This window comes from Brachybacterium sp. JB7 (assembly GCF_003335205.1).
GTDB classification, from domain to species: domain Bacteria; phylum Actinomycetota; class Actinomycetes; order Actinomycetales; family Dermabacteraceae; genus Brachybacterium; species Brachybacterium alimentarium.
In genome coordinates this window covers 57,672-113,380 of record NZ_QPGN01000001.1, presented here as the reverse complement: position 1 = coordinate 113,380, position 55,709 = coordinate 57,672, and the positions used below count along the sequence as shown (strand labels likewise).

General features: G+C 70.4%; 53 protein-coding genes, 3 tRNA genes, 1 other RNA gene and 1 pseudogene (1 of these 58 only partly in view). 24 read left to right on the top strand and 34 right to left on the bottom strand.

Annotated features, from left to right (window positions below; all coding sequences use genetic code 11):
- Positions 1–427, top strand: the final stretch of a protein-coding gene (gene glnA / locus CIK81_RS00510) for a type I glutamate--ammonia ligase (protein ID WP_096166151.1). 1,004 nt of this gene lie to the left of the window's left edge; only the last 427 of its 1,431 coding nucleotides appear in the window; its start codon lies off the left edge, out of view; it ends in the stop codon at positions 425–427.
- A gap of 159 nt (positions 428–586) precedes the next feature.
- Here glnA and CIK81_RS00505 read toward each other — a convergent pair whose 3' ends face one another.
- The 3 genes from CIK81_RS00505 to CIK81_RS00495 are packed head-to-tail and all read right to left on the bottom strand — an operon-like array spanning position 587 to position 3,809.
- Positions 587–2,242 (bottom strand): ABC transporter permease, encoded by a 1,656-nt coding sequence (locus CIK81_RS00505; protein WP_114311954.1) that lies wholly within the window; start codon positions 2,240–2,242, stop codon positions 587–589.
- Entirely contained in the window at positions 2,239–3,180 is a 942-nt protein-coding gene (locus CIK81_RS00500) for an ABC transporter ATP-binding protein (protein ID WP_096166149.1), read from the bottom strand. The genes CIK81_RS00505 and CIK81_RS00500 overlap by 4 nt, the downstream gene beginning before the upstream one ends.
- Positions 3,177–3,809 carry a TetR/AcrR family transcriptional regulator gene (locus CIK81_RS00495; protein ID WP_096166148.1) on the bottom strand — a complete coding sequence of 211 codons (633 nt, stop codon included), beginning with the start codon at positions 3,807–3,809 and terminating at the stop codon, positions 3,177–3,179. Before CIK81_RS00495 ends, CIK81_RS00500 begins: the two co-directional genes overlap by 4 nt.
- A gap of 143 nt (positions 3,810–3,952) precedes the next feature.
- Between CIK81_RS00495 and CIK81_RS00490 the strand changes: the two genes are divergently transcribed.
- Positions 3,953–5,197 (top strand): sensor histidine kinase, encoded by a 1,245-nt coding sequence (locus CIK81_RS00490; protein WP_158541865.1) that lies wholly within the window; start codon positions 3,953–3,955, stop codon positions 5,195–5,197.
- A complete protein-coding gene (locus CIK81_RS00485) occupies positions 5,194–5,817 on the top strand; it encodes a response regulator transcription factor (protein ID WP_096166146.1) in 624 nt (207 codons plus the stop codon). The genes CIK81_RS00490 and CIK81_RS00485 overlap by 4 nt, the downstream gene beginning before the upstream one ends.
- Before the next feature lie 16 nt (positions 5,818–5,833).
- Here the strand turns inward: CIK81_RS00485 and CIK81_RS00480 are convergent, their stop codons facing one another.
- The 4 genes from CIK81_RS00480 to CIK81_RS00465 all read right to left on the bottom strand — a co-directional run bounded on the left by CIK81_RS00480 (position 5,834) and on the right by CIK81_RS00465 (position 12,186).
- Positions 5,834–6,751, bottom strand: coding sequence for a PD-(D/E)XK nuclease family protein (locus CIK81_RS00480; RefSeq protein WP_096197676.1), 918 nt, complete (start codon positions 6,749–6,751; stop codon positions 5,834–5,836).
- A gap of 145 nt (positions 6,752–6,896) precedes the next feature.
- Positions 6,897–10,007, bottom strand: coding sequence for a bifunctional [glutamine synthetase] adenylyltransferase/[glutamine synthetase]-adenylyl-L-tyrosine phosphorylase (locus tag CIK81_RS00475; RefSeq protein ID WP_114306268.1), 3,111 nt, complete (start codon positions 10,005–10,007; stop codon positions 6,897–6,899).
- 95 nt (positions 10,008–10,102) lie between these two features.
- Positions 10,103–11,440, bottom strand: a complete 1,338-nt coding sequence (locus CIK81_RS00470; protein ID WP_096166143.1) for a glutamine synthetase family protein — start codon at positions 11,438–11,440, stop codon at positions 10,103–10,105.
- Between the two features lie 137 nt (positions 11,441–11,577).
- Positions 11,578–12,186, bottom strand: coding sequence for a hypothetical protein (locus tag CIK81_RS00465; protein ID WP_114306270.1), 609 nt, complete (start codon positions 12,184–12,186; stop codon positions 11,578–11,580).
- 268 nt (positions 12,187–12,454) lie between these two features.
- Between CIK81_RS00465 and panB the strand changes: the two genes are divergently transcribed.
- Positions 12,455–13,282, top strand: a complete 828-nt coding sequence (gene panB / locus CIK81_RS00460) for a 3-methyl-2-oxobutanoate hydroxymethyltransferase (RefSeq protein ID WP_096166141.1) — start codon at positions 12,455–12,457, stop codon at positions 13,280–13,282.
- A 102-nt stretch (positions 13,283–13,384) separates the two neighbouring features.
- Here panB and CIK81_RS00455 read toward each other — a convergent pair whose 3' ends face one another.
- Positions 13,385–13,579: a hypothetical protein gene (locus CIK81_RS00455; protein WP_096166140.1), complete on the bottom strand. Its 195-nt coding sequence runs from the start codon at positions 13,577–13,579 to the stop codon at positions 13,385–13,387.
- Between the two features lie 37 nt (positions 13,580–13,616).
- Here CIK81_RS00455 and map point away from each other — a divergent pair, with 37 nt between their 5' ends.
- Both map and ppgK read left to right on the top strand, forming a co-directional pair.
- Positions 13,617–14,504, top strand: coding sequence for a type I methionyl aminopeptidase (map, locus tag CIK81_RS00450; RefSeq protein WP_096166139.1), 888 nt, complete (start codon positions 13,617–13,619; stop codon positions 14,502–14,504).
- Between the two features lie 175 nt (positions 14,505–14,679).
- The gene (ppgK, locus tag CIK81_RS00445) at positions 14,680–15,537 is read left to right on the top strand and encodes a polyphosphate--glucose phosphotransferase (protein WP_096166138.1); all 858 of its coding nucleotides are present in this window, start codon (positions 14,680–14,682) and stop codon (positions 15,535–15,537) included.
- A 135-nt stretch (positions 15,538–15,672) separates the two neighbouring features.
- On the opposite strand, the gene rnpB is transcribed toward ppgK, so the two are convergent.
- An RNA gene (gene rnpB / locus CIK81_RS00440) (RNase P RNA component class A) lies at positions 15,673–16,036 on the bottom strand.
- 140 nt (positions 16,037–16,176) lie between these two features.
- Between rnpB and CIK81_RS00435 the strand changes: the two genes are divergently transcribed.
- Positions 16,177–16,956: a YaaA family protein gene (locus CIK81_RS00435; protein ID WP_096166137.1), complete on the top strand. Its 780-nt coding sequence runs from the start codon at positions 16,177–16,179 to the stop codon at positions 16,954–16,956.
- Positions 16,957–16,988: 32 nt separating this feature from the next.
- On the opposite strand, the gene CIK81_RS00430 is transcribed toward CIK81_RS00435, so the two are convergent.
- The 3 genes from CIK81_RS00430 to CIK81_RS00420 are packed head-to-tail and all read right to left on the bottom strand — an operon-like array spanning position 16,989 to position 19,590.
- On the bottom strand, positions 16,989–17,858 hold the full coding sequence (locus CIK81_RS00430) for a Nif3-like dinuclear metal center hexameric protein (protein ID WP_096166136.1): 870 nt from the start codon (positions 17,856–17,858) through the stop codon (positions 16,989–16,991).
- Positions 17,855–18,316 carry a Fe-S cluster assembly sulfur transfer protein SufU gene (gene sufU, locus CIK81_RS00425; protein ID WP_096166135.1) on the bottom strand — a complete coding sequence of 154 codons (462 nt, stop codon included), beginning with the start codon at positions 18,314–18,316 and terminating at the stop codon, positions 17,855–17,857. The genes CIK81_RS00430 and sufU overlap by 4 nt, the downstream gene beginning before the upstream one ends.
- A complete protein-coding gene (locus CIK81_RS00420) occupies positions 18,313–19,590 on the bottom strand; it encodes an aminotransferase class V-fold PLP-dependent enzyme (RefSeq protein WP_096166134.1) in 1,278 nt (425 codons plus the stop codon). Before CIK81_RS00420 ends, sufU begins: the two co-directional genes overlap by 4 nt.
- 71 nt (positions 19,591–19,661) lie before the next feature.
- Here CIK81_RS00420 and CIK81_RS00415 point away from each other — a divergent pair, with 71 nt between their 5' ends.
- Positions 19,662–20,006: a hypothetical protein gene (locus tag CIK81_RS00415; protein ID WP_096166133.1), complete on the top strand. Its 345-nt coding sequence runs from the start codon at positions 19,662–19,664 to the stop codon at positions 20,004–20,006.
- A gap of 161 nt (positions 20,007–20,167) precedes the next feature.
- Here the strand turns inward: CIK81_RS00415 and CIK81_RS00410 are convergent.
- Both CIK81_RS00410 and CIK81_RS00405 read right to left on the bottom strand, forming a co-directional pair.
- Positions 20,168–20,241: transfer RNA gene (locus CIK81_RS00410), tRNA-Val, on the bottom strand.
- Between the two features lie 115 nt (positions 20,242–20,356).
- Positions 20,357–20,776, bottom strand: a complete 420-nt coding sequence (locus tag CIK81_RS00405; protein ID WP_096166132.1) for a DUF3052 domain-containing protein — start codon at positions 20,774–20,776, stop codon at positions 20,357–20,359.
- A gap of 450 nt (positions 20,777–21,226) precedes the next feature.
- Between CIK81_RS00405 and aceE the strand changes: the two genes are divergently transcribed.
- The 5 genes from aceE (at position 21,227) to CIK81_RS00380 (ending at position 27,733) form a co-directional block, all read left to right on the top strand.
- Positions 21,227–23,971, top strand: coding sequence for a pyruvate dehydrogenase (acetyl-transferring), homodimeric type (aceE, locus tag CIK81_RS00400; RefSeq protein ID WP_096166131.1), 2,745 nt, complete (start codon positions 21,227–21,229; stop codon positions 23,969–23,971).
- A gap of 114 nt (positions 23,972–24,085) precedes the next feature.
- Positions 24,086–25,036 (top strand): ACP S-malonyltransferase, encoded by a 951-nt coding sequence (locus CIK81_RS00395; protein WP_096166130.1) that lies wholly within the window; start codon positions 24,086–24,088, stop codon positions 25,034–25,036.
- A gap of 1 nt (position 25,037) precedes the next feature.
- The gene (locus CIK81_RS00390) at positions 25,038–26,039 is read left to right on the top strand and encodes a beta-ketoacyl-ACP synthase III (RefSeq protein ID WP_096166129.1); all 1,002 of its coding nucleotides are present in this window, start codon (positions 25,038–25,040) and stop codon (positions 26,037–26,039) included.
- Between the two features lie 132 nt (positions 26,040–26,171).
- Positions 26,172–26,420, top strand: a complete 249-nt coding sequence (locus tag CIK81_RS00385) for an acyl carrier protein (RefSeq protein ID WP_096166128.1) — start codon at positions 26,172–26,174, stop codon at positions 26,418–26,420.
- A 71-nt stretch (positions 26,421–26,491) separates the two neighbouring features.
- Positions 26,492–27,733, top strand: coding sequence for a beta-ketoacyl synthase (locus CIK81_RS00380; RefSeq protein WP_096166127.1), 1,242 nt, complete (start codon positions 26,492–26,494; stop codon positions 27,731–27,733).
- Between the two features lie 86 nt (positions 27,734–27,819).
- Here the strand turns inward: CIK81_RS00380 and CIK81_RS00375 are convergent, their stop codons facing one another.
- The 5 genes from CIK81_RS00375 to CIK81_RS00355 all read right to left on the bottom strand — a co-directional run bounded on the left by CIK81_RS00375 (position 27,820) and on the right by CIK81_RS00355 (position 30,836).
- Entirely contained in the window at positions 27,820–28,311 is a 492-nt protein-coding gene (locus tag CIK81_RS00375; protein ID WP_096166126.1) for a DUF3145 domain-containing protein, read from the bottom strand.
- Positions 28,312–28,405: 94 nt separating this feature from the next.
- Entirely contained in the window at positions 28,406–28,894 is a 489-nt protein-coding gene (locus tag CIK81_RS00370) for a peptide deformylase (RefSeq protein ID WP_096166125.1), read from the bottom strand.
- The gene (locus tag CIK81_RS00365) at positions 28,891–29,421 is read right to left on the bottom strand and encodes an OsmC family protein (RefSeq protein ID WP_096166124.1); all 531 of its coding nucleotides are present in this window, start codon (positions 29,419–29,421) and stop codon (positions 28,891–28,893) included. The genes CIK81_RS00370 and CIK81_RS00365 overlap by 4 nt, the downstream gene beginning before the upstream one ends.
- Before the next feature lie 75 nt (positions 29,422–29,496).
- Positions 29,497–29,572 (bottom strand) — tRNA-Asn (locus CIK81_RS00360).
- A 172-nt stretch (positions 29,573–29,744) separates the two neighbouring features.
- Positions 29,745–30,836, bottom strand: a complete 1,092-nt coding sequence (locus CIK81_RS00355; protein WP_096197664.1) for a LacI family DNA-binding transcriptional regulator — start codon at positions 30,834–30,836, stop codon at positions 29,745–29,747.
- 166 nt (positions 30,837–31,002) lie between these two features.
- Between CIK81_RS00355 and CIK81_RS00350 the strand changes: the two genes are divergently transcribed.
- Both CIK81_RS00350 and CIK81_RS00345 read left to right on the top strand, forming a co-directional pair.
- Entirely contained in the window at positions 31,003–32,274 is a 1,272-nt protein-coding gene (locus tag CIK81_RS00350) for a cellulase family glycosylhydrolase (protein WP_096166122.1), read from the top strand.
- Positions 32,275–32,418: 144 nt separating this feature from the next.
- Positions 32,419–32,495 (top strand) — tRNA-Ile (locus CIK81_RS00345).
- 239 nt (positions 32,496–32,734) lie between these two features.
- Here the strand turns inward: CIK81_RS00345 and CIK81_RS00340 are convergent.
- The 3 genes from CIK81_RS00340 to CIK81_RS00330 all read right to left on the bottom strand — a co-directional run bounded on the left by CIK81_RS00340 (position 32,735) and on the right by CIK81_RS00330 (position 36,660).
- A complete protein-coding gene (locus CIK81_RS00340) occupies positions 32,735–34,471 on the bottom strand; it encodes a glycoside hydrolase family 76 protein (RefSeq protein WP_241963855.1) in 1,737 nt (578 codons plus the stop codon).
- A 319-nt stretch (positions 34,472–34,790) separates the two neighbouring features.
- Positions 34,791–35,495 (bottom strand): response regulator transcription factor, encoded by a 705-nt coding sequence (locus tag CIK81_RS00335; protein ID WP_241963854.1) that lies wholly within the window; start codon positions 35,493–35,495, stop codon positions 34,791–34,793.
- Positions 35,488–36,660, bottom strand: coding sequence for a sensor histidine kinase (locus CIK81_RS00330; protein ID WP_096197636.1), 1,173 nt, complete (start codon positions 36,658–36,660; stop codon positions 35,488–35,490). Before CIK81_RS00330 ends, CIK81_RS00335 begins: the two co-directional genes overlap by 8 nt.
- A gap of 221 nt (positions 36,661–36,881) precedes the next feature.
- Here CIK81_RS00330 and CIK81_RS00325 point away from each other — a divergent pair, with 221 nt between their 5' ends.
- Complete coding sequence (locus CIK81_RS00325; protein ID WP_114306335.1) at positions 36,882–37,628, top strand: DedA family protein; 747 nt, start codon at positions 36,882–36,884, stop codon at positions 37,626–37,628.
- Here CIK81_RS00325 and dnaG read toward each other — a convergent pair.
- From dnaG to dusB, 3 genes are read right to left on the bottom strand one after another with little or no spacing between them, the layout of a single operon-like run.
- A complete protein-coding gene (dnaG, locus tag CIK81_RS00320; protein WP_096166118.1) occupies positions 37,570–39,540 on the bottom strand; it encodes a DNA primase in 1,971 nt (656 codons plus the stop codon). The two genes, CIK81_RS00325 and dnaG, sit on opposite strands and share 59 nt — an antisense overlap.
- 4 nt (positions 39,541–39,544) lie before the next feature.
- Positions 39,545–40,903: a deoxyguanosinetriphosphate triphosphohydrolase gene (locus CIK81_RS00315; RefSeq protein WP_096166117.1), complete on the bottom strand. Its 1,359-nt coding sequence runs from the start codon at positions 40,901–40,903 to the stop codon at positions 39,545–39,547.
- Positions 40,904–40,906: 3 nt separating this feature from the next.
- Positions 40,907–42,118 (bottom strand): tRNA dihydrouridine synthase DusB, encoded by a 1,212-nt coding sequence (dusB, locus tag CIK81_RS00310; RefSeq protein WP_114306333.1) that lies wholly within the window; start codon positions 42,116–42,118, stop codon positions 40,907–40,909.
- A 269-nt stretch (positions 42,119–42,387) separates the two neighbouring features.
- Here dusB and CIK81_RS18435 point away from each other — a divergent pair, with 269 nt between their 5' ends.
- Positions 42,388–42,804 (top strand): helix-turn-helix domain-containing protein, encoded by a 417-nt coding sequence (locus CIK81_RS18435; protein WP_096166115.1) that lies wholly within the window; start codon positions 42,388–42,390, stop codon positions 42,802–42,804.
- Here CIK81_RS18435 and CIK81_RS00300 read toward each other — a convergent pair.
- The 5 genes and pseudogenes from CIK81_RS00300 to CIK81_RS00285 form a co-directional block, all read right to left on the bottom strand.
- A complete protein-coding gene (locus tag CIK81_RS00300) occupies positions 42,782–43,384 on the bottom strand; it encodes a ClpP family protease (protein ID WP_114307283.1) in 603 nt (200 codons plus the stop codon). The genes CIK81_RS18435 and CIK81_RS00300 overlap by 23 nt on opposite strands.
- The gene (locus tag CIK81_RS00295; RefSeq protein ID WP_096166113.1) at positions 43,381–44,082 is read right to left on the bottom strand and encodes a ClpP family protease; all 702 of its coding nucleotides are present in this window, start codon (positions 44,080–44,082) and stop codon (positions 43,381–43,383) included. The genes CIK81_RS00300 and CIK81_RS00295 overlap by 4 nt, the downstream gene beginning before the upstream one ends.
- Positions 44,083–44,227: 145 nt before the next feature.
- The gene (locus CIK81_RS18430) at positions 44,228–44,518 is read right to left on the bottom strand and encodes a hypothetical protein (protein WP_241963894.1); all 291 of its coding nucleotides are present in this window, start codon (positions 44,516–44,518) and stop codon (positions 44,228–44,230) included.
- A gap of 137 nt (positions 44,519–44,655) precedes the next feature.
- Positions 44,656–44,823: pseudogene (locus CIK81_RS18425) on the bottom strand (DUF4037 domain-containing protein); the annotation flags it as partial.
- A gap of 98 nt (positions 44,824–44,921) precedes the next feature.
- Complete coding sequence (locus tag CIK81_RS00285; RefSeq protein ID WP_096166112.1) at positions 44,922–46,313, bottom strand: glycine--tRNA ligase; 1,392 nt, start codon at positions 46,311–46,313, stop codon at positions 44,922–44,924.
- Positions 46,314–46,450: 137 nt separating this feature from the next.
- On the opposite strand from CIK81_RS00285, the gene CIK81_RS00280 reads away from it, so the two are divergent.
- The 5 genes from CIK81_RS00280 to CIK81_RS00260 all read left to right on the top strand — a co-directional run bounded on the left by CIK81_RS00280 (position 46,451) and on the right by CIK81_RS00260 (position 50,132).
- Positions 46,451–47,407, top strand: a complete 957-nt coding sequence (locus CIK81_RS00280; RefSeq protein WP_158541864.1) for a metal ABC transporter substrate-binding protein — start codon at positions 46,451–46,453, stop codon at positions 47,405–47,407.
- Complete coding sequence (locus CIK81_RS00275) at positions 47,404–48,168, top strand: metal ABC transporter ATP-binding protein (protein WP_096166111.1); 765 nt, start codon at positions 47,404–47,406, stop codon at positions 48,166–48,168. Before CIK81_RS00280 ends, CIK81_RS00275 begins: the two co-directional genes overlap by 4 nt.
- Complete coding sequence (locus tag CIK81_RS00270) at positions 48,165–49,079, top strand: metal ABC transporter permease (RefSeq protein WP_176485647.1); 915 nt, start codon at positions 48,165–48,167, stop codon at positions 49,077–49,079. Before CIK81_RS00275 ends, CIK81_RS00270 begins: the two co-directional genes overlap by 4 nt.
- 64 nt (positions 49,080–49,143) lie before the next feature.
- Positions 49,144–49,557, top strand: a complete 414-nt coding sequence (locus CIK81_RS00265) for a Fur family transcriptional regulator (RefSeq protein ID WP_096166110.1) — start codon at positions 49,144–49,146, stop codon at positions 49,555–49,557.
- A complete protein-coding gene (locus tag CIK81_RS00260) occupies positions 49,554–50,132 on the top strand; it encodes a DedA family protein (RefSeq protein WP_114355259.1) in 579 nt (192 codons plus the stop codon). Before CIK81_RS00265 ends, CIK81_RS00260 begins: the two co-directional genes overlap by 4 nt.
- Here CIK81_RS00260 and CIK81_RS00255 read toward each other — a convergent pair.
- Positions 50,114–50,920 (bottom strand): isoprenyl transferase, encoded by an 807-nt coding sequence (locus CIK81_RS00255; RefSeq protein WP_114311925.1) that lies wholly within the window; start codon positions 50,918–50,920, stop codon positions 50,114–50,116. The two genes, CIK81_RS00260 and CIK81_RS00255, sit on opposite strands and share 19 nt — an antisense overlap.
- Before the next feature lie 53 nt (positions 50,921–50,973).
- Positions 50,974–51,708, bottom strand: a complete 735-nt coding sequence (gene recO / locus CIK81_RS00250; protein ID WP_096166107.1) for a DNA repair protein RecO — start codon at positions 51,706–51,708, stop codon at positions 50,974–50,976.
- 195 nt (positions 51,709–51,903) lie between these two features.
- On the opposite strand from recO, the gene CIK81_RS00245 reads away from it, so the two are divergent.
- On the top strand, positions 51,904–52,620 hold the full coding sequence (locus CIK81_RS00245) for an EcsC family protein (protein ID WP_114328730.1): 717 nt from the start codon (positions 51,904–51,906) through the stop codon (positions 52,618–52,620).
- A gap of 8 nt (positions 52,621–52,628) precedes the next feature.
- On the opposite strand, the gene CIK81_RS00240 is transcribed toward CIK81_RS00245, so the two are convergent.
- Positions 52,629–53,396, bottom strand: coding sequence for a methyltransferase domain-containing protein (locus CIK81_RS00240; protein ID WP_114328771.1), 768 nt, complete (start codon positions 53,394–53,396; stop codon positions 52,629–52,631).
- Positions 53,397–53,513: 117 nt separating this feature from the next.
- Positions 53,514–54,440, bottom strand: a complete 927-nt coding sequence (locus CIK81_RS00235) for a LysR family transcriptional regulator (RefSeq protein WP_114328731.1) — start codon at positions 54,438–54,440, stop codon at positions 53,514–53,516.
- 92 nt (positions 54,441–54,532) lie between these two features.
- Here CIK81_RS00235 and CIK81_RS00230 point away from each other — a divergent pair, with 92 nt between their 5' ends.
- A complete protein-coding gene (locus tag CIK81_RS00230; protein ID WP_158541863.1) occupies positions 54,533–55,630 on the top strand; it encodes a DMT family transporter in 1,098 nt (365 codons plus the stop codon).
- Positions 55,631–55,709: the final 79 nt, after the last annotated feature.

Sequence of the window (55,709 nt, the reverse complement as noted above, 5' to 3'; positions counted from 1 at the left end):
GGTGAACATGGTCTACTCCGCTCGTAACCGCTCGGCCGCGATCCGCATCCCGGTCACCGGTGCCTCGCCGAAGGCCAAGCGCGTCGAGTTCCGTGCGCCGGACCCGTCGGCGAACCCGTACCTCGCCTTCGCCGCGCAGCTGATGGCCGGCATCGACGGCATCCGCAACCGCATCGAGCCGCCCGAGCCGATCGACAAGGACCTGTACGAGCTTCCTCCCGAGGAGCACAAGCAGATCAAGCAGCTGCCGGAATCCCTCGGGGCCGCACTGGATGCCCTCGAGGCCGATCACGACTACCTCACCGAGGGCGATGTGTTCCCCGAGGACCTCATCGCGACCTGGGTCGAGCTGAAGCGCACCACGGAGATCGATCCGTTCCGCTTCCGACCCCACCCCCACGAGTTCGAGCTCTACTACGACATCTGAGCCCTCGACCGCACGACGGTCCTGAGCTCACTGCCCTCCGGGCCGCGCTCAGCACCGTGAACGGCCGGTCCGACCTTCGCCGCCTGCGGCAGGGTCGGGCCGGCCGTTCCGGGTGATCGGGCCTCCTCGACGGGAGGGCGGTGACGCCGCTGCGGGCGCTCAGCCCGCGGCGAGGTCCCGGCGGCGCAGGCCCCACAGCCCGACGAGCACGAGCAGCACGGCGAGGACGCTCATCCCGGCCAGCGCAGAGACATCCAGATCGGCATCGGGCACGAGCGGCACATGGCGCAGCGGGGAGATGCTCCGCACGACGTCGGGCAGATCCAGCAGATCTCCGAGGAAGGTGTCGATTGCGGCCCAGATCACCAGCAGCCACGCCACTCCTGCCAGGCGCAGGCGCAGCCCGTACAGCGCCACCGTGACGGCGCCGGCCAGCGCGATGGCGGGAAGCGCGGCGAGGGCGGCCAGCGGCATCACGGCCAGCCAGGACGTCTCCCCTGTCGCCTGGAGCAGCCCGATGCCCAGACCGAGCCCGAGGAGGAGCTGGACCACGGTGGTGCTGAGCGCGACCACGAGCACCCAGCGCACGGCCGTGGACGTGCGGGAGCTCCCGGCCATCAGGATCCCGGCGAGACGGCCCTCCTGCTCCTCGGTGCGCAGCCGGAGGATGCCGGCGACGATCAGGCCGAGAGGGCCGATCGCGAGCATCTGCAGCACGTAGGCCGCGAACGACGTCGTGAGATCGTCGAGATCCAGCGGCACCATGTCGCCGACGGCCGGGATCTCCGAGACCATGTCCTGGAGCGAGTTGGCGAGCGAGCCGAAGGCGATCGCGAACAGGAACAGCCCGACGGCCCAGGCCACCATCATCGGCGTGACCAGCCGGACCGCGAGGCCCGCAGGATCGGGCAGACTCCGGGTGGCGGCGGCAGGGCCGTGAGCGGCCGGTCGCAGCCCGGCGCCGACATCGCGCCGCCGCGAGAGTACTGCGGCGAGCCCCAGGAGGACCAGGATCGCTGCGAGGGTCACCGCGAGCGGCCACCAGCGCAGGTCGACGAAGAGACGGGTCTGCTGCGCCCAGGCGAACGGGGAGAACCACGAGAGCCAGGAGCCCTGGGCATCGACCACGTCCCCGATGCCGCGCACCATGAAGGAGACTGCGGCCGCCCCGAGGGCGAGCCCCGAAGCGCTGCCGGCATGTTCGGTGACCTGCGCGGTCAGAGCGGCGACGCCGCCGAAGACCATTCCCGTGAGGGCTGTCGCGAGGCCGACGGCCAGGGAATCGACCAGCGGGCCGCCGGTGACGAGCAGACCCAGCACCACCGAGACGCCGACCCCCGCGTTGGCGAGGGCGACCAGGAGCAGGGCGGCCGTGGGCGGGGCGGAGCGTCCCACCGGCAGGGCGCGGACGAGCTCCAGCCGTCCGGCCTCCTCCTCCGCACGGGTATGACGCACCATCAGAAGGATGCTCATGATCGCGACGGCCACCAGCACGTACAGCAGCAGCTCGTTGGCGACCATCGCCCAGAACGTGTAGTGGTCCAGCGCGAACGCCGGCCCGGTCATCATCACGGCCGACGGGTTCTCCAGCAGCGCGGCGCGTGCGTCCAGGGCCTGCTGGTCCGGGTAGACGCCCTTCATCGCGGCGACGGACGCCGCCACCGAGAGCCCGATGGCGAGGACCCAGATGATGATCTGGCGCCGCGAGATGCGGCCGTACAGCCGCAGCAGGCCGCCCAGCCCGGTCAGCGGGGAGACGGGTGCGACCTCGAGCGCGTGGGTCGGCCCGGAGGAGTGGCGGGTCGTGGTGGTCATGGCGCGGACCCGACCTGTCCGGTCACGGCCGCACCGTCGTCCTCGAGGTCATCTCCGTAGTGGCGCAGGAAGAGGTCCTCGAGGGAGGGCGGCGTGATGGTGAGGCTCCTCGCCTCCAGGGCGGTGAGGACGGGCAGCACGTCATGGACCGAGGCGTCGTCGACATCGAAGCGCACCCGGCTTCCGTCGCGGACCAGGTCGTGCACGCCGACGGTTCCCTCCAGCTGCGACGGATCGCCCTCGAACGTCGCCGCGACGGTGGAGCGCGTGAGGTGGCGCAGCTGCGCCAGGGTTCCGCTCTCCACGTCTCGGCCGGCCCGGATGATGGTGACCGTGTCGCAGAGCTTCTCCACCTCGGCGAGGATGTGGCTGGACAGCAGCACGGTGCGTCCGTCGGCTCGCAAGCGGGCGACCTCCTCCGTGAAGATCGCCTCCATCAGCGGATCCAGGCCGGAGGTGGGTTCGTCCATCACGTACAGGTCCACGTCACGGGAGAGGGCCGCGACCAGGGAGACCTTCTGACGGTTGCCCTTGGAGTAGGTGCGGCAGCGTTTGGTCGGGTCCAGCTCGAAGCGTTCGAGCAGCTCTGCCCGGCGGCGTCGATGGGCCTGCCCGCGCTCGGAGCGGGTGAGCACGTCGATGGCCTCTCCCCCGGTGAGCGTGGGCCAGAGGTTCGTGTCCCCGGGGACGTAGGCGAGTCTGTGATGGATCTGCACCGCCCGGGACCACGGGTCCATCCCGAGCACCTCGGCATGGCCTGACGTCGGGCGGAGGAGTCCGAGCAGGATGCGGATCGCGGTGGACTTGCCGGCACCGTTGGGACCGAGGAACCCCGTCACCTGCCCGGCGGGGACGGTGAGCGAGAAATCGTCCAGCGCGCGGGTGGCGCCAAAGGTCTTCGAGAGGCCGTCGACGACGACGGCAGCGGTGGTGGTCATGTGTTCTCCTCGGTATCGGAGGCGAGATAGGCGTCGAGCATGGAGCGATCGGTCAGCAGCGGGATGCTGTAGAGCTCGAGCAGCGGCGCGACCATCCGCTGGGTGTGCTGCCGCATCCAGGTCGGCAGCTCCGCCAGGTCGAGCGTGTCGCCGCGCCCGGGGAGCTGGAGGAGCAGGGCGCCCAGAGCCATCTCGGTGAGGACCCTGGCGCGTGCTCGCGGATCTCGGCTGGGACTGATGCTCCCTGCCCTCTCCCCCTCGGCCAGATAGTCCTCGGTCGCGTTCGCGAAGTCCTCGACCAGCTGGGCGGCCAGCGGCCCCCCGTCCTGGAGCCGTCGCAGCACGTACCCGGCCAGCGGCGCGTACTCCTCCGCCTGGGCGAGCTGCACCAGCAGCTCTCCGGAGCCGCCGGTGAGCAGCGTGGACTTCTCGCGGCGGGTCACCTCGAGGGCACGCTCATCGCAGAGACGCAGGAGGTTCTCGCGGGATCCGAAGTGGTGGATGATCAGGCCCGCGCTCACGCCGGCGTCCTCCGCGACGCGCCGCAGGGGCGCGGAGAGCCCGTCGACGGCGAACCGCTGCAGCGCGGCGCGCAGGATCCTCTCCTCGCCGGGTGGATTCTCTCGCATGGCGTTCCTCCGGTGTCGTCGGGGGGCGGGTCGTGCTGAACGAGGGGTGACTGAACACGTGTTCACTACGCTATACAAGCGTTCAGTCATTGGCAAGGCCGCGGCGAGGCCTGATGCGGCCGATCCCGGATAGGGTCACGACCATGAGTGATCAGGCCCGCCTGCCGGGACGCCCCGAGGAGCTCGACAGCCACCTCACGGCCACCCCGTTCGCGGCATCCCTGCGCTGGGCGGTCCACGCGCTGGTCTATCTGCTGGTCATGCTGACGGCCGGCCTCGCGCTCGCGCCGCCGGCCTCGGGCCACGGCTGGGTCACCGTCGGGCTGCTGGCGCTGTTCACGGCCGTGTACTCGGTCGGAGCACGGCGGGCCCTGCGCCGGCCCGCCGGAGCCGACGGCTCCTGGCGCACCCTCAGCTATCTCCTGCCCAGCATCGTCATCTGGGCCTTCACGTTCGTGGTGGGACCCGACACCGTCTGGATCGCCTTCGGCCTGGACTTCGCGGTCCTGTACGCGCTGCCCCTGCTCGGCGGGCTGCTGGCGCTCGCACTGGTCACCGCGATCGCCGTGCTCGGATTCACCGCCTGGTCGCAGGTCCCTGCCGTGGGAGAGATCGCCGGCCCGATCATCGGGGCCCTGGTGGCGCTCGCCGTCGTGGTCACCGTGCGCGCCCTGCAGCGGGAGGTCGACAAGCGCACGCGACTGGCCCGCGAGCTCGCCGCCGCGCGCGACACCATCGCCGAGCAGACCCGGGCCGCGACCACCGCGGCCGAGCGGGACCGCATCGCCCGCGAGCTCCATGACACGGTCGCGCAGTCGAACCTGTCGATCCACCTCCTGCTGGACGCGGCAGACGCCGCCCTGGACCGGGACGAGCTCCCCGAGGCCCGTTCCCTGGTGCAGGAGGCTCGCGCGGCCGCCGCCCGGACGGGCGCCCAGACCCGCCGCTTCGTGGACGCCGCTGAACCCGACGTGCCCTCGGGGGCCGGACTGCGCGCCGAGCTGCAGCGCCTGGTGGACGATGCCGCACGGGTGGGTCGGTCCCGCGTGGAGCTGCGCTGCACGGCGGACGACGCCGAGCTCGAGGACCTCCCCCGCAGCACCAGCAGAGCCCTCGTGCGCCTGGTCGAATCGCTGCTCGCCAATGTCACCCAGCATGCCGAGGCGTCACGCACCATGGTGACGCTCGAGGTGGAGGGCGCCCAGGCCCTGCTGGACGTCGTCGACGACGGGCGCGGATTCCGGCCGGAGCAGGTGGCCGGCTTCGGCCTGCGTTCGGCCCGGGCCCGTGCGGCCTCCGTGGGCGGCAGCCTCGTCATCGAATCCGCACCCGCCAGCGGCACCGCGATCCAGGTGGCGCTGCCCTTACCCCAGGAGGACTCCCCATGATCAAGGTGCTGCTGGCCGACGACCATGCGATCGTCCGCCGCGGACTCATCGCCGTGCTCAACGCCGAGGCGGACCTCGAGGTGGTCGGGGACGCCGCCACGCCCCAGGAGGCCGTGCTGCTCGCACGCTCCACCTCCCCCGACGTGGTGCTGCTCGACCTGCAGTTCGGAGTCGGGCAGGAACGGGGCACGGACGTCGTCCCCGCACTGCGGGCGGTGGCATCGCAGCCTTCCGTCCTCGTGCTGACCACGTACGACAACGACCAGGACGTCATCGCGGCGATGGATGCCGGGGCCGCGGGATACCTGCTGAAGGACTCCCCCGCCGAGGAGCTGGCGGCGGCGGTGCGCCGCGCCCACGGCGGTGCGGAGACCGTCGACGCCCGGATCTCGCAGCGCCTGCGTCGACGTGATGAGCGCACTGCTCTGAGCGCCCGGGAGCTCGAGGTGCTCTCGGCCGTGGCCGAGGGCCGCACGAACGCTCAGGTCGCGACGGATCTGTTCCTCTCCCAGGCCACGGTGAAGACCCACCTGGTGCACATCTTCGACAAGCTCGGGGTCACCCGCCGCACCGAGGCGGTCGCGCGTGCCCGGGCCGAGGGGATCCTGCGCCCCGAGTGACAGGGCGGCGCGGGGATCAGCCCAGCGCGTCCATCCCGCCCTTGGCCCGCAGCAGCGACAGCAGCAGGTCCTTGGGTCCGGACGATGCGCCGAGCGCGCATTCCTCGGGCACGAAGCCCCACGCGCTGCGCAGGGAGCGGAAGACCTCGAATTCTGCGTCGCCGGTGCGCAGCGGCACAGCCTGGTAGCCGCCCGCCTCCGGCAGATGGATGATGAACGCCCCGGTGATGTCGGGCATCTCCCGCAGGCTGCCGTCGTCGTCCAGCAGCTGCTCGGCGCGGCAGACCGCGACGCCCTGGAGGGCGTAGTCCCCGCGCACCTTCTTGGAGGTCTTGATGTCGGCGCTGAGCACGGTGTTGCCGATCCGCACGATGGCATCGGTGGTGCCCGCATAGCCGACGGTGTGGTTCACGACCGTCTGCTCGATCTCGAGAAACTCAGGCTGGTAATCCTCGAGGAAGCGGCCGTAGCCGTCCAGGCGGACGTCGGCCCGCGCGATCAGCGCCTGCGGGTCCTTCTCGGCCGCGAAGGCACCCTGAGAGCTGCGCATCTCCTCGGCGATCTCGCCGACCTGCGCCGGGGTGGGTCGGGTGCCGCCGGTGCCCCAGAGCTCGCAGGCGGCATGGACGAGCGTGCCGAAGTCCGCGGCGCTGCGGGTGTATTCGGGAGCGGCAGCGGCGATCCGCTTCTGGGTGCCCCACTTGTCCCGCGAGACCCGGGAGATCTCCGCGGCGGCGCGACCCGGGTTGCGGTCCAGCCAGGAGTACATCTCCAGCGCCCTCTTCGAGGCCATCGTGGCGTACCAGCCCTGCAGGTGGTCCTTCGCGCGCATCCCGGCGACGTTGGTGATGGAGGGGTACAGCAGCGGGCCGTCGGGCTCGAGACGGTACATGCGGCCGCGCGGGGTGTCGGCGCTGAGCTTCGGACTGGTCATGTCTCCTCGGGAGGGCGCGACGGCGCAGAGTAGGGAGCGGGGACGGGCTACACGGTACGTCGTCGCTCGGGCACGGTGCCGCCGCGCCCGGAGGACGCGCCGCAGGGTCCCGCCGGATCACACCGGATCCGGCCGACGGCAGCGTTCATTCCTCGACCCCGAAGATGATCCGCTCGGCGATGCTCCGGGCACGGCGGGTACGACGGAGATAGCGCTCCTCGAGGTCGGAGGCCGTGGAGTCGTCGCCGTCGATCAGCCAGGCGAGAGCGCGCAGGTCGATCCGGTCCGAGGGGAGCACGTCACCCTCGCGGCCCTTCCACAGGAAGGTTCCGCGACGCACCTGCCAGGCCAGCGTCCAGGCGTCGGTGAGCTCCCTCGCCTCGCGGGCGGTGATGATCTCGGCCTCGGCGGCGGCCTCAAGCTGGGCCAGCGTGCGGGTCGTGCGCAGCCCCTCGACCTCGAAGGCGTGCTCGAGGGCGATGACCTGCGCGCTCCACTCCACGTCGGTCATGCCGCCGCGGCCCAGCTTCACCTGCCGCGAGGGATCGGCGTTGCGCGGCAGCCGTTCGGACTCGACCCGGGCCTTCATGCGGGTGATCTCGCGGCGCGCGTTCTCGTCGATCCCGCCGCGGGGGTATCGATGGCGGTCCATCTCCTCGTGCAGAATATCCGCGACGGCCTCGCTGGCCACGACCGGGCGGGCGCGCAGGAGCGCCTGCTTCTCCCAGGTCTGGGCATCTCGTCGGTAGTAGTCGATCCAGGCCTCCAGGCTCCTGGCCAGCGGACCCATCCTGCCCTCGGGCCGCAGATCAGCGCTGACCTTCATGTCGGCGCCCGCTGCGGGCGCGTTGAGGATCCGCTGGGTCTGCGTGGCGACGGCGATCGCGATCTCCCCGGTGGCGGCGCCGGCGCCGCGGTCGATCGCGAGGAACTGCACGTCCGCATCGGAGGAGTACCCCATCTCGCGGGCGCCGAAGCTGCCCATCGCGAGGATCGCCATCTCCAGTCCCAGCGCGCGGGCCGGATCGGAGCGTCGCTCGCGCAGTCGTCTGGCGGTGTCGACGTCCACCTCGTCGACCTCGTCGAGGGTCTCGGCGTCGTCGTCGACCGCATCCCGCTCGAGCGCCACGACGTGGAAGGCGACGAGCAGGCCCGCCTCGAGCACGGCTTCAGCGAGGTCGGTGAGCGCCCCGGCGACCTCACGCGGCGAGGCCACGCCGGTGAGGTGCGCGAGGGCGATCCGCAGCAGCTCCCGGCTGCGGGTGCGGCGCAGGACATCCCGGGCCACGTCCACGGAATCCACCCGCGAAATCACGGCGAGGAACTCCCGGCCCAGCACGTCGCGCGGGAGCGGCCGCAGGTGCTCGTCGCGAGCCAGCCAACGCACGGCCTCGGGGATCTGCTCGAGCTGCTCGCCCACGAAGCGGCTGGCCGAGAGCACGCGGGTGAGGCGCTTCGCGGCGAGACCGGAGTCGCGCAGCAGGCCCAGGTACCAGTGGGCCGAGCCGATGGCGTCGGAGAGCCGACGGAACGAGAGCAGCCCGAGGTCCGGGTCGATCCCGTCGGCGAACCACTCGAGCATCGCCGGGAGCAGCTGACGCTGGATCTTCGCGCGCCGGGAGATGCCCTCGGTGAGCGCGGAGATGTGGGTCAGGGCGCGGGCGCCGTCGCGATAGCCGATCGCGGTGAGGCGGGCGGTCGCGGCCTCGGGGCTCAGCGCGATCTGGCCGTCGCTGAGCTGAGAGGCGGTCACCAGCAGCGGGCGGTAGAAGATCTCCTCATGGAGCTGGCGCACGCGCCGTCGGGTGCGCTGGTAGGTGCGGTGGAACTCGTCGGTGCCCATCCCCATGGTGCGTGCGAGCCGGCGCAGGTCCGTGGCGGCCGTGGGCAGCACCTGAGTACGGCGCAGCCGGTGCAGCTGCAGCCGATGCTCCACACAGCGCAGGAAGCGGTAGGCGGCGTCCATCTCGATGACATGGTCACGGGAGATGTAGCCGTCCTCGCCGAGTCGGGCGAGCGCTTCGAGAGTGGACCTGCTCTGGAGGCGGTGGTTGGCGCGACCGTGCACCATCTGCAGCAGCTGCACCGTGAACTCGACGTCACGCAGCCCGCCGGGCCCGAGTTTGAGGTTGCGGTCGGCCTCGCCTCGCGGGATGTGGGCGACCACCCGTCGGCGCATCGCCCGGGTGTCCTCGACGAAGCTGTCGCGGGTGGAGGCCTGCCACACCCAGGGGCCCACCATCTCCTCGAACCGGGCGCCGAGCTCGAGGTCACCGGCTGCGGCGCGGGTCTTCAGCAGCGCCTGGAACTCCCAGGAGTGCGCCCATTCGGTGTAATACCGCTCGTAGGAGTCCATCGTGCGCACCAGCGGGCCGTCCTTGCCCTCGGGCCGCAGGTTGGCGTCGACCTGCCACAGCGACCCCTCGGAGGTGCGGTCCGAGCAGGCGCGCGCCAGCTCACGGGCGAGGGCGGAGCCGATCACCACGAGCTCCTCCTCGTCGACCTCCTCCCCTGCGACCGCGCTGCTCGGCGCGACGACGTGCATGACGTCCACGTCGGAGATGAAGTTCAGCTCCCGAGCACCGGTCTTGCCCATCGCCAGCACGCACCAGCTGACCTTCTCGTGCCCCTCCACGGCCGCACGGGCGATCGCGGAGGCGGCGTCGAGCGCGGCGTCGGCGAGGTCGCTGATCGCCGCGGAGACCCGCGGCTGCAGCGCGGTGGGATCCGGGGCGACCACATCGGCCGCTGCGATCTGCACGAGCCGCTCGTGATAGGCCACGCGCAGGGCGTCGCGCATCTCCCGAGCGCCGTCGGAGGCGACCGGGGTGTCGGCCGACGGATCGGCGCCGACGGCCTGCAGAAGGTTGCTGCGCACCTCCGTCGCCGGAAGCTCCAGCTGGTCATCGCCCTCGCGCAGGGCCTCGAGCCGATCGGGATGGCGGGCCAGGAAGTCCCCGAGCGCCACTGACGTGCCCAGCAGGCGGATCAGGCGGTCGCCGTGGCTGCCCGCGGTCCCCACCGAGGCGAGGAAGTCGTCCCTCAGCGCGGAGTCCCCGGCCTCCTCGGCAGCCTCCGCCAGACGCAGCAGGCCGAGCACCGCGTCATCGCCGTCGGCCGTCGCCCCCAGGCGTGCCGCCGCTCCCTTGCCGAGCGCTGCGAGCACCGGCTCCGCGAGGAAGCGGTGCACCCGATCGGTGCGGCTGAACCCCAGTCGGGCAAGGGCGCCGGTGGTGGCGGGCGGCTCCGTCGTCATGACCCTGCTCCTGTCTGCTCGCGACCCTGGTCCCGCTCCGACTCCGGCTCCTGATCCCGATTCTGATCCTGCTCCCACTGGTGCTCGGTCACGGCTCAGACCCTGCTGAAGGTCGAGTCGAGCTCGTGATCGGTCACCTGCTCGCGATAGCGCTCCCACTCCTGCTTCTTGTCACGCAGGAAGAACTCGAAGACCTGCTCCCCCAGGGTGCGGGCCATCAGCTCGGAGCTCTCGAAGCTCTCCAGCGCGCGGAAGAGGTCCGTGGGCAGGGGCTCGATGCCCATCGCCCGGCGTTCGCGCTCGGAGAGGTCCCACACCGCGTCCTCCGCTCCCTCGGGCAGCTCGTACTCCCCTTCGATCCCGGCCAGGCCGGCGGCCAGCAGCGCCGCGAAGGCGAGGTACGGGTTCGCCGCCGAATCCAGTCCGCGGAACTCGACGCGGGAGCTGGTCCCCTTGGTGGGCTTGTGGAACGGCACGCGCACCAGGGCGGAGCGGTTGTTGTGCCCCCAGCAGATGTAGCTCGGCGCCTCCTGCGCGCCCCACAGGCGCTTGTAGGAGTTCACCCACTGATTGGTGACGGCGCTGTATTCGGGAGCGTGGCGCAGCAGCCCGGCGATGAACTGCCTCCCTGTGCGCGAGAGCCCGTACTCCGCACCCGGCTCGTGGAAGGCGTTCTTGCCGCCCTGGAACATCGACAGGTGGGTGTGCATGCCGGAGCCCGGGTGCTCGATCATCGGCTTGGGCATGAAGGTCGCCACCTGCCCCATCGACAGGGCGACCTCCTTGACCACGGTGCGCAGGGTGATGATGTTGTCCGCGGTGGTGAGCGCGTCGGCGTAGCGCAGGTCGATCTCGTTCTGGCCGGGTCCGTTCTCGTGGTGGGAGAACTCGACCTGGATGTTCATCGCCTCGAGATGCTCGATCGCGGCCCGTCGGAAGTCCTGGCCCTGACCACGGTGGACGTGGTCGAAGTATCCGGCGCTGTCGATCGGGCTCAGCTGCTCCCCGCGCCGGTACGGCGCGTCGAAGAGATAGAACTCGATCTCGGGATGGGCGTAGAACTCCAGGCCCTTCTCCTCCGCGCGGGCGAGGGCGTCCCTCAGCACTCGGCGCGGATCGGAGGCGGCCGGTTCGCCGTCCGGGGTCAGCACGTCGCACATCATGCGGCCGGTCGCATTGGTGTCGCCGCGCCAGGCCAGCAGTTCGAAGGTGCCCGGATCAGGGCGCAGGATCATGTCCGATTCGTAGCTGCGGGTGAGTCCCTCGATGGTGGAGCCGTCGATCCCGATGCCCTCGGTGAAGGCGGTCTCGAGGTCCGAGGGGGAGATCGCGATGGACTTCAGGGTGCCCGCGATATCGCAGAACCACAGACGGATGAATCGCACATCGCTATCGGAGACCGTGCGGATGACGTCGTCGTGGAGATGTTCCATGCGCCCAGTGTGCAACACGGGACCCGTGGCCGCCGCTCCTCCGACGCAAGGGGCGGACGGACGGACGGGCGGCCCCACGTCGCCGTGGGGCCGCCCGTCCGTCCAGCAGCAGCCGATCAGCCTGATCGGCCGGAGGGTCACTGCGCGATGTACCACTTGCCGTCGTCGGCCTTGTGCATGTCGAAGTCCGCACCCTGCGCGGAGATCTTGATGGTCCCGTCGCCGTTGTCACTGGCCTCCAGGGCGTCCTCGGTGATCACGGCCACCATCTCCGGCGTGAACATGTCCATCATGCCGCTGGAGTCCATCGTGTCCGCGCACGCCGTGAGGACAGCGCCGGCTGCCGGTTCACCGGTGGTCGGATCGAGGACGAACCCGCAGGCGGCCTCCCCATCCTTCTCGCCGAGAGCCTCGAAGAACGCGAGCACCTGCTGCTTCGAGGCGTCCAGATCCGCATCGCTTACCTCACCGCCGGCGGCAGCGCCGTCCTCCTCCTCGTCCTCCCCGGAGCTGTCCTGCTCGGACTCGACCGCATCCTGACCCTCGTCCGCGGCCTCTTCGCCCTCCTCGGCGACCTTCTCCTCCGAAGCGTCCTCGCCCTCCGCGGGCTGCTCCTCCCCGACAGCCGTGTCGTCGCCGTCGGCCTTCTCGTCGTCGCCGCCGGTGAGCCCGCCGCATGCCGCGGCTCCCGCGACCACCGCGAGGGCCCCCAGGCCTGCCGCCGCTCCCCGAACCGTCCTGCGCATGATCGAAGTCAAGATCCTGTCCTCCCTGATGTGGTCAGCCGGAGCGCTGACGAGAAGAAGAATGACGCATGGCGCTCCGACAGCGCCATGGGGAGAACTCCCCGCCCCCGTGGGGTCAGCCCTGAGGATCGGCCCCCGGCCACCTCCACCGTGGGGCGCGTGCACGGATAGGCTGTGTCCGCACGCATCGCGCACCCGAGCGGCCTTCGAGCCGGCGCGGGTCGCGTCAGTGCGTCCGCCCTTCTCCCCTCCCGTCCAGGAGCACATCGTGAGCACCCCCTCCGGAACCGGATCCGTCGGCCCCGCCAAGGTCCGGATCCGTCATCTGCACGACGCCAAGGATCGCGGACGGCCGTTCTCGATGCTCACCGCGTACGACCAGTTCTCGGCGCAGGCGTTCGAGGCCGCCGGGATCGACGTGCTGCTGGTCGGCGACTCGGTGGGCACGACGGTCCTCGGCCATTCCTCGACGACGGCCACCACGCATCAGGACATGCTCACCTTCACCGCGGCGGTAGCGCGCAGCGTGCACCGCCCGCTGCTGGTCGCGGATCTCGCCTTCGGCACCTACGAGACCGGGTCCACCGACGCCCTGCGCCACGGGGTCGAGCTGATCCGCGCGGGAGCCGAGATGGTGAAGCTCGAGGGCGGGAGGGCGATCGCACCGCAGGTGAAAGCCCTGGTCGACGCCGGCATTCCCGTCATGGGGCACCTCGGCTTCACCCCGCAGTCCGTCAACGCGCTGTCGGGCCACCGGGTGCAGGGCCGCGACGCCGCGGGCGCCGATCAGCTCGCCGAGGATGCGCTGGCGATCCAGGAGGCCGGCGCCTCCGCCGTGGTGCTCGAGCTGGTGCCCGCGCAGGTCGCCGCACGCATCACCGAGGTGCTGCAGATCCCGACGATCGGCATCGGTGCCGGCCCGGCCTGTGACGGCCAGGTGCTGGTGTGGCAGGACATGGCTGGTCTCTCGGACTTCCACGGCAAGTTCGTCAAGGCCTTCGCGGATCTCCGACGAGACCTCACGCACGCGGCCGAGCAGTACCGGGTCGAGGTCGCCGAGCGCTCCTACCCGGGACCCGAGCACTCCTTCGACTGAGGCGCTGCGCCCTGCGGGCCCGCACGCCGACGACACGGCCGCGGCGACCATCGTGGTCGCTGCGGCCGTGTCGTCGGTGTCGATGGGGACCGTTCGGAGCTCTCAGGAGTCGGTCCCGCCCTCCCAGGCCTGGTCGTCCTGCTCCCATTCCTCGTTCCGGGCCTTCGCGGTCGACAGCGCCCGCTGCGCCGCCTCCCTCGTCGGGTACGGACCCATCAGGTCCGTGACCGGCGACTGCCGGCCCTCCTCCACCGCTCCGGTGCTGAGGTTGTAATAGAACTCCGTGCCCTCGGTCACGTCGGTCTCCTTCCGGGTCGATGAGAGACTGGTGGCTATGACTGTAGAGCAGGTGTGGATCCGTCCAGAAGGCCGCGAGCCCTTGGTTCCCGGCACGATCGGCCCCCGTCGCGCGGTGCCCGCGCGCATCGAGCGCCCCGAGTACGTCGGCAAGGACGAGGCGGTCTCGGATTCCGGTCCCCGTGTCCAGACGCCTGACGTGATCGAGCGGGTGCGGGAGGCGAGCCGCGTCGCCGCTCTGGCGCTGCAGGCCGCCGGTGAGGCCGCCGAACCCGGAGTGACGACGGACCACATCGACGAGGTGGTGCACGACGTGCTCGTGCAGAACGGGGCCTACCCGTCCACGCTCGGCTACCTCGGGTTCGAGAAATCCTGCTGCACGAGCCTGAACGAGGTCATCTGCCACGGAATCCCGGATTCCACCGTGATGCAGGCCGGTGACATCCTCAACGTCGATGTCACCGCCTTCCTCCACGGCGTGCACGGCGACACCAATGCCACGTTCGCCGTGGGCGACATCGATCCGCGCGCCCAGCAGCTGATCGACCGCGCCCACGAGTCCATGATGCGCGGGGTGAAGGTCGCCAGGCCCGGCCGCGAGGTGAACGTCATCGGCCGCGTGGTCGAGAAGTTCCTCGCCCGCCACGGCTACCAGTCTGTGCGGGACTACACCGGTCACGGCGTCGCCGAGGGCTTCCACAACGGTCTGGTCATCCCCCACTACGACTCCGCCCCCCTGTTCGACGACCTCATCGAGAAGGACATGACCTTCACGATCGAGCCGATGGTGACGATCGGTTCGCAGGAGTGGGAGCAGTGGGACGACGGCTGGACCGTGGTCACCAAGGACCGTGGGTACACCGCCCAGTTCGAGCACACCATGGTGATCCATGACGACGGTCCGGAGCTGCTCACGGTCGTCTGACCCTGTGCCCCTGCCCGGCGCCGAGGCCGATAGCGGCCGTCGGCGCCGGGAGCCGACGGCGGACCCCGGTGCCGGGAGAGCGCGGTGCCCGGTATCGTGACGGCACTGAAGGGGTCCGGCGTCGGACCCTCCGCCCTGCGGGTCTCCGCCGGGCGCACCACGATCAGGAGTGGCGATGGCCAAGGCGAAGCACCGCACAGCATTCGGGATCGACATCGGCGGCAGCGGCATCAAGGGTGCCCCCGTGCATCTCAAGAAGGGCGTGCTCACCGCGGACAGACTGCGGTTCGCGACCCCTCAGCCCTCGCGACCCGAGGCCGTCGCCGAGACCGTCGCCGAGCTGATCGGCTCGTTCGACATCGCGGACGGCATGCCCGTGGGCGTCACCTTCCCCGCGGTCATCCAGGACGGCGTCGCCCTCACCGCAGCGAACGTCGACGCGTCGTGGATCGGCACCGACGTGGATTCCCTGCTGACCGAGCGCACCGGCCATGACGTGTTCGTGGTCAACGATGCGGACGCCGCCGGTATCGCCGAGATGGAGTTCGGGGCAGGCCGCGACTCCTCCGGCGTGGTCATCGTGATCACCCTCGGCACCGGTGTGGGCAGCGCGATGTTCGTGGACGGGAAGCTGGTGCCGAATTCGGAGCTGGGCCATGTGCTCCTGCACGACGACGACGCCGAGAAGTACATGGCCAGCTCGATCCGGGAGAGGGAGGGCCTGGACTGGGAGACCTGGGCCGGTCGCCTCCAGGAGTACTTCGCCCACATCGAGTTCCTCTTCTCGCCCACGAGGATCATCGTCGGCGGCGGCGTCTCCAAGAAGCACGAGAACTTCCTCCCGCTGTTGGATCTGAAGACCGAGATCGTGCCGGCGAAGCTGCGCAACGAGGCCGGGATCATCGGCGCGGCGGTCCTGGCTCGCAAGGAGCAGAAGGCGCTCGCGAAGAAGGCCGAGGCGAGCGGCGACGAGCCGGACACGCACCGCGCGCACGACACGAAGAGCACGAAGGGCACGAAGCACGGCGCGTGAGCCGAGGCGGGGCGGGTGAGCCCGGGAGGGCTGCGACAAGTGCTGCGTCCGGGCCGGGGCCCACGGGGCCCGGAGCGCCGACGCCGCGCGTCCCGGGCCCGCGCGATGAGGCGCAGGCCCGGGGCGGGACGTAGGCGGACCAGCCGGCCTGTAAGCCGGGTTCTGTGATCGGCAGCCATCCCTCTCGGATCGCCGTTGCCGACGATCTCCAGCGGCCTACCCGGAAACTCGGGCCGGCGCCCTCGAACGTTCCCTGTCTGGCCTTGCTCCCGGTGGGGTTTGCCGTGCCGACCTCGTCACCGAGGTCGCGGTGGTCTCTTACACCACCCTTTCACCCTTACCGTCCGGCCCCGCAGGGCGCGGACGGCGGTCTGTTCTCTGTGGCACTGTCCCGCGGATCGCTCCGGGTGGGCGTTACCCACCACCGTGCCGGATGGAGCCCGGACTTTCCTCGGCCCCGGAGCGTGAGCCCCGAGGACGCGGCTGCCCGGCCGACTGGTCCAGCGAGCAGTGTACGCCGATGCCGGAGCCACGGCCCCGCTGCGCATCGTGCGTCGTGCCCCGTGACGTGCGGAACGTCTCTCCGCGGTGCGTCGTGCCGGGCCGTCCTCGGCGCCGTGCGGAGCGGAGAATGGAGGGGTGCTGATCCTGCTGCCGCCCTCAGAGACCAAGACCCGCCCGACGGCTGCGGACGCCGTCCCGCTGGAGCTCGCGGAGCTGGCCCTCCCGGAGCTCACCGAGGATCGCCGCACGATGCTGCGCGCGGCGCAGCGGACGGCCGCCGGGACGAACGCCGCGGCCCAGCTCGGGGTCCCGGCCTCCGCCCCCGAGCTCGTCGAGCGGATGGCACAGCTCGAGGAGGAACCGGCCGCCGCCCCGCTCACGGTCTACTCCGGGGTGCTGTACGACCAGCTGGACGCGGCGATCCCGTCCGCACCGGACCGTCAGGTGCTCGTGCAGAGCGCGCTGTTCGGTCTCGTCGACGCCGGGCAGGACAGGATCCCGGCGTACCGCCTCTCGGCGGGGTCGACGGTCTCCCGGCTGGGCAGGACCGCGACCTGGTGGCGTCCCCGCCTGGCCCCGGTCGCCGCGTCCCTGCACGCCCAGCTGGCAGCAGGAGATTCCCCGGTCGTGGTGGACAACCGCTCCGGCTCGTACCGCTCGATGATGGCGATGCGCAGCAGAGAGGGCGTCCGCGTGCTCGAGGTGTCCCCCGTGCAGGAGCGCGACGGGCGACGCAAGGTCATCTCCCACGATGCCAAGCGCTATCGCGGCATGGTCACCCACGCGCTGCTCGCGTCCGCGCACACTCCTGCCGGGGCCGACGAGGTCGTCGACGTGGTGCGCGCCGCCCTCGGCACCTCGCTGCAGGTCGAGCTCGACGGCGACCGGCTGGTGATCGTCGACCGGATCGCCTGACGACACCACGACCCTCGCCCCGCGGCCGTCCTTCAGCCGGCGCGACCGCTCCACGGATCCGTGGTGTGCCCGCTGACCAGCACCTCGAGACCGGGGAGCGCCTCCTGCAGGAGCTGCCGGGCCTGAGGGAGCCACAGCGCCTCGCTCGCGGCATGCGGCACGTCGATCAGGGCCGGCACCGCCGCCGGGTCCGCGGACGCTTCGACGTGCTCGAGCGCCGGATGGTGTCGCAGATCCGAGGTGAGGTAGACGTCGACCCCCGCGGCAGCGGCCTGGTCGAGGAAGGAATCCCCAGCCCCCGGGCACACGGCGATCGTGCGCACGGCACGGTCCGCCTCCCCGGTGTGCAGGATCCCGCGGGCGGTCTCCGGCACGATGTCGGCGACGGCGGCGGTGAGCTCCCCGACGGTGGTGGCGGCCGGCAGGACCCCGACCGCGCCGAGGCCGAAGAGCTGCGAGCCGTGCGCACCGCTCTGGTCGGTGTCGCGTCGGCCGGACACGAGGGGTCGCGGCTCCTGCAGGTCGAGCGCGTCGATCCACGCACCGACCGTGCCTCGGGTGGAGCGGTCGACGTTCGTGTGACCGCACCACAGGCCCGTCCCGGCCCGCAGGAGGCTCGTGACGACGGCACCCTTCCCGTCGTCCGCCGGGAGGAAGCTCGCCCCGCGCAGCAGCAGCGGATGATGGGTGATGAGCAGCTCAGCGCCCCGCTCGATCGCCTCGCCGGCCACCGCGACCGTCGGATCCACGGCGAGCAGCACCGTCGAGACCGGCGCGGACCGCTCGCCGAGCACCAGGCCGACGCGGTCCCAGTCCTCCGCCCAGGAGAGCGGATAGGTCTCCTCGAGGACCTCGACGACGGTCCCGAGGGTCCGGGCCGGGGTGCCGTGCGTGCTCGTCATGAGCGGAGCGCCTGCGACTCGACCAGGGCCGCCTGGTAGGCCTTCCACGGCATGAGCACGCATTTCACCCGGGCGGGGAACTTCGCGGCACCCAGCAGGGCGACGCCGTCCCCGATCAGGTCCTCGTCGCCCTCGAGACGACCGCGGGAGCCCATCGCGGCCTCGAAGTGCTCGCGCACGGGCTCGATCTCGGCGACGCTCCGGCCGATCAGCAGATCCGCCATGATCGAGGCGGCGGCGCGGCTCATCGCGCAGCCGATCGCGTCGTAGGAGACGTCCTCGATCTGCTGCGTCGCGCCGCTGCCGGTCAGCTGCAGGCGCAGGGTGATCTCGTCGCCGCAGGTGGGGTTCACGTGATGGACCTCGGCGGTGAACGGCTCACGCAGGCCCGCATGCAGCGGGCGCTTGTCGTGCTCCATGACGAGCTCGGTGTACAGGGAGTTCAGACCCACGGTCATGACAGTCCTCCGAAGAAGTCGGTGGTGCGGGCGACCCCGGCGACGAAGGCTTCGACCTCGTCGGCAGTGGTGTGGACGGAGAAGCTGGCCCGCGTGGTGCCATGCAGCCCGAAGCGCCGGTGCAGAGGCCAGGCGCAGTGGTGACCGACCCGGACCTCGATCCCGAGGGAGTCCAGCACCTGGCCGACGTCGTGCGGATGGCGTCCGGCCAGGTCGAAGGACACGGCGCCGGCGCGGTGCGGCCCGACGGAGGGGCCGATGATCCGCACCCCGTCGATCTCGGAGAGCCCGCGCACCGCCTGGTCGGTCAGCGCGCGCTCGTGCTCGGCGATGGTCTCCATCCCCAGGGCGGTGAGGTAGTCGCACGCGGCGGCCAGACCCACGGCCTGGCTGATCGGGGGCGTGCCGGCCTCGAAACGGGCGGGCGGCTCCGCATAGGTGCTGTGATCGAGATGGACCACCTCGATCATCGACCCGCCGGTGAGGAACGGGGGCATCGCCGCGAGGTGCTCGTACCGCCCCCAGAGCACGCCGATGCCGGTCGGGCCCAGCATCTTGTGCCCGGACAGCACCGCGAAGTCCACGCCCAGTGCGGCGACGTCGAAGGGCATGTGCGGGGCGGACTGCGCGGCGTCGAGCACCGTGAGCGCCCCGACGGCCCGGGCGGCCTCGACGAGCCGGTCGACGGGATTGATCGTCCCCAGGACGTTGGACTGGTGGGTGAACGCCACGACCTTCGTGCGCGCACCGATGAGGGCATCCAGGTCGGAGAGGTCCAGCGTGAAGTCGTCGGCCATCGGGATCCAGCGCAGCGTGGCGCCGGTGCGGCGCGCGAGCTCCTGCCACGGCACGAGGTTCGCGTGATGCTCCATCTCCGTCACGAGGATCTCGTCACCCTCCCCCACTCGCAGCGCGGGTGGCGTCGACGGGTCCCCGTTGCCGAGCGAGTACGCGACCAGGTTGAGCGCCTCGGTCGCGTTCTTCGTGAAGACGACCTCGTCCGGCGAGGGGGCACCGACGAAGGCCGCGACGGTCTCCCGCGCCTGCTCATAGGCGTCGGTCGCGGCGGAGGCCATCCGGTGCGCACCCCGCTTCACGGCGGCGTTGTCCCGGGTGAGGAAAGCGACCTCGGCATCGAGCACCTGCCGGGGACGTTGCGAGGTGGCGCCGCCGTCGAGGTAGATCATCGGGGTCTCGGGATCCAGCATGCGCTCGAGGATCGGGAAATCCGCCCTGATCGCCTGGATGTCGAACGCTCTGCTCGGTGAGTTCACCTGTGCAGCTCCTCCTTCGATCGGTGCCGGTCGCCGCACAGCGACGGACACCGTGAGGTGCAGGTGGAGCCGTGCGCGACAGTGGCTCCAGTATAGGAAGCCGACCGGGCCGATCCCTGGGCCGTGAGATCCTGTCCACACCTGACCCCGCACCGCTCGGAGGATGCACCATCAACACCCTGATCCTGCTGCTGTTCGGACTGACCCTCATCGTCTTCCTCGGCATCGCCGTCCTGCGCATGCTCTCCTACCAGCGGCGCGAACGCGAGGATGCACGCAGCGACGGCTTCCCCTCGGGCGAACGCCCCCGCACCGACGAGCAGAAGGCGAAGGACAAGCGCGCCGCGTCGATCTGGGGCGGACTCGCCGTCCTGGTGCCGTGCCTGCTCGTGCTCGCCTACTACGTCTCCCGCTGACTGCTGAAACGGGCCGAGTCGACGGCCCTGCCGAGGCAACCGGGGCCCGGTGGGCGCCTGCAGACCGACGCGGGTCCTCGATGCGAGCGACGGCCGACGCGGCCGACGGCGCGTGCGTTGCGCTCGACATTGCGCGCGGCCACGCGCGATGGAGCCTGCGGTGGGTCGTGAGGGGCTCGAACCCCCGACCTCCTGGGTGTAAACCAGGCGCTCTGACCAACTGAGCTAACGACCCGGGCGGGGCGGTGCCCCGTGACCCCGCGCGCGAGCGGGCGCGCGCGAACGATCCTGTTCACCCCACATACGGGGTGCTGTTCACCCCGCGCACGGGGTGGCGAACGTGGAGACGATCAGTTGGTGCGGCTGGCCAGGCGGGTGCCCGTCCAATCCGCCGCCAGGGTGACGGTGCTCATGACACGCAGACCGGCGATGCCGGCGCTCTCCTGGATGTCGGCGGGCGCGACATGGCCGTCGCGACCGGCCTTCGGCGTCAGCACCCACACCGGCGCACCGGGGGCGAGGGTGGTGAGCGTGTCGACCATGGCGTCGGTCAGATCCCCATCGCCCTCGCGCCACCACATGATCACGCCATCGACGATCTCCTGGCAGTCCTCATCCTCGAGATCCTCGCCGAGGATGTCCTCGATGGCGTCGCGGAGGTCGAGATCGACATCGTCGTCATAGCCGAACTCCTGGACTATCTGGCCCTCGGTGAAGGCCAGCGTCTCTGCAGGAGAGCTGGGCGAAGTGGCGTCGGCCGACGGTGACAAGAAAAGGCTCCTCACGGGATGGGACTGTAGACAGGCGGCAGGATGGACGGGACCGCTGGGGCCCACTGGCCATCCTGTGCCTGCGCAATGGTATGCCACACGGGATCCTCACGCACTCCGATCCTGGGCCGGGGTGAGATTACCCGGTCACGCCGCTCATGCACGAGCGGACCATGCCGCCGCGCACGACACTCGCGGGCGTCGTCGGGGCCCGGCGTGAACCGGGAGGCCGCCAGGACGCCACCGGTCACCAGCGGGTCACCGCACGACCGACAGGACCTCGGCGGCCCCCAGGGTGTCCGGCGTCTCACAGGTGAGGAGGACTTGTGCAGACTCTGCACACCCTCAGCGACGGTAGGCTGACCGGAACCGAGGCCACAGGAGCCGTGCCCACCGGCGCTCCGTTGCTCCCACGGCCGGTCCATCGCCTCCCGTAGAGAGAAGGACAGTGTGACTTCGCACGAGACTCCTCGTCCCATCGGCATCAACCTGCCCAGCCATGCGCAGGATCCTGACCCGGAGGAGACGCAGGAATGGATTGAGTCCTTCGACGGCCTCGTCGAGCATCGTGGCTCCGACCGCGCCTCCGAGGTCGTCCAGAGCCTGATCCAGCATGCCCGCAACCAGGACCTGCACCTGCCGGACTCCCTGACCACGGACTACGTGAACACCATCGCGGTGGACGAGCAGCCCGAGTATCCCGGCGACGTGGAGCTCGAGAAGGAGCTGCGCAACATCAACCGCTGGAACGCGGCGATGGTGGTCCATCGTGCCCAGCGCCCGGGCGTCTCCGTCGGCGGCCACCTCTCGAGCTACGCCTCGATCGCCACCATGTACGAGGTCGGCTTCAACCACTTCTTCCGCGGTCGCAACCACCCCGGCGGCGGCGACCACGTCTTCTTCCAGGGCCACGCCTCCCCTGGCATCTACGCCCGCGCCTACCTCATGGGCCGCCTCGGCCAGGAGGACCTCGACGGCTTCCGCCAGGAGTTCTCCAGCGAGCACGGCATGCCGTCCTACCCGCACCCACGGGCCATGCAGGACTTCTGGGAGTTCCCGACCGTGTCGATGGGCATCGGCCCGGTCGCCGCCATCGAGCAGGCCTCGTTCGACAAGTACCTGCAGAACCGTGATCTGAAGGACACCAGCGAGCAGCACACCTGGGCGTTCCTGGGCGACGGCGAGATGGACGAGGTCGAGTCCCGTGGCGCGCTGCACATCGCGGCGAAGGAGCACCTGGACAACCTCACGTTCGTCGTCAACTGCAACCTGCAGCGGCTCGACGGCCCGGTGCGCGGCAACGGCAAGATCATCCAGGAGCTGGAGAGCCAGTTCCGCGGTGCGGGCTGGAACGTCATCAAGCTGATCTGGGGCGCGGGCTGGGATCCGCTGCTGGAGGCCTCCACGGACGGCGCCCTCATCGACCTGATGAACGTCACCCCCGACGGCGATTACCAGACGTACCGCGCGGAGAACGGCGGCTTCATCCGCGACAACTTCTTCGGTCGCGATCCCCGCACGAAGGCCCTCGTCGAGGACCTCTCGGACGACGACATCTGGTGGAAGCTCAACCGCGGCGGCCACGACGCGAAGAAGATCTACGCAGCCTTCCAGGCCGCGGTCGAGCACAAGGGCCAGCCCACCGTGATCCTCGCCCACACGATCAAGGGCTACCGCCTCGGCAAGAACTTCGCGGGCCGCAACGCGACCCACCAGATGAAGAAGTTCACCCTCGAGGACCTCAAGGCGCTGCGCGACACGCTGCACATCCCGGTCACCGACGAGCAGCTGGAGTCCGGCAGCGTCTACGACGCACCGCTCTACATGCCCGAGGACGATGCCCCGGTCATGCAGTACCTGAAGTCCCGCCGTGGTGAGCTCGGCGGGCCGGTCCCCTCGCGCAGCACCGAGCACAAGGCGCTCGACCTGCCGGGCGACAAGGCCTACGAGGTCGCACGCCGCGGCTCGGGCAAGCAGGAGATCGCCACCACGATGGCTCTCGTGCGACTGCTCAAGGACCTCATGCGCGACAAGGAGACCGGCAAGCGCTGGGTCCCGATCGTGCCGGACGAGGCCCGCACCTTCGGGATGGACTCGCTCTTCCCGACCGCGAAGATCTACAACCCGGACGGTCAGAACTACCTGTCCGTGGACCGCGATCTGCTCCTGGCCTACAAGGAGTCCACCTCCGGCCAGATCAAGCACATGGGCATCAACGAGATCAGCTCCACGGCGGCGTTCACCGCGGCGGGCACCTCGTACGCCACCCATGACTTCCCGATGATCCCGTTCTACATCTTCTACTCGATGTTCGGGTTCCAGCGCACCGGTGACTTCTTCTGGGCCGCGGGCGATCAGATGGCCAAGGGCTTCGTGATCGGCGCGACCGCCGGCAAGACGACGCTCGCCGGCGAGGGCCTGCAGCACATGGACGGCCATTCGCCGATCCTGGCCTACACGAACCCCGGCACCGTGATCTACGACCCCGCGTACGGCTACGAGCTCGGACACATCATCCGGGACGGCCTGCAGCGCATGTACGGCGAGGACGACCGTCTGCAGGAGGTCTTCTACTACATCACGGTGTACAACGAGCCGATCGTGCAGCCGGCGGAGCCCGAAGGCCTGGACGTCGAGGGCCTTCTCAAGGGCATGTACGTGCTCGAGTCGGCTCCCGAGGGCGAGGGCCCCGAGGCCCAGCTGCTCGCCTCCGGCGTCGGCGTGCCGTGGGCGCGCCACGCCCGCGAGCTGCTGGAGGAGGACTGGGGCGTGCGCGCCACGGTCTGGTCGGTCACCTCGTGGGCCGAGATGCGCAAGGACGCCCAGGAGGCGGAGAAGCACAACCTGCTCCACCCCGAGGAGCCGCGCACCCCGTGGATCTCGGAGCGTCTGCAGGGCGTCGAGGGGCCGTTCGTCGCGACCTCCGATTACGACTTCCTGGTGCCGGACCTGATCCGTGAGTGGATCCCCGGCCAGTACGGCGTGCTCGGCGCGGATGGCTGGGGCTTCTCGGACACTCGTCCGGCCGCCCGTCGTCATCTGAAGATCGACGCGCACTCCATGGTCGTGAAGGCCCTGCAGCTGCTCGCCCGCGAGGGCAAGGTCGACGCCTCCGTGGTGCGCCAGGCCATCGACAAGTACGACCTCGCCAACGTCAACGCGGGCCAGTCCGGCTCCTTCGGCGGCGAGTCCTGATCACCCCACCGGGCCATCCCTCCTGCGGGAGGGGCGGTCCGGTGGTCTTTTTTCCCCGGGCCTCGCCCTCAGCGGCGGCGGGGCCCGTTCGTCTCTCTCTTCCTGGAGGTTCCCGTGCTCGCTATCGTCTGCCCCGGCCAAGGGGCGCAGAAGCCCGGATTCCTGAACCCGTGGCGTGAGCTGCCCGGCGTCGAGCAGACGCTGGTCTCCCTCTCCGAGGGGGCCGGCGTGGATCTGGTGCGCCATGGCACGGAGTCCGACGCGGACACCCTCCGCGACACCGCCGTGGCCCAGCCCCTGCTGGTCGCCGCCGGTATCGTCGCCGCCGCCCAGCTGGGTGCGGGCACGGACCTCCCCGTGGCGGACGTGATCGCGGGGCACAGCGTCGGAGAGCTGACCGCCGCTGCGCTGTCCGGCGTGCTGAACGACGAGGACGCGATGCGTCTGGTCGCGGTGCGCTCCCAGGCGATGGCGAAGTCCGCCGCGGCCGAGCCCACCGGGATGGCGGCGGTCGTCGGCGGCACGCGCGACGAGGTGCTGGCGGCCATCGAGCGCCATGGCCTGCACCCCGCGAACATCAACTCCGCCGCGCAGGTCGTGGCCGCCGGCTCCCTCGACGCGATCGCGGCGCTAGGCGAGGACGGTCCCGCCAAGGCCCGCGTCATCCCGCTGCAGGTGGCGGGCGCGTTCCACACCCCGTACATGGCCGCTGCCCGCGAAGAGCTCGCCGCCTTCGCACCGGAGCTCTCCCCCACCGCTCCGACGGTTCCGCTGGTGTCCAACGCCGGGGGCGAGATCGTCACCGACGGATCGCGCTACCTCGACCTGATCGTCACCCAGGTGGCCTCCCCGGTGGACTGGGAGGCCTGCATGGACGCGCTGCGTGAACGCGGCGTGACGGCGCTGGTCGAGGTCGCACCCGCCGGCACCCTCACCGGACTCGCCAAGCGCGAGCTCAAGGGCATCGCCCTCGCGAACCTCAACACCCCTGACGACCTCGACGCCGCGCGCGCCCTCGTGCGCGATCACGCCGGTGTGCCCTCGACCGCGGACCAGGAGAACTGACATGGCCGTTTCCCTCCAGCCCAAGCCCATCGTCCCGGGTTCGCAGGTCCTCGCCTACGGCGCGGCCCGCGGCGACCTCGTCGTCCCCAACGACGACCTGATCGAGCCGATCAACTCGTCGGACGAATGGATCCAGCAGCGCACCGGCATCATCACCCGCACCCGCGCGAGCAGGGACGTCGGCGTCAAGGACCTGTCCCTCACCGCCGCCCGCGAGGCCGTCGAGCGCTCCGGGATCGACATCGGGACGCTCGACGCGATCATCGTCTCGACGATCTCCTTCCCGTACCCGACGCCGTCGCTCGCGACGCTCCTCGCCGGAGAGCTGGGCCGGCCGGACGTCATCGCGTACGACATCTCCGCCGCCTGCGCCGGCTTCGCCTACGGCATCGGCCAGGCCGACGCCCTGATCCGCACCGGCGCCGCACGCCATGTGCTGGTCATCGGCGCGGAGAAGCTCTCCGACTTCGTGGATCCCACCGACCGCTCGATCTCCTTCCTGCTGGGCGACGGCGCGGGCGCCGCGATCGTCGGGCCCAGCAACGAGCCGAGGATCGGCCCCACCGTGTGGGGCAGCGACGGTGACAGCTGGAACACCATCCGCATGACGAACTCCCTCGTGGACTACCGCGACGGGGACGGCGGCTGGCCCACGCTCGAGCAGGACGGCCGCACCGTGTTCCGCTGGGCCGTCTGGCACACCGCGAAGAAGATCCGCGAGATGCTCGAGCAGTCGGGCCTCACCGTCGAGGACATCGACGTGTTCGTCCCCCACCAGGCGAACATGCGGATCGTCGACGAGCTCGCCAAGCAGCTCAAGCTCCCCGAGAGCGTCGTCATCGCCCGCGATATCGCCGAGACCGGCAACACCTCCGCGGCCTCGATCCCGCTGGCGACCCATCGCCTGCTCGAGGAGGGCACTGCGAAGAGCGGTGACGTGCTCGTGCAGTTCGGCTTCGGCGCAGGCCTGGCGTACGCCGGCCAGGTGCTGATCCTCCCCTGATCCCCGCGGCGTGCGGTCGGGCTGTCACCCGTATCACGCCACAAGGACCACATCGCCACGGCTGACGGAAGACCGTCCGTCGCGCAGGTAGTCTGTCACCGCCACACATCCCATTCACCTAAGGAGAACCCCATGGCACACACCGAGAACGAGATCCTCGAGGGCCTGGCCGAGATCGTCAACGAGGAGACGGGTGTCGCCACCGAGGACGTCCAGCTCGCGAAGTCCTTCACCGACGACCTCGACATCGACTCGATCTCCATGATGACCATCGTCGTCAACGCGGAGGAGAAGTTCGACGTGCGCATCCCCGACGAAGAGGTCAAGAACCTCGCCACCGTCGGCGACGCCGTCAAGTTCATCGAGGGCGCTCAGTCCTGATTTCCGCCTGACGCCCGGGGCTGCCTGTCCCGGGCGTCGCTGTCTTCCCGCCATCCGACCCGGAGGTCCGTATGTCCGCTTCCCGCCCCCGTGTCGCCGTGACCGGCCTGGGCACCGTCAACCCGCTCGGAGGCGACATCGCCTCCACGTGGGAGGCCGCCCTCGCCGGTACGTCGACCGCGCGAACCCTGGACAACGACTGGAAGGAGCGCTACGGCCTGTCCGTGGACTTCGCCTGCCAGATCGTTCCCGGCGCCGTCGACTCCCTGACGCGCCCCGAGGCCAAGAAGCTCGACCCGTCGGGTCAGTACTCGATGGTGGCGGCCCGTGAGGCCTGGGCCGACGCCGGAGCCCCGGACGTCGCCCCCGAGCGCCTCGGTGTGGTGGTCGGCACCGGCATCGGCGGCATCTGGACGACGCTGGACCAGTGGGACGCCGTGCGTGAGCGCGGCGCCCGACGGGTCAATCCCTTCACGGTGCCGATGCTCATGGCCAACTCCTCGAGCGCCCAGATCTCCATGGAGCTCGGTGCCCGCGCAGGCGCCCACACTCCGGTGTCCGCGTGCGCCTCCGGGTCGGAGGCCGTCGCGCTGGGCATGGGCATGATCCGCGACGGTCGCGCAGACGTCGTGGTCGTGGGCGGCACCGAGGCGTGCATCCACCCGATGACGCTCGCGGCGTTCGCGAACATCCGTGCCCTCTCGAGCCGCGTCGATGATCCCGAGCATGCCTCGCGTCCCTACGACGTGGACCGTGACGGTTTCGTCCTCGGCGAGGGTGCGGCCATCCTGGTGCTCGAGAGCGAAGAGCATGCGGCCGCGCGCGGTGCCCGGGTGTACGCCTATGCGGCCGGTCGGGGCATGGCCTCGGACGCGCACCACATCTCCGCTCCCTCAGCGGAGGGCCAGGCCCGTGCGGTGCGCGAGGCCCTGCAGGACGCCGACCTCGCCGCGAAGGACATCGTGCACGTCAACGCGCATGGCACCTCCACCCCGCTCGGCGACATCGGTGAGCTGAACGCGGTCTCCGACGCGCTGGACGGCGCCACCGACCAGATCGTGGTGACGTCGACCAAGTCGATGACCGGGCACCTGATGGGCGGTGCCGGTGCGCTCGAGTCGATCTTCTCGACGCTGGCCGTGCACCATCGCGTCTCTCCGCCGACCGTCAACATCGCCGAGCTCGACCCCGAGACCCCGATGCGGATCGCGCAGAACGCTCCGGTGGAGCTTCCCTCGGGCGACATCGCCGTGCTGAACAACGCGTTCGGCTTCGGAGGCCACGACATCGCCGTGACCTTCACCAACGCCTGACGCTCGACGCAAGACGACGCGGCTGCCGGAGATGCTCCGGCAGCCGCGTCCTTGTTCCGGGTGCGATGTCCCGGGCGCGGTCCGTCTCAGCTGACGCGATGCAGCCAGCGCATGGGCACACCGTCGCCCGCATGCCGGTAGATCTCCAGCTCCTCGTCCCAGGGCTCCCCCAGCGCGATGGAGAGCTCTCGACGCAGGGCGAGCGGGTCGTCGCCGGCGCGCTCCATGCAGCCGCGCACGTGATCCTCGGTGAGCACGATGTTCCCGGCGCGGTCGGTGGCGGCATGGTGGATGCCGAGCTCCGGCGTGCAGCTCCAGCGAGTGCCGTCGCTGGAGACGGTGGCCTCCTGGGTCACCTCGAAGCGCACCTCGTGCATGCCGCGCAGAGCGCTGACGAGCCGGGCCCCGGTGTCTTCACGACCCCGCCAGGTGAGTTCGGCCCGTAGCAGCCCGCGCGCGACGAACTGGTCCTCCCAGCGCATCCGTGCGGGCGCGCCGAGGACTCCGTTGGCGGCCCATTCGATATGCGGTGCGAGGGCGCGCGGGGCGGAGTGGATGTAGAGAACACCCTGAGTCATCTCGTTCCTTCCGGTCTCCGATGCGTCTTCCCCAACGAATCGGAACCGCCCGGAGCGTGTGAGATGCCGGACTTCTCTGCATGCGCCCCCGAGCTTAGAGGGTTTCCCTGATCTGGCGCAACGCCTTCTTCTTCACAGAGCGTTCGAGGCCGTCGATGTAGAGCTCGCCGTCGAGGTGGGACACCTCATGCTGGATGAGTCGCGCGGTGATGCCTTCGCCTGCCAGCTCGATCTCCTGGCCCTCCACGTCGATGCCCACGCAGCGGGCGTAGACGGAGCGGGTGCGCGGGAAGAAGAGGCCCGGCACGGAGAGACAGCCCTCGTCGTCATGCTGGAGCTCCTCGGAGAGCTCGACGATGACGGGGTTGAGGATGCAGCCGATGCCGTGGTCCTCGAGGTTCCAGGAGAAGGCGCGCAGGCTCACGCCGATCTGGTTCGCCGCCACGCCGGCCCGGCCCTCGTCATCCACGGTGTCCATGAGGTCCTGGACCAGACGGCGTGTGCCGTCGGTGATCGTGCGGACCGGGTCGCAGGGGGTGCGCAGCACCGGGTCGCCGACGATGCGGATCGGTCGGATGCTCATCGCTGCGTGGTCTCCTGCTGGTTCGGGCTCTCGGACGCGGTCACGTCCGAGCGTGAGGCCACGGCCTCGGACTCCTGGTCGTCCCGGAGCATCGTGTGGGTCACTCGGGCACCGGGGACGATCGTCCGCTCGACGGTGCAGGCAGCTGCCACGGCTCGCTCGAACACCGTGACGATCCTGGCGATCTCCGCCTCGGTCAGTCCCTCGAGCGGCAGCTGCACCTCTTCGGCCAGCGTCGTGTAGCGGTTCTCGGACGCATCGGAGTCTCCGTGCGCCCACAGGCGCATGTCGAAGTCCTCGCCGAGGCGCCGTGCCAGGTTCTCGTCCGAGGACATTCCCGCGCAGCCGATGAGTGCGAGCTTGAGCAGCTCCCCGGGGCTGATCTCCCCCTCACCCTTGCCGATGGGGATCTCGACCCCGCGCCGGTTGTGCCCCCTCAGGGTGCGGCTGCCGGTGCGATCGGCCCAGACGCTCCCGGGGCCGGCCTGCTCCGGGATCGGGAAGCGCTCATCGGGAACGGCGGTCATCGCTCTCCTTCGTGAGAACACGGACGGACGAAACAACGCAGCCCCGGGGAGATCCCCGGGGCTGCGTTCCTGCTGTGGCTCCCGCAGTTGGACTTGAACCAACAACCCTTCGATTAACAGTCGAATGCTCTGCCGATTGAGCTATGCGGGATCGACCTGGATAACAGTAGCAGTACCCGGCCGGCGGTGCACCCTCGATTGCGGCTCCCACCGGGGAGTATGACCTATCTAACGAGGGAGTCGGAGGGTGGTGCGCCGCGGCTGCGGGAGGCTGCGCGGCAGGTTCGGAGCGGTGCCGGTCGGGCGCGGCGCGCGGAGGCCGCTCAACCGGCGTCGGCGCCGGCGGTCGAGGCGCGGACGATGAGCTGCGGATCGATCGCTCGCACCTCGCCGGTCGCTGCCTGCGCTGCGTCGGGCAGGGGGCGGCGACGGTCCGCGTCGATGATCTCGAGCAGACGGGTCGCGGCGACGCGGCCGTACTGCACCGCAGAGCGTCCGATCGCCGTGATGGCCGGTCGGTGCGTGCGGGCCAGGGCGGAGTCCTCATAGCTGGCGACGGCCATCTGCTGCGGGATGCGGATCCCGTTCTCGAGCAGCACCTGGCTGCCCGCGAGGGCCATCTCGTCGCTGTCGAAGATGATCGCCGACGGCGCGTCCTCCTCGGCGAGCAGGCCCTCGGTGGCTGCGGCCGCTCCCTGAGCGCCATAGCCGGCATCCTGCAGCACTCCGGTGGCACCGAGCTCCTCGCAGCGATCGAGGAAGGCACGGTCCCGCTGAGCGGTGTGGAAGAACTCCGCCGTGCCCGCCACCCGCGCGATGCGTCGGTGGCCGAGGCCCACCAGATGATCCACCAGGAGCGTCGTGGCCACCGCGTCATCGACGTAGACCGCGGGGAGGCTCCCGTGGTGGCCGGGACCACCGATCACGAGGGCCGGCTGGCCGAGCTTCTCGAGTGCGGGGACCCGGGGATCGTCCTGCCGGAGATCCACCATCACCACGCCGTCCACGCGCCGCTGGCCGAACCATCGTCGATAGGTCTCGATCTCGGCCTCGGTGGACTCCACGATCTTCATCTGCAGGGAGTAGTCCTCGGTGCTCAGCACCTCCTGCAGCCCCGCCACGAAGGCGCCGAAGAACGCCTCGTTGCCGAGCACTTCGGCCGGTCGGGCGAGCACCATGCCGACCGCGAGCACCGGGGCGCCGGTGAGGGCGCGCGCCGCCGGGGACGGCTCCCAGTCCAGCTCCCGAGCGATGTCCATGATCCGTGCACGGGTCGCATCGGACACTCCGGGCCTGCCGTTGACCGCGAGCGAGACGGCCGCGGCCGTGACTCCGGCGCGATCGGCGATGTCGGCGATGGTGACGCGGCGGGGGCGACCGGCTCCGCGCGGCGTGGAGACTCTACTGGTGGACATGGGTCGGCCCCTCAGGTCGGGAACTGTACGAACAAGCTCATCATGCCGGTACTTGAGCGCTATAGTAACAGTCGGGAACCTCTCTCACCGGGTGTTTCCCCTCCCGATCAGTCGGCGCCGCCGCCGATTCGCCGACCTTCTCACCACCTACGACGGAAGGACGAGGATGCTCCGCCCCGTCCCGGCTGCCGCCGGCTCCCTCACCCCGCGCTTCGGCGTCAACTACACGCCACGCATCGGATGGTTCCACTCCTGGCTGGATCTGGCCCCGGATGCGGTCGCCGAGGATCTTGCCGCGGTCGCCTCGCTCGGGGTCGACCACGTGCGGATCTTCCCGCTGTGGCCGCTGCTCCAGCCCAACCGCACGCTGATCCGGCCACGCGCCCTCGAGGACGTGAGGACCGTCGTCGATGCGGCTGCGGCCGTGGGCCTCGACGTGGTGGTCGACGCGTTGCAGGGCCATCTCTCGAGCTTCGACTTCGTGCCCAGCTGGCTCAGCAGCTGGCACCGGCGCAACATGTTCACCGATCCCGAGGTGGTCTCTGCGACTGCAGAGCTGGTACGAGCCCTGGCCGCCCAGCTGGCCGATGCCCCGAACCTCCTGGGCCTGACCATCGGGAACGAGGTCAACCAGTTCTCGGCCTCCAACCATCCCGACCCCGACCCGCTGTCGACCGATCAGGCGAGGGTGTGGACGGCGACGATGCTGGATGCCGCCCGCGCCGGCTCCCCGAGCGGGATGCACACGGTCGCCAACTATGACGCCGCCTGGTTCATGGACGATCACGCGTTCACCCCCGATCAGTCCGCTCAGCTCGGAGATGCCACCGTCGTGCACTCCTGGATCTTCGACGGCACCGGTCAGCGCTACGGTGCACGCTCCTACGAGGTCGCGCATCGCACCGAGTACTACCTGGAGCTCGCACGCGCCTTCTCCCCCGCCCCTCAGCGGCCCCTGTGGCTGCAGGAGGTCGGTGCGCCCCGCAGCATCCTCGAGGAGTCGGACGTCCCCTGGTTCGTGCGCAGCACGGTGGAGAACTCGCTGCAGTGCCCCGAGCTCTGGGGCATCACCTGGTGGTGCTCCCACGACGTCTCCCGTGAACTGTCCGACTTCCCTCCGCTCGAGCACACGCTGGGGCTGTTCGACGAGCACGGCAGGATCAAGGGCGCCGGAGAAGCCTTCCGCGATGCGATCTCCGCCGCACGGGAGGCCGCTCCCCCGGCTCCACGCGGACGCGCGATCGAGCTGCCCGTAGGTCCCCAGCCGCTTCTGCATCGCAGCGCCGCCGCACCGGGCGGCTCCGTCTTCGAGGAGTGGATGAGGGCGTCACGGGCCGGCGACCGGCCGACGCTCCAGGTGGTGAGGGAGCATGCCCACGACGCCGTCGCCGGTGACACCCGCACGGGCGGCGCCGTCGCGACCCGCGCCGAGGTCTGACACGAGGCCTCCGGCACAGCGTTCGCCGCGGACGCAGAGTGCGTCGCGCCGACTCACCTCCGCCCACGTCCGGCCCGCCCATGCATCTGTCCAGGTCACGATGGGTGATCGTGGTAGATTCTTCCCGGCCCTGCGCAGGGTCATGGCCCAGTAGCTCAGCCGGTCAGAGCAGCGGACTCATAATCCGTCGGTCGCGGGTTCAAGCCCCGCCTGGGCTACCAGGTCAGAGCCGTAGTCGGGAGTTGCACGGCCTCTTCGGTACGCAGTGGACACGTTCCCTCATGACGCATCGCCCGGCCTGCGGAGCAGCGGGGTATCCCGTATTCTCTCTGAATGAGCTTGCTCGGAGTACTCCTCGAACTCGTCGTCGGCTTTCTGATCGACGTGGTCATACCGAGCTTCACGCCGAGCAGGAGACGCCGACGGAAACCGTCTCGGGACGGTTGATCGAGCGGTTCGTTCACGCCCCGCTGTACTGCGCACTCACGTGGTGCACCTGGCCGCCCCACCCATCCTCCGGGAAGGCATCGGAGACCTTCAGGTAGACGTCCTTGTCCTCGTCGCCGAGATAGGGCGTCAGATCGATCGTGTGGTCGCCCCGGTTCGAGGCATCCCGCAGGGGCTCGTCCTCGGCCAGCACCCGGGTCCAGGTCTCCCCGTCCGGTCCCACGTCCACCAGGAACTGGTTGCTGATCGCCACGGTGAGCTCCGCGGCGGTCGTGCTCGCCGGAAACGGGAAGCGATAGACGAAGAAGCTCGTCCCGTCGGCGAAGCGGCCCGGTTCGTCGGTGACACCCGAGCCGCCGACGTCCCACAGCCACGGCCCGTCCTCGGTACCGCCGTCGAAGTCGATCGCGCGGGCCACGAGGACCTCGGACCGGGCGACGAACTCCAGTCCACCGAGGGCGGTGGCCGTCACCGAGACGAGATGGTGTCCGTCATCGGCCTCCGCCGGGATCGTCACCTGCACCGGGAGGGTCGTGGAGATCGGCGTGCCCTCGTCCTCCGGCACGTCCAGGTCGATGCTGCCCGCGACCTCGATCCTCCAGCCGTCCGGTCCCTCCCCCTCGATGCCCACGCGGACCGGCCTGGAGGCGGTCGAGGTGAGGGCGACGTCCAGGTCGAGCTGCACCGACGTGGGCTCGCCGTCAGGGATCACCACCGGCGGTCGGGAGAGGGAGGCCGACAGGGAGCGGCGCACACCGGAGTCCGCGAGGTCCGCGATCAGAGCGCTCAGGGCGCTGGCCTGGGTGCGCCAGTCGAAGACGTTCGGGGAGTCCTCGGTGCTCGCCCCGGCCCATCGCACGCCGAGCTCGTCGCCGATCGTGCGGTCGTCCTCCCAGATCGTCGCGGCCTGGGTGGCCACGGCCTGCCGGTAGCGGTCCTCCCCCGTGGTGTCCGCGAGATCCATCAGATAGCGCAGGAAGATGCCCTTGAACTGCTTGTGGTTGTCGTTGGTGGTCTCCCCCAGCACGTCGGTCCACTCGGTGAGGATCCCGTCGGTGACCAGGGCGCCCTCTACCAGTGCCGAATCGGCGACATATCGCGCGGCCTCGAGCAGTTCCGCGTCCCCGGTGGCCCGCCACAACTCCAGCGCAGCCCCGATCGCCAGTCCCTGGTTGTACGTGTACACACGATCGCCGTTGTTCTCGCAGGCGTCGGTCAGCCCGTCGTTGACCAGGCCGCGCTCGTTGAGCAGACCGCTGTCCGCGTACCAGTCCCAAGCGACCTGGGCGCGGTCCAGCCACACCGTGTCACCGTCTATCCGATTGTGCAGCTCGGCCGTGATCCGGATCCACTGGCCGTTGGTGACGGCGTTCTTGTAGGTGCGCTCCTCGTCCCACCAGATGCCCCCGTCGCAGGTGGCGGGATCCCAGAAGTCGTTCATGAACTCGCCTATGGTCACGGCCATGTCCAGATACTTCGGGTCCCGTGTCAGGTCATAGGCGGTGATCCAGGTCAGCGCCCACCAGCCGGAGTCGTCGATGGCGCGGCTGGTGAAGTTGCCGTACAGCTCGTCCCCGGAGAGCTCGCCGGCCGGGAACGGGCCCTTGTTCCGCTCGAAGGTGCGGTCGAGCTGCTTCAGGTAGCGTCGATCGCCGCTGCGCAGCATGTAGTCCCCGATGGTCTGGAGGGCCACGGCGGAGTTCCACCAGCTCGACGGGAACCAGGCCTTGTCCTCGTCGTAGTCGGACATCAGCACGTCCGCCGCGACTCGTGCTCGCGCGAGTGCCTCTGCTCCTCGGACACGCGGTTCTCCCGGTGGAGCGGCGTGGGCGTCGGAGGCCGCTCCGAGTGCAGGCAGGGCGGCAGCCGTCAGGGCGACAAGGGTGCGGCGTGTCATCGTCATCGATGGGACTCCCGATCATGGCGCTCGGTCATCGAGCGCACTGTGCGTCCCGTGCGGGCCCACGGACGACGACGAGCATTCCACCGCCGCTGCCGAGCGTCAATGACTGCGGACGGCCTGGACGGACGGTTCGGGGCCTCAACTCGCTCGAGAACCGTTCGTCATCCTAGCTGGAGGACCGTTCGTCATCGAGGTAGCGCAGGACGGCCTGCACCCGTCGGCTGGTCTGCTCATCGCCCGTCAGCTCGAGCTTGTCGAAGATCGCGCTGATCGCCTTCTCCACCGTGCTGAGCGAGAGGAACAGACGCTCGGCGATCCCGCGGTTGGAGAGCCCCTCGGCCATCGACTCGAGCACCTCCAGCTCCCGCGGGGTCACTCGACTCAGTGCCTTCTGCTGCTCCGGGTTGCGCAGCAGCGCCCGCACGACGGCCGGATCGATCACGGTGCCGCCGGTGGCGATGTCGTGCACGGCGCGTAGGAAGCTGTCGATCTCGGTGATGCGGTCCTTGAGCAGATAGCCGATGCCGGGCATCTCTGTGCTCAGCAGGTCGCTCGCGTATTCGCGGGCGACGTACTGGGAGAGCACCAGCACTCCCACGTCCGGGTGCTCCCGCTTGATCCGCAGGGCGGCGAGCAGCCCCTCGTTGGTGTGGGTCGGCGGCATGCGGACATCCACGATGGCCACGCGCGGTCGAAGACGGTCGACCTCTGTCAGCAGCGCCTCGCCGTCCCCGACCGAGGCCAGCACCTCGATGCCCTCGTCGACCAGGAGGCTGCGCACCCCCTCGCGCAGCAGCACCGCGTCATCGGCGAGGACCACCGTCAACGGGCCGTCGGTCGCAGGATCGGCTCGGTGTTCGGGCTCAGTCACAGGGGACCTCCGCAGAGATGGTCGTCGGCCCGCCGGCGGGGCTGTCCACGCTCACGCTACCGTCCAGCGCGGCGACCCGGCGCGCGAGGCCCTGGAGGCCGCCTCCCTCGGGGTCCGCACCGCCGATGCCGTCGTCGACGACGTTCAGGCGCAGCACCCGGCGGTCCGGTTCGGTGACGGTCACGACGGTGATCCGGACATGGTCGGCCCGGGCATGCTTGACCACGTTGGTGACCGCTTCGCGGGCCACGAAGTACGCGGCGGACTCGACGGCGGGCGGCACCTCCCCCTCGAGCCGGACATCGACCTGGACCGGCATCGGGCTCGTGGCGGCGACCCCATCCAGCGCCGACGCCAGACCGTGCTCGTCCAGCGCCGTCGGATAGATCCTCCAGGCCACCTGGCGCACTTCCTCGATCAGCTCCTGCGATTGGCTGTGCGCCTGATCCAGCAGCGCGGCGGCGCGCTCGGGATCCGCGGCGCGCCGGGCACGGGCCAGGGTGACCGAGAGCGAGACGACGTTCTGCTGGACGCCGTCGTGCAGGTCGCGCTCGATGCGTCGACGCTCGTCGTCGATGGCGACCACCACGCCGCGCCGCGTGATCAGGAGCCGGCTGATCCGGCTCTCCAGGGCATCGGTGCGCACGATGCCCGTCCAGCGCCGCAGGAGCCGGGCCTGCACCCACACCGCGAACTCGGCATAGAGGGCTGCGGCCAGCAGGCTCGAGGTGCCGAAGATGATGAGCACGGCCGGGGCGGGCCTGCTGATCACCCACAGATCGAATTCGAGGGTGACCGGGCTGCCGTAGAAGGACTGCGTGAAGCTGCCCAGCACGATGGCGAACACGAGCAGCAGCAGATCCATCATCAGGTATCCGAGCACGGCCATGAGCACGCCGTGGAGCAGTGCTCGGCGGCCGCCGAGGAACTGTCCGGTCCCGTCCTCGAGCTGCAGGCGATAGGCCTGCTGCAGGCGCCGCAGCTCCCAGCCTCGCACTCGAGCGAAGGGGCCGCGCCATCGCACCAGCATCAGCAGTGAGGTGAGCACCAGCAGCGGGCCCAGGACCAGCCCGGCCAGGGTCCCCACGATGTGACGCAGCGACCGGCGCAGGAGGCGGGCAGGCTCGCGCGGCAGGTAGATGGCCGAGAGGTCGGGAAGACGCATCGAAGAGCTCCTGGGGACGGGGACGCTGTGCGGCGTCACCGGAAACCTAGCAAGTCGGCGCCTCCGGCTCGCAGGGTGCTTCCCCTCGTCACCTCTACGGTTTCCTGCAGGGTCGGCACGCTGATGACTGCCGAGGTCGCCGGGGCCGACCCGCTGTTCGGGCCCCCGCGATGCTCCGTAGCGTCGTCATCACCTCACCACCCGTTCCCAGGAGATCCGAGATGGACGCCGTCCTGCAGCTCGCCGATTCACTGCTCACCTCACCCTGGCTCTATCCGCTGATCCTGGCGCTCGTGCTGGTCGACGCGGTGCTGCCCGTCCTGCCGGCCGAGACCGTCGTCATCACCGCCGCGGCGTACGCCACCACCGGACAGCCCGATGCGCTGCTGGTGCTGCTCGCGACGTGGAGCGGCGCTCTGCTCGGCGATGTCATCGCCCATCTCCTGGGACGCCGCGCAGGGCCTGTGGCGAAGTGGTTGCGGAGACGGCGCTGGGGCGGCTCCCTGCTCAGCTGGGCCGAGGAGGAGATGAGGGTACGCGGTGGCACGCTGCTGATCACCGCGCGGTTCATCCCCGGCGGTCGCACCGCGTCGACCCTCGCCTCCGGGATCATCGGATACCCGCGAAGCCGGTTCCTCGCGGTGGCCGCCATCTCCACGGCTCTGTGGTCCCTCTACAGCGTGGGCATCGGCATGCTGGGCGGGCTCGCCTTCCATGAGCAGCCCCTGCTGGGGGTCGCGCTCGGCATCGGGCTCGCGCTCGCCGTCGGCGGCATCAGCGAAGCGGTGCGGGCGATCCGTGCCCGCCGTCGTCCCGGCACCGATCGTCCCTCCGGTGCGGACGGACGACGCACCGCGGCCCGACGCTCCCGGGCGGGTGCTCGCGCCGGCGTCGCCGGTCGGCCCAGGATCAGTCGTCCGCCTGGCGCAGAGCTCGCCGTTTGTCCTGGACCTGTGCGAGTCGAGTGAGGATCTCCTGATAGCGCTCGCCGTCGGAGGGGTCCGTGCGCTGCAGGCGCTGCTTGAGCACCGAGTACTCACGGGTGATCGACAGCTCGCTGAGCCGTGCCAGCAGGGATTCGGCCAGGCGCTTGAGGCCTGCTTCGTCCCGGGCGGGCAGATCGAGGTTCGCGATCTCCACGATGAGGGGACGCACGGTCTCCCCCGCGATCTCCATCACCTGCTCGAGGTAGCGGGCAGGGTGGAGGGTGCCGATCACCGCGTCGAGCAGCGTGCCGGCCGCGAGCATCACGTCCCAGACGCCCTGCAGGGCGGGGACGTGGAAGGCATCGTCCGGCAGCGCGCCGACGGTCTCGGTCGACAGCAGCTGGGGTGCCTGCAGCATGACAGCCAGCGACTGGGTCTCGACCTGGCCGACGGGGTCGCGCGGACTGACGACGTCCGCCAAGCGGGCCATCGGGATCGCCGGGGAGTCGTCTGCGCCCTCCGTCTGTGTGCCGGGGCGCTGGGTGCTCAGCGGCTCCTCGACGTGGCGGCCGGTGCGGCCCTCGCTGCGGGCGGCGTCGTGCACGGCGCGCAGCACGGTGCGCTCGTCCATTCCGAGCCAGCCGGACAGCCGACGGGCGTACTCGGGGCGCATGGCGCGGTCGCGGATGCTCGCGACGACGGGGGCCGCCATCCGCAATGCGGTGACCTGTCCTTCGACCGTGTCGAGGTCCACCTGGGATATGGCCGAACGGATCGCGAACTCGAACATCGGCTTGCGGGAGTCGATGAGGTCCATGACCGCCTGGTCACCCTGGCTGATGCGGAGGTCGCACGGATCCATCCCGTTCGGCTCGACGGCGACGTAGGTCTGGGCGACGAACTTCTGATCCTCCTCGAAGGCACGCAGGGCGGCCTTCTGGCCGGCGGCGTCTCCGTCGAAGGTGAAGATGACCTCTCCGGACAGTCCGCGCCCGTCAGTGTTCAGGCGCAGACCAGCGCTCCGGTTCGAATCGCCCATCACCCGGCGCACGACCTTCACGTGCTCCGCACCGAAGGCCGTGCCGCACGATGCGACGGCGGTGGGCACCCCTGCGAGGTGAGCCGCCATCACGTCGGTGTACCCCTCGACCACCACCACGCGCCGCTGGGACGAGATGTCCTTGCGCGCGAGGTCCAGGCCGTAGAGCACCTGGGACTTGTGGTAGATCGCGGTCTCGGGGGTGTTGAGGTACTTCGGGCCCTGATCCGACTCCAGCAGACGGCGGGCACCGAAGCCGATCGTGTTCCCCGTGATGTCGCGGATCGGCCAGATGAGCCGCCCGCGGAAACGGTCGTAGACGCCGCGCTGCCCCTGGGAGACGATGCCCGAAGCGGTCAGCTCGTCCTCGGTGAAGCCGCGCTTGCGCAGCACGGACGTGATCGAGTCCCAGCCCTCGGGAGCGAATCCGACGCCGAAGCGCTCGGCCGCGGCACGGTCGAAGCCCCGCTCGGCGAGGAAACGGCGTCCCACTTCCGCCGCCGGGGTGTCGAGCTGCTCGCGGTAGTACTCCTCGGCGATGGCGTGCGCATCCAGCAGCCGACGTCGGGTGCCGAAATCCGGGCGGTCGCCGCCGCCCCCGGTGGATTCCTCGTAGTGCAGCTGCACGCCGTAGCGCCCGGCGAGCATCTCGACGGCCTCGACGAAGCTGAGGTGGTTGATCTTCTGCACGAACGAGATCACGTCACCCCCCTCGCCGCAGCCGAAGCAGTGCCAGTGGCCCAGCTGCGGGCGGATGTTGAAGGAAGGGGTCTTCTCGTCGTGGAAGGGGCACAGGCCCTTCATCGAGCCGATCCCGCCGGTGCGCAGCGTGACGTGCTCGCCCACGACCTCGTCGAGACGGGAGCGCTCTCGCACCAGCTCCACGTCGGAGCGCCGGATCAGTCCCTGGGCCAACTCCTCACAGCTCCGATCCGAGTCCTGGCAGCGGGGTGTCGGCTGCCGTGATGTGGGTGATCGCGCGGTCGAACAGCACTTCGTGGAGCCGTCGCGCCGTGACATCCGTGTAGGAGGCGATCTGATCGATGACCACACGGCGTCGCGTGTCGTCATCGCCCGAAGCCTCCCACAGTTCGGCGAACAGGGGGCTGAGATATTGCGTGCCGGAGTTCCACAGACGCGAGTAGAGGTCGCGGATGATCTCCTCCTGCGCTTCGTACACGGGCTGCTGCGAGGCGGAGGACATCACATAGGCGGCGGCCAGTCCCTTGAGCACCGCGATCTCCAGATGAGTCTGCTCCGGCACCAGGACGTCGCCGCCGTACCGGGAGATCGGCCCGGTGCCGTGGGCGGCGCGGGTGGCGGAGATCGCGGACCGGGTGAAGCGGCCGATGAGCTGGCTGGCCATGTCCTTCAACCCGGCGGCGGAACGCACCGTGCCGGTGAAGGTGAGCATCCAGTACGGCTCGGCCTCGAGACGCTGCAGAGCGGCGTCGAGCTCGTCGATCGACTCATCGGGCATGTACCAGTCCTGCACCACGTACAGGGCGGCCGACCTCTCCATCGGGTCCTGCAGCCTCCCGAGGTCCAGGGTGAGCCCGGTGATCGCGTCCTCGATGTCGTGGACGGAGTAGGCGATGTCGTCGGCGAGGTCCATGACCTGCGCTTCGAAGCATTTCCGGCCGGGGATCGAGCCCTGGCGCGCCCACTGGTAGACGTCGAGGTCATCGGCGTACGCGCCGAACTTCGGGGAGCTGGGGTCCGGACCCTCGCCCCGGGCCCAGGGGTACTTGATCGCTGCGTCCACGCTCGCGCGGGTGAGGTTCAGCCCATAGGGGCGGTCCTCGCCGAGGATCTTGGGCTCGAGACGGGTGAGCAGACGCAGGGTCTGGGCGTTGCCCTCGAACCCGCCGAAGTCGGCGGCGATCGCGTCGAGCACCTTCTCGCCGTTGTGCCCGAAGGGCGGATGACCCAGATCGTGGGAGAGGCAGGCGGCGTCGACGATGTCGGGGTCGCATCCCAGCTCCAGGCCGATATCGCGACCCACCTGGGCCACCTCGAGCGAATGCGTGAGGCGGGTGCGCACGAAGTCGTTGGCGCCGGCGCCCAGGACCTGGGTCTTCGCGCCCAGCCGGCGCAGGGCCGACGAGTGCAGCACCCGGGCCCGGTCCCGCTGGAACGGAGTGCGGGCCTGGGACTTCGGGGGTTCGTCGGCCCAGCGCTCGACGTCGGCGTGCGTGTAGCCGACAGCGGGCTCCGCGACCGGATCCTGCGGACGGCTCTGGCCCCGGTCGGCGTTCGGATGGTGCGACGTGGTCACTGCTCAGCCCCCTGAGGTGTCGAGCTCGGCCTCGTGGAGGCGTGCGGCGTGATCGGCGGACAGCTCGCGGGACGTCATCCAGCCCTCGGGCACCACGGCCCGCTTCGGGTTGCCGGCCCGCCCCCGGGGACCCTCGACGGCGTCGCCCGGGTAGGGGCTGTCCAGATCCAGCTCGGCGAGCTTCGCGTCGAGATCGGCGAGGGATTCCATGGTCGCGAGCCGGTGGCGCATCTCGCCGCCGACCGGGTACCCCTTGAAGTACCAGGCCACGTGCTTGCGCAGATCGCGCACGGCACGGCCCTCGTCCTCGAAGTACTCCACCAGGAGTTCCGCGTGACGGCGCATGATCCTGGCGATGTCGCCCATGGAGGGCTGCACCCGATCGGGCCTGCCGGCGAACCCGGCGGCGAGGTCCGCGAAGAGCCACGGCCGCCCCTGGCATCCGCGCCCCACCACGACGCCGTCACAGCCCGTCTGATCCATCATCGACAGCGCATCCTCCGCGGACCAGATGTCGCCGTTGCCGAGCACGGGGATGTCGGTGACCCGCTCCTTCAGCTCGGTGATCGCCTGCCAGCGGGCGGTGCCCGAGTAGTGCTGCACGACGGTGCGGCCGTGCAGGGCGATCGCGGCGGCGCCGACCTCCTGGGCGATCAGGCCGGCGTCCTGGAAGGTCTGGTGGTCGTCGTCGATGCCGATGCGCGTCTTGACGGTGACGGGCACTTCGGGTCCCGCGGCCTCGACCGCGGCGCGCACGATCCTCGTGAACAGCTCCGTCTTCCAGGGCAGCACACCGCCGCCCCCACGTCGCGTCACCTTGGGGACCGGGCAGCCGAAGTTGAGGTCGATGTGGTCGGCGAGATCGCGCTCGCGGATCATCTCGACGGCTCGGCGCACCGTCGAGGGGTCCACCCCGTACAGCTGGACGGAGCGCGGCGTCTCCCGCTCCCCCATCGTCACCAGGCGCCAGGACTCCGCGTGGTCCTCCACGAGGGCACGCGTGGTGACCATCTCGGAGACGTACAGACCGCCGTCGTCCTCGCTGTGGAGGGCGCCGAACTCACGGCACAGCAGGCGGAACGCCATATTGGTGATCCCGGCCATCGGGGCGAGCACCACAGGGGTGTCGATCGTGTGCGGGCCGATCCTCAGGGATCGCCGAGTGCCCCCGGCAGCCTGGAGGGGCGGGGTGGTGGGAGCATCGAGGGTGGTCATCACCGTGATTGTCCCACCTCGCCCCGTCGCTCGGGAGGGGCGACGAGGGTGAAGTGCATCGGATGACGCTGGGGAGGAAGGTTCACGACATCCAGCAGCCACTGCACCGGCCGGCCTGCTCCCGCCCTCCCGACTGCTCCGGACCGGGGTGACCGCGCCCCACGTCGCGCGCAGGCCTGGGGACTCCTGCGCTGCGACGTCAGCTCTGACGTGTTCTGCTCACAGCGGAGGCACCCGACGAGCGGGAGGAGCCGGCGTAGCCTCGGGACATGAGTGGGCATCTGGATCCGTTGCTGCGCGAGCTCGTCGGCGCCGTGCTCCGTGACGAGCGGCGGCGCCAGGCCCGCACGCTCGCCCAGGTCGCGGAAGCGGCGGGCATCAGCATGCAGCACCTCTCCGATGTCGAACGGGGCCGTAAGGATCCGTCCTCCGAGCTGCTGGCCGCGATCACCGGGGCCCTCGGTGTGAGCGTCTCCCAGCTGCTGCTCCGAGCCGCCGAACCCGCGCTGCTCCCGGACACCCTCGGCGACTATCCGCTCTCCCTGGAGCTGGCCTCCTCGCCGCGGCCGTCCCGCCCGTACCGTTCCGTGTCCTCCCCCGTGGCGAGGCCGCGTGCCGCCGGGCAGGGAGGCGGCGAGGTCGCCCTCGCCGCCCGGCCCGGTCTCACGCTGCTGGCGGCCGCCTGAGCAGCACCTCGTCGGCGAGCCCGTAGGCGACGGCTGCCTCGGCGTCCAGCACCTGCTCCCGCTCGAGGTCCCGGCGCACATGTTCCAGAGAGGTCCCGGAGTGCTCGGCGATCAGCAGCTCGAGCGCACGCCGGATCCGTTCCACCTCTTCCGTGGCCAGGATCAGATCGGGCACGGCGCCGCGACCCTGCGCCTCCAGCGGATGGAGCACCACGCGAGTGTGGGGAAGCACTGAGCGCAGCCCGGGCGTGCCAGCTGCGAGCAGCACGACGGGCGCCGCGACCACCTGGCCCACACAGGTCACGGCGACTCGGCTGCGGACGTACGCCAGGGTGTCGTAGATGGCCAGCACGGCCTGGGCATCGCCCCCGCTGGAGTTCAGGTAGAGATGGATCGGGGCGTCGGAGAACTCGTTCTCCAGGTGCAGGATCTGCGCGATCACCGAGTTGGCGACTCCGTCGTCGATCGGCGTGCCGAGGTAGATGATGCGATCCGACAGCAGCCGCGAATACACGTCTGCGCTGCGTTCCACCCCGGTCCGGGTGCGCTCGATGACGCTGGGGATGGTGTAGGTGCTCATCGTGCATCTCCTGACGGTGCGGAGTGGGGGGAGGCGACCACGCCGGTCACTCCCAGAGAGGTACCTGTCCGTGCCCCGATGCCGAGAGGGAGGACCTCGTCGAGGGAGGTGACGATGCGGTCGCAGAAGCCGTACTCGACAGCACCCTCGGCATCCCAGAGCCGATCCCTGTCCGAGTCCTGAGCGATGGTCTCCGCGCTCTGCCCGGTGCGCTCCGCGGTCAGAGCGATGAGGAGATCTCGGCTGCGGCGCAGATCCTCGGCCTGCAGTTCGATGTCCGCGGCGCTGCCTCCGAAGCCGGCGGACCCCTGGTGCATGAGGACCCGCCCGTGGGGAAGGATCATGCGTTTGCCCGGGGTGCCGTGCGTGAGCAGGAACTGTCCGGCGCTGTACGCCATGCCGAGGGCGACGGTGCGCACATCGCACGGGACCAGGTCCATGAGATCGCCGATCGCGAGCATGGCGGGGACCAGGCCGCCCGGAGAGTTGATGAGCAGGGTGATGTCCTGGCGCGGGTCCTCGGCGGCCAGCAGGAGGAGCTGCGCGCTGAGCTGGGCGCCGTTGTCCTGGTCCAGCTCTCGGTCCAGGATCAGCACCCGGTGGTGGAGCAGTCGGGTGGCGGTGAGGGCTCCGAGGCCGGCCGCTGCGGGTGCGGCCGCGGAATCCTCGAGGTGCGGAAGTGTCGCTGTGCGTGTCATGGCTCCAGCATCCGCGCCCCGAGGGAGGGACGGGAGAGGATCCGTCCTGCGCTGATCAGCGCTGAGCAGAGCGGGGCGCGGGCCCGAGCCGTCGGCCCCCTCCGCCGGGAGGCTCCGACGGCGGCACCGGTCGTGCTCGAGCGCCTCAGCCGCCCACAAGACGGCGCCGCGCGTCGGCGTCGACGAGCACGCTCACGTTGTCGCTGATCTGCTCGGCGGTGCCGGCACCGACCGGCAGCGCCCGGACTGCAGGGCCCCGGATCTGTGCGGTGACCAGCTCGGCCATCTCCCGCAGACCGATGTGGGGGCGGTCGAAGAACGGTTCGGTCGCGGGGCTCGGAGTGGGCAGACCCTGCTCGCCCTGGACCACAGCGAGCTGTTCGACGGCGTCGGCCAGCGCGCTCTGGCGCGACCGCCACTCCGGCGCCCGCAGCACCTCCAGCACGGTGACGCGCAGCGCCGTGCCGCCCGGCAGACGGGCCGCGGAGTGCGCGAGCCGCTTCCCGTACGGGGCCAGCAGCGATGCAGCAGATGGGCGAGGTGGAGCAGAGTGCGCACATGACGCGCGGCGATCACGGCCGAGCCGTCCTCGTCGCCACGCAGCCCCGCGCGGCCCACGTCGGGGAACTCCTGCCTGAGCCGGGACCAGTCAGCGGCCACCGCGTATCGCCACACGGCATCGGGATACCAGGCGAGCGACTCCCGGATCCGGGTGAGGGCTCCCGGTCCCTCGCAGAACACCGGACCGGCAGTCACCTCGAGGACGGACTGCCCCGTGAAGGACAGCCCGTCGTGGAGCGTGAGAGCGACTCCCGTCCCCGACGCAGCCCGGGACCTGCTCAGACGCCGATGAGGCGAGCGGCGAGGTAGGACTCCACCTGGTCGAGGGCCACGCGCTCCTGCGCCATGGTGTCGCGCTCGCGGATCGTGACGGCCAGGTCGTCGACCGTGTCGAAGTCCACCGTGATGCAGAACGGCGTGCCGATCTCGTCCTGTCGGCGGTAGCGGCGACCGATGGCCTGCGTGACGTCCAGCTCGACGTTCCAGTGCTTGCGCAGCTGGTCCGCGAGGCGGGTGGCCTGCGGGATCAGCTCCTCGCTCTTGGACAGCGGCAGCACCGCGGCCTTGATCGGCGCGAGGCGCGGGTCGAGCTTGAGCACGGTGCGCTTGTCGACGCCGCCCTTGGCGTTGGGGGCTTCGTCCTCGGTGTACGCATCCACCAGGAACGCCATCATCGAGCGGGTCAGGCCGAAGCTCGGCTCGATCACATAGGGCGTGTAGCGCTCGTTGGCGGCCTGGTCGAAGTACTGCATCTTCGTGCCGGAACCCTCGGTATGGCTGGCCAGGTCGTAGTCGGTGCGGTTGGCGATGCCCATCAGCTCGCCCCACTCGCTGCCCTGGAAGCCGAAGCGGTACTCGAAGTCGATGGTGCCGGCGCTGTAGTGCGCGCGCTCGTCCTCGGGCACGTCGAAGCGACGCAGGTTGTCCGGGTTCATGCCGAGGTCGATGAACCAGTTCCAGCACTCCTCGACCCACGAGGCGAAGAAGGCGTCCGCCTCGGAGGGCGGCGTGAAGAACTCGATCTCCATCTGCTCGAACTCGCGGGTGCGGAAGATGAAGTTGCCGGGGGTGATCTCGTTGCGGAACGCCTTGCCGACCTGGCCGATGCCGAAGGGCGGCTTCTGGCGGGTCGCGGTGACGACGTTGAGGAAGTTCACGAAGATGCCCTGTGCGGTCTCGGGGCGCAGGTAGGTCAGGCCGGCCTCGCTGTCCACCGGGCCGAGATACGTCTTGATCAGGCCGGAGAACTGCTGGGGGTCGGTGTACTCGCCGCGGGTGCCGCAGTTGGGGCAGGGCACCTCGGCCAGGCCGCCCTCGGGGGCGCGGCCCTTCTTCTGCTCGAAGCCCTCGATCAGGTGGTCCTCGCGGAAGCGGTTGTGGCAGCTCTTGCACTCCACCAGCGGGTCCGTGAAGGTGGCGACGTGACCGGAGGCCTCCCAGACGCGCTTGGGCAGGATGATCGAGGAGTCCAGGCCCACCATGTCGGCACGGGACTGCACGAAGGTCCGCCACCACTGGCGCTTGATGTTCTCCTTGAGCTCGACTCCGAGCGGTCCGTAGTCCCATGCGGAGCGGGTACCGCCATAGATCTCTCCCGCCGGGAACACGAAGCCGCGCTTCTTCGTGAGAGCGATGACGTTGTCCAGCGTGCTGGCGGGGGCCTTGGCCACGGGGAGACTCCTGGTGACGGGATGGATCGGATCCACCCCAGCATAGCGACGGCACTGCTGTGACCGTGCGCACGGAAGTGGGGTCGAGTGAGCAGTTCGACTTGCGCGCACCCCGCACGCTGGTGAGAATCATTGTCATGTCGTTGCTGCCGCACACCTCCCGCCGTTCCCTGTTCACCCTCGCCGGTCTCGGCGCGGGCGCTGTCGTGCTCGCTGCCTGCGGTGACGACGGGAACGGGGCCGAGAGCGGCAGCGGCGGGCTCACGGTGGCCACCTCGAACTATCCGCTCACCTACCTGGTCACCCGCATCGGCGGCAACCGGGTGGACGTGACCGACTTCGCGACGCCGGGGGCCGACGCGCACGGCCTCGAGCTCTCCGTGCGTCAGGTGCTCGCGGTCCAGGAGGCGGCCCTGGTGCTGCAGATCCCCGGCTACCAGGCCTCCCTCGACGACGCGATCTCCTCCGGCGACGGCGACAACGCACTGGACGTCACCTCGGTGATCGAGCTGCTCCCCACCGACGGCCACACCCATGAGGAGGACGGCGCCGACGAGACGGACGATGACCACGACCATGGCCCGACCGACCCTCACCTCTGGCACGACCCGCTGCGGATGGCCGACATCGGCGACGCGATCGCCGATCGTCTCGGAGCGCTCGAGCCCGAGAGCGCCGAGGCCTTCACCACTGCCGCCGCCGAGGTGCGCGGCGACCTGGAGGCCCTGGATGCCGAGCTCGCCGAGCAGTTCGGGTCGGTCGACGGGGAACGCACCTTCATCACGAGCCACGCGGCGTATGCCTACCTCGCCGATCGGTACGACCTCCACCAGGTCGGCATCGCCGGTGTCGATCCGGAGACCGAGCCGTCCCCGCAGCGGCTCCTCGAGCTCGAGAAGGTCATCGAGGAGGAGGGCGTCAGCACAATCTTCTTCGAGACCACCGCCTCGCCGAAGGTCGCCAAGACCCTCGCCCAGAACGCCGGCGTGACCAGTGAGGAGCTCGACAACCTCGAGACCCAGCTGTCCGCGGACTCCGACTATCCTGCCGTGATGCGAGAGAACAGCCGCAAGCTCCTGGAGAGCTGGGCATGAGCGGACAGCGGACCACGGTCGTCGAGGTCTCCGGGATCTCCGTCAGCCGCGGCAGCATGCGCGTGCTGCACGACGTGGACCTCACGATCGAGTCCGGTGAGCTGGTCGCCCTGCTGGGAGCCAACGGGTCGGGCAAGTCCACGCTGCTGCGCGCCATCGTCGGCGTCCTGCCGGTGGAGACCGGGACGGCCCGCCTCTTCGGCTCCCCCGTGCAGCAGGCCCGCGCTCACGACCGCATGGGCTACGTGCCCCAGGACTCCGCCGAGGCGGGGTCCATCCCCGCCACCGCGCGGGAGACCGTCGCGGCCGGACTGCTGGGATCGCGGTCATGGTGGCCGCGCACGCGCGACTCGCGCGTCTCCGACGCCCTGCGCGCCGTCGGCCTCGAGGATCTCGCCGGGCGCCCCATCACCCGGATGTCCGGCGGCCAGCGTCGGCGGGTGATGATCGCCCGTGCCCTCGTGCGTGATCCCGAGTTCCTCGTCCTGGACGAGCCGTTCTCCGGGGTGGACCTGCCCACCCAGCAGCTCATCTCCGTCCTCTTCCGCGAGCTCTCCGCCCGCGGCACCACGATCCTGGTCGTCCTGCACGAGACCGGCTCCCTGGAGGGAGACATCCACCGGGCCGTCGTCCTGGACCACGGTCACGTGGTGCACGACGGCCCCGCCAAGGACCGCCCCCACCTCGACCCGGGGCACGGCCATCCCGAAGACGCCGCCCCGCTCGACGAATGCCTCGGACAGGAGATCCACCCGGCATGATCTCCCCCCTCGACATCCTCACCTCCGACCTGCTGCGCTACCCGCTCATCATCGCGGTGCTCATCGGGCTGACCGCTCCCGTGGTCGGCACCTATCTGGTCCAGAAGCGGCTCTCGCTGCTGGGCGACGGGCTCGGCCATGTCGCGCTCACCGGCGTCGCCGTGGGCTGGCTGGTGGGCGCCTGGGTCACGGCGACCCCCGCCGACCTGCTCGCGATCCCCGGGGCGCTGGCGGCCTCCGTCCTCGCCGCCCTGGCCATCGAGTACGTGCGCGAGGTCAGCCACACCAGCCGCGACGTGGCGCTGGCGATCATGTTCTACGGGGGCATCGCCGGCGGCGTCGTGATCATCCAGCTCGCCGGCGGCACCTCCCAGAACCTCATGGGATACCTCTTCGGCTCGCTGTCCACGGTGACGGCGCCGGATCTGGTCATCGCCCTGGTGCTCGCCGTCGTCGTCCTGGGCATCGGCATCGGCCTCAGCGGGCTGCTCGCCGCCGTCACCGGCGACGAGGAGTTCGCCCGGGCCTCCGGCCTGCCGGTGCGCACCGTCAACGTGCTGATCGCCGTGATGGCCGCGCTGACCGTGACCCTCTCGATGCGGATCGTCGGCGCACTCATGGTCTCGGCGCTCATGATCGTGCCGGTCGCCGCCGCCCAGCAGCTCGTCGTCGGCTTCACCCGCACCATGCGCACCGCCATGGTGATCGCCGTCGTGTGCTCCCTCGGCGGACTCCTGGTCACCGTCTACGTCGACCTGCCGCCCGGAGGCGTGATCGTGCTGGCCACGATCGCGGTCTACGTGCTCGCTCTGCTCTCCCGACCGCTGCTGCAGAGGCGTGCCGTCCGCACGGACCAGGTCGCCGAGAGCACGCGGGCGCCCGCCGGGGAGACGACCCTCCGGGTCCGCTGATCCAGCACCGTCGATCCCCTCACGGAGGATAGAGGTCCCGCTCGCGATGGTGGATAATCGAGGCATGCAACGGAACACCCGCCAGAGAGCTGCGATCCTCGAGACGCTGGCCCAGCAGGCGGAATTCCGCAGCGCCCAGCAGATCCACGAGCAGATGAGGTCCGACGGCGAGACCGTGGGCCTGGCGACCGTGTACCGCAACCTGCAGGCGCTCAGCTCCTCCGGTCGGCTGGACGTCCTCATCGCCGCCGACGGGGAGGCCCTGTACCGCCAGTGCGAGGACACCGGGCATCACCATCACCTCGTGTGCCGGGAGTGCGGCCGCACCGTCGAGTTCCTCGCCCCCAAGCTCGAGAACGCCATGACCGCGATCGCGGAGGAGCACGGCTTCACCGATCTGGACCACACGCTCGAAGTCTTCGGCCTGTGCGCCGAGCATGCGCAGCTCGCCGCCGACGACGGCGGTGACGCGCGGTGATGGACTGGGTGCAGTCGCTCCCGCTGCTGCAGGGGATCGCGCTGCTCTACCTCGTGATCTGGTTGCGTGCCGGCTCGACGTACGCGCTGGGCCGCGCCGCTCGCAAAGCCGCCAACCGCGGCAGGATCGCCGCGTTCCTCGCCTCACCGCGGGTCGCACGGGCCACGAAGATCGTCAACCGCTGGGGCGCACCCGTCGTGGCCCTGAGCTTCCTGACCATCGGGTTCCAGACCGCCGCCAACGCGGCCGCCGGGCTCACCGGCATGCCGCTGCGCCGCTACCTGCCGGCACTCGCCGTCGGAGGCCTCGCCTGGGCGGTCATCTACGCCACGATCGGCCTCGTCGCCTTCGCCGCCTGGTTCGAGCTGTTCCTGCGCTCTCCGTGGGCCGCTGTCGCCGTGCTCGGACTCCTGGTGGTCCTGGTCGCCGTGCTGCTGCGGCACCGTCGCCGCACGGGAGGAGGCACACTCACCCCGCAGGGTGTCGGCGACGAACCGACCGCCTCCGAGCCTGCCCCGTCCGGGCAGCTTCCCGCCGAGCACTCTCGTCCCGCGGATCAGGCCTCGGAGGGCTGATCGGGAGCGTCGACCGCTCCCCCGTAGCGCCGGTGACGACGGGCGTACTCGGTGATCGCACGCCACAGGACCACGCGATCCACGTCCGGCCACAGCTCAGGGACGAACACGAGCTCGGCATAGGCGGACTGCCACAGCAGGAAGTTCGAGGTGCGCTGCTCGCCGCTCGTGCGCAGGAACAGGTCCACGTCAGGCATGTCCGGGTCTGTCAGATGCCGCGCGATCGACTTCTCGGTGATCGCCCTCCCGCTGAGCCTGCCCGAGCGGACCTCCACGGCGAGCTCCCGCACCGCATCGACGATCTCGGCCCGGCCGCCGTAGTTCACGCACATGTAGAGCGTCATGCGGGTGTTGGAGCGTGTGAGCTCCTCGGCCTCCTTGAGCTCCCTGATGACGCTCCCCCACAGCCGCTGCTCGCGACCGATCCACACGATCCGCACGCCCCACGAGTTCAGGGTGTCGCGCTGGCGGCGCAGCACCGACCGGGAGAACCCCATGAGGAAGCGGACCTCCTCCGGCGACCGTTTCCAGTTCTCGGTGGAGAAGGCGTACGCCGACAGATGGGTGACCCCGATCTGGAGCGCTCCGGCGACCACGTCCAGCAGCGCTGCCTCCCCGGCCTCATGGCCGGCCGTGCGCGGCAGGCCCTGCCGGTTCGCCCAGCGACCGTTGCCATCCATCACCACAGCGACATGGCCGGGGACGGTAGGGGCCGGCAGCTGCGGAGGCCGAGCACCGCTGGGGTGCTCGAACGGCTCCCGATAGGCGGTCGCGGATGCACCGGACATGGATCCTCCAGGTCGTGTGGATGAGGGCGGCTCGTGGGTGACGGCGGGCGGGGTCAGCGTTCGACGTAGCTCATCGAGCGCACGGAGCGCTCGAGATGCCAGGTGATGGTGTCGGAGATGAGACGGCCCGCTTCCTGCATGACGGTCTCGTCGGCGTCGACCACATTCTCCCAGTCCCCGGCGAGGAGGAAGATCATGTGCTCGATCGTGGCCTGCCGCAGCGCGACGGCTCCGGGGCGTCGGCATGCGGTGCACACCAGCCCGCCGGCACGGATGTCCAGGGCGTGGTGGGGCCCGGGCGCGCCGCAGGTCGCGCAGACGCGCAGTTCCGGGGCCCAGCCGGAGATGGCGAGGGTGCGGATCAGGAAGGAGTCCAGGACCAGCGGGGGCGCATACCGGCCCTCGGCCATCGCGCGCAGCGCACCGACCAGCATCAGGAAGCCGCGCTGGTGAGGGTCGACCATCTCGTCGGTCAGGCGATCGGTGGTCTCCAGCATCGCGCTGGCAGAGGTGAAGCGCCCGTAATCCGCGGTGATGCCGACGGCGAAGGCCTCGATCGTGACCACCTGGGTGACCGTGTGGAGATTCCGCCCGGCGTGCAGCTGCACGTCCACGAGGGTGAACGGCTCCAAGCGGGCGCCGAACCGGCTGCCCGTGCGCCGCACTCCCTTGGCCACCGCGCGCACCTTGCCGTGGCGTCGCGTGAGCAGCGTGATGATGCGGTCGGCCTCGCCCAGCGGATGGGTGCGCAGGACGATCGCATCGTCTCGATAGAGCTTCTGCTGCATGGTGCCCTGAGCCTACGGCGCAGGCCGGACGACCGGAGGCAGGAGACCTCGGTGTCGAGCAGGAGGTCCGTCACGCACCGCGCCGCCCCACCGAGCGGTCGGCAGCCGGTGCCCAGCGGTAGCGGCACGGCATGATGGGCGCATCATCCGCAGCGCCGCTCTCGACGCGGCGCACCAGAACGAGGGAGGCCGGCCATGGGGATCTTCTCGATGCTGCGCAGCGACGAATCCGCGAAGTCCACGGCGCGCGACGCGATGAAGGAGGCGCGCAAGGGGGAGGACGCGCCGTCAGGCGGCGCCCTCGAGCGCACGGTCACCATGATCCGCAACATCGGCCTGGACGGGAAGCTCACGTACTCCTCCGCCGCGGACACCGCCCGACGGGCGCAGCGGGGCCGCGGCAGGCGTCGGCCCGAGGTGGCCGTGCGCCGCCTGGTGCGCCGCCACCGCCGGGGCGTGACCGCAGGCGGCTTCGTCACCGGTCTCGGCGGCTTCGTCACCCTGCCGATCCTGTTGCCCACCAACGTGCTCGAGTTCTACGTGCAGGCCACGCGCATGGTCGGCGCCATCGCCGCAGTGCGCGGCTACGACCTCGACGACGAGGAGGTGAGGGTGCGGGTCCTGGCCGCGCTGGTCGGCGAGGAGTCCGGGGACGTGCTCAAGAGCGTGGGCCTGGGGCCGGTCGCCGGCGCTGCGGCTCGCGGCGTGGCGGGGAGGCTGCCGAAGAACCCGCAGTCGGAGGTCGTCGGTGCGATCGGCGCGCGCCTGGTGCGCCGCTTCGGGCTGCGTTCCACCCGACTGTTCGGCAAGGCGATCCCGGGTCTCGGTGCGGTGCTCGGCGCCCTCTCGGACCGCTCGCAGCTGAACCGGATCGCGACGGCTGCGAAGCAGAGCTTCCCGCCGGTCCGCTGAGGCGGGCCTCAGCGTGGACGACGGCCGACGGCGAAGACCCTCCGGAAGGGCAGCACGACGCCATGGCCGGAGTCCGGGTAGGCCGTGCGCAGACGGTCCCGGTATTCCTGCTCGAAGGCTGCACGGAGTCCGGCCGGCAGAGCCTGGAGCGTGGGGCGGGCTCCGGTGCCGCTGACCCACTCGAAGACCGGGTCCTTCCCGTGCAGGACGTGGAGGTAGGTGGTCTCCCAGGCATCGGTCTCCAGTCCGAGACCCTGCAGGGCGCGCAGGTAGGTCGCCGCATCGTGGGAGGAGGGCACGGGCACGTCCCGCACGTGCTGGGCAAAGGGCTCCTGCGCGGCCAGATCGCGCCGAGTCCGATGGCTGGGCTCCTCGAAGTTGCCCGGCACCTGCATCGCGAGCCAGCCACCTGGTGCGAGCATCCCCACCAGGCGCGGAAGCAGCGCGAGATGGTCGTCCACCCATTGCAGGGCCGCGTTGGACACGAGCACGTCCACGGGTGCGGACGGCTCCCAGCAGCGGAGATCCGCTCGCACGGCGGAGATCTCGGCGATCCCTCGGGCTCGCTCGATCATCTCCGGACTGGAGTCGACGGCGGTCACCTCGGCGTCCGGCCAGCGCTCGGCGAGCAGTGACGTCAGGGTGCCGGGGCCGGCACCGAGGTCCACCACGCGTCGCGGTGCGTCGGCGTGGATCCTCGCGGTGAGCTCGAGGAACGGCCGCGCCCTCTCGTCCTCGTAGCGGAGGTACTGCTCCGGGCTCCAACTGTGCGTCATCGCGACCTCTCCCACCGAAAGTATCTTGAGATCAAGGTACCTTGCGCAGGGATGCCCCACAAGCAGGGCACGGGCCGTGCGGCCTGCGCGCGGCCTGCACGCGCCCAGGCGGCTCTCTCAGCGCCCCAGGGTCTCCAGCCCCTGCAGGTCGGAGACGTGTCCGGCCGCCTCGAGCAGGGCCGCACTGAAGGCCAGCAGCGAGGGATGGCCCGCCGCCCCGGCGCGGGCCGCGGTGTAGAGGGAGCGGTGGGGGTCGCCGGGCAGGCGCAGCACGCGAGTGCCGTGGAGGTGTTCCGCGGCGATGATTCCCGGGACGATGGCGACCGCGTGCCCGGAGCGGACCAGGTGCACCTGCAGCAGCGGGTCCGGGGTGGTGAAGCGGGTGCGCGGCTCGATGCCCGCCGAGCGCAGATAGGTGCGCTCCCAGATGCCCGTGCGGGAGGCGGACGGGTCCAGCGCCCACGGCGCTTCGACGAGGTCGCCGAGCGCGCCCGCCTGCGACCACTGGCCCGCATCCGGCAGCACCAGCAGCAGCGGATCGCGCAGCAGCGCCTCGCGGTCGGTCCCGCGCCGCACCACGCGCTGTCCGCCCGGATAGTCCTCCCCCAGAATCACGTCGTGCCGATGCGCGAGCAGACCGTCATAGGCGTCGCCGACCTCCTGCTGCGCCATCTCCAGCTGCAGCAGCGGGTGGTGCTGGGCGAGCACGCCCACCGCGGCCGGGGCGAGCGCGATCATCGGGGTCTGGAAGGAGGCGACCCGCAGCACTCCGGAGGCCTCTCCCTGCGCGAGGACGAGCTCGGCCTCGGCGGTCTCCGACAGAGCGAGCATCTCCTCGCCGCGACGGGCGAGCCGGACCCCGGGTTCGGTGAGCACGACCCGCCTCCCCACCTGCTCGAACAGGGTGACCTTGGTCTCCCGCTCCAGCAGCGAGAGCTGCTGGGAGACGGCCGAGGGCGACATCGAATGCGCTCGCGCGATCGCCGACATCGTTCCCAGCCTGTGCAGTTCGTGCAGCAGGAACAACCGGTGCAGGTTCAGCACGTCGACCTCCGAGTAATGTGAAGTTCTGCTTCACGGTACAGGTCGCGAACATTCACTGGACCCGGCTGGAGACGAGGCCCCAGAGTAGAGCCGTGACGACTTCCGCTTCCTCCGCTCCCACCGCTCAGGCGCCCGTCGCGGTCGCTTCCCGCGGCGGCTCCGGTGTGCCGCTCACCCCGGTCCTGTTCATCCTCGGCTCGTGCATCTCCCTGCAGTTCGGCGCAGCTCTGGCCACCCAGCTCTTCCCCGCGCTCGGGTCCTGGGGCACCACTGCACTGCGCCTCGGCATCGCCGCGAACGTGCTGCTCGTGATCGTGCGCCCGAAGCTGCACCGCTTCACCCGTCAGCAGTGGATCGCCGTGCTCCTGTTCGGCGGGGCGATCGGAGCCATGAACGGCAGCTTCTACGCCGCCATCGCACGCATACCGCTGGGCACGGCGGTGGCGATCGAGTTCCTGGGGCCGCTGGCCGTCTCCGCCCTGCTCTCGACGCGGCGCTCCGACCTGCTGTGGGTGGTTCTGGCTCTCGGCGGCGTCGGCCTGTTCGGCGTGGAGTCCTTCACGGGTGCGGCCGCGCTGGACGGGCTCGGGGTGCTCTTCGCTCTCGTCGCCGCGGTGTTCTGGGGCACGTACATCCTCACCAGCGCACGGGTGGGCAAGCTCGTGCCGGGTCAGGACGGTCTCGCCGTCGCGATGGCCGTCGGTGCTCTCCTGGTGCTGCCCTTCGGGGCCTCCGGGGCTGTCACCGGTGTGCTGGACCTGCACCTGCTGGCGCTCGCGGTCGGCACCGCTCTGCTCGCCTCGGTGCTCCCCTACACGCTCGAGCTCGCCGCGCTGCGGCGACTGCCGCGCCATGTCTTCGGGATCCTGCTGAGCCTCGAGCCCGTGATCGCCCTGCTCGCCGGCGTGCTGCTGATCGGGCAGGAGGCGACCGCCCTGCGGGTCGCCGCGGCTGTGCTGGTCGTCGGTGCGAGCGTCGGCATCACACTCACCGCTCGCAGCACGGCGCCCGGTGAGCCGCAGCCGGTCGACGAGGCTCCGGGATGGGAGCTCCCCACGCCCACGCACGCGACGCTCACCGGGGAGATGCCGATGCTCACCGAGGAGGATCTCATCGCTGAGAATCTCATCGCGGAGGATCTGGTCGCGGACGGCCAGCCGGCCGAGGACGGACCGCGCGCGGCGGAATGAGAACGGGGCGTGAGCGGCACCTGCTGACGACTGTCATCGCAGGATTGCTGCTCACGCCCCGTTCGCCCTGCACGTCCTG

Excerpts from the sequence above, each read along its gene's own strand:
- CIK81_RS00505 (WP_114311954.1), bottom strand. The coding sequence starts at position 2,242 with ATGACCACCACGACCCGCCACTCCTCCGGGCCGACCCACGCGCTCGAG.
- CIK81_RS00500 (WP_096166149.1), bottom strand. The coding sequence starts at position 3,180 with ATGACCACCACCGCTGCCGTCGTCGTCGACGGCCTCTCGAAGACCTTT.
- CIK81_RS00495 (WP_096166148.1), bottom strand. The coding sequence starts at position 3,809 with ATGCGAGAGAATCCACCCGGCGAGGAGAGGATCCTGCGCGCCGCGCTG.
- CIK81_RS00490 (WP_158541865.1), top strand. The coding sequence starts at position 3,953 with ATGAGTGATCAGGCCCGCCTGCCGGGACGCCCCGAGGAGCTCGACAGC.
- CIK81_RS00485 (WP_096166146.1), top strand. The coding sequence starts at position 5,194 with ATGATCAAGGTGCTGCTGGCCGACGACCATGCGATCGTCCGCCGCGGA.
- CIK81_RS00480 (WP_096197676.1), bottom strand. The coding sequence starts at position 6,751 with ATGACCAGTCCGAAGCTCAGCGCCGACACCCCGCGCGGCCGCATGTAC.
- CIK81_RS00475 (WP_114306268.1), bottom strand. The coding sequence starts at position 10,007 with ATGACGACGGAGCCGCCCGCCACCACCGGCGCCCTTGCCCGACTGGGG.
- CIK81_RS00470 (WP_096166143.1), bottom strand. The coding sequence starts at position 11,440 with ATGGAACATCTCCACGACGACGTCATCCGCACGGTCTCCGATAGCGAT.
- CIK81_RS00465 (WP_114306270.1), bottom strand. The coding sequence starts at position 12,186 with ATGCGCAGGACGGTTCGGGGAGCGGCGGCAGGCCTGGGGGCCCTCGCG.
- map (WP_096166139.1), top strand. The coding sequence starts at position 13,617 with ATGACTGTAGAGCAGGTGTGGATCCGTCCAGAAGGCCGCGAGCCCTTG.
- ppgK (WP_096166138.1), top strand. The coding sequence starts at position 14,680 with ATGGCCAAGGCGAAGCACCGCACAGCATTCGGGATCGACATCGGCGGC.
- CIK81_RS00430 (WP_096166136.1), bottom strand. The coding sequence starts at position 17,858 with ATGACGAGCACGCACGGCACCCCGGCCCGGACCCTCGGGACCGTCGTC.
- sufU (WP_096166135.1), bottom strand. The coding sequence starts at position 18,316 with ATGACCGTGGGTCTGAACTCCCTGTACACCGAGCTCGTCATGGAGCAC.
- CIK81_RS00390 (WP_096166129.1), top strand. The coding sequence starts at position 25,038 with ATGGCCGTTTCCCTCCAGCCCAAGCCCATCGTCCCGGGTTCGCAGGTC.
- CIK81_RS00385 (WP_096166128.1), top strand. The coding sequence starts at position 26,172 with ATGGCACACACCGAGAACGAGATCCTCGAGGGCCTGGCCGAGATCGTC.
- CIK81_RS00380 (WP_096166127.1), top strand. The coding sequence starts at position 26,492 with ATGTCCGCTTCCCGCCCCCGTGTCGCCGTGACCGGCCTGGGCACCGTC.
- CIK81_RS00375 (WP_096166126.1), bottom strand. The coding sequence starts at position 28,311 with ATGACTCAGGGTGTTCTCTACATCCACTCCGCCCCGCGCGCCCTCGCA.
- CIK81_RS00370 (WP_096166125.1), bottom strand. The coding sequence starts at position 28,894 with ATGAGCATCCGACCGATCCGCATCGTCGGCGACCCGGTGCTGCGCACC.
- CIK81_RS00365 (WP_096166124.1), bottom strand. The coding sequence starts at position 29,421 with ATGACCGCCGTTCCCGATGAGCGCTTCCCGATCCCGGAGCAGGCCGGC.
- CIK81_RS00355 (WP_096197664.1), bottom strand. The coding sequence starts at position 30,836 with ATGTCCACCAGTAGAGTCTCCACGCCGCGCGGAGCCGGTCGCCCCCGC.
- CIK81_RS00350 (WP_096166122.1), top strand. The coding sequence starts at position 31,003 with ATGCTCCGCCCCGTCCCGGCTGCCGCCGGCTCCCTCACCCCGCGCTTC.
- CIK81_RS00340 (WP_241963855.1), bottom strand. The coding sequence starts at position 34,471 with ATGTCCGACTACGACGAGGACAAGGCCTGGTTCCCGTCGAGCTGGTGG.
- CIK81_RS00330 (WP_096197636.1), bottom strand. The coding sequence starts at position 36,660 with ATGCGTCTTCCCGACCTCTCGGCCATCTACCTGCCGCGCGAGCCTGCC.
- CIK81_RS00325 (WP_114306335.1), top strand. The coding sequence starts at position 36,882 with ATGGACGCCGTCCTGCAGCTCGCCGATTCACTGCTCACCTCACCCTGG.
- dusB (WP_114306333.1), bottom strand. The coding sequence starts at position 42,118 with ATGACCACCCTCGATGCTCCCACCACCCCGCCCCTCCAGGCTGCCGGG.
- CIK81_RS18435 (WP_096166115.1), top strand. The coding sequence starts at position 42,388 with ATGAGTGGGCATCTGGATCCGTTGCTGCGCGAGCTCGTCGGCGCCGTG.
- CIK81_RS00300 (WP_114307283.1), bottom strand. The coding sequence starts at position 43,384 with ATGAGCACCTACACCATCCCCAGCGTCATCGAGCGCACCCGGACCGGG.
- CIK81_RS00295 (WP_096166113.1), bottom strand. The coding sequence starts at position 44,082 with ATGACACGCACAGCGACACTTCCGCACCTCGAGGATTCCGCGGCCGCA.
- CIK81_RS00280 (WP_158541864.1), top strand. The coding sequence starts at position 46,451 with ATGTCGTTGCTGCCGCACACCTCCCGCCGTTCCCTGTTCACCCTCGCC.
- CIK81_RS00275 (WP_096166111.1), top strand. The coding sequence starts at position 47,404 with ATGAGCGGACAGCGGACCACGGTCGTCGAGGTCTCCGGGATCTCCGTC.
- CIK81_RS00270 (WP_176485647.1), top strand. The coding sequence starts at position 48,165 with ATGATCTCCCCCCTCGACATCCTCACCTCCGACCTGCTGCGCTACCCG.
- CIK81_RS00265 (WP_096166110.1), top strand. The coding sequence starts at position 49,144 with ATGCAACGGAACACCCGCCAGAGAGCTGCGATCCTCGAGACGCTGGCC.
- CIK81_RS00255 (WP_114311925.1), bottom strand. The coding sequence starts at position 50,920 with ATGTCCGGTGCATCCGCGACCGCCTATCGGGAGCCGTTCGAGCACCCC.
- recO (WP_096166107.1), bottom strand. The coding sequence starts at position 51,708 with ATGCAGCAGAAGCTCTATCGAGACGATGCGATCGTCCTGCGCACCCAT.
- CIK81_RS00245 (WP_114328730.1), top strand. The coding sequence starts at position 51,904 with ATGGGGATCTTCTCGATGCTGCGCAGCGACGAATCCGCGAAGTCCACG.
- CIK81_RS00240 (WP_114328771.1), bottom strand. The coding sequence starts at position 53,396 with ATGACGCACAGTTGGAGCCCGGAGCAGTACCTCCGCTACGAGGACGAG.